At 62.4% G+C, this 56,890-nt stretch carries 52 protein-coding genes; 22 read left to right on the top strand and 30 right to left on the bottom strand.

All coding sequences use genetic code 11. From position 1 onward, the window contains the following. Positions 1-138 precede the first annotated feature (138 nt). Together KY459_09045 and KY459_09040 are read right to left on the bottom strand one after the other, a co-directional pair. Entirely contained in the window at positions 139-759 is a 621-nt protein-coding gene (locus tag KY459_09045) for a TetR/AcrR family transcriptional regulator (GenBank protein ID MBW3564859.1), read from the bottom strand. Next, a complete protein-coding gene (locus tag KY459_09040) occupies positions 756-1,226 on the bottom strand; it encodes an acyl-CoA thioesterase (protein MBW3564858.1) in 471 nt (156 codons plus the stop codon). Before KY459_09040 ends, KY459_09045 begins: the two co-directional genes overlap by 4 nt. 136 nt (positions 1,227-1,362) lie before the next feature. Between KY459_09040 and KY459_09035 the strand changes: the two genes are divergently transcribed. Further along, positions 1,363-2,097, top strand: a complete 735-nt coding sequence (locus KY459_09035; protein ID MBW3564857.1) for a DUF72 domain-containing protein — start codon at positions 1,363-1,365, stop codon at positions 2,095-2,097. 15 nt (positions 2,098-2,112) lie between these two features. Here KY459_09035 and KY459_09030 read toward each other — a convergent pair whose 3' ends face one another. After that, positions 2,113-2,346 (bottom strand): hypothetical protein, encoded by a 234-nt coding sequence (locus tag KY459_09030; GenBank protein MBW3564856.1) that lies wholly within the window; start codon positions 2,344-2,346, stop codon positions 2,113-2,115. 81 nt (positions 2,347-2,427) lie between these two features. Between KY459_09030 and KY459_09025 the strand changes: the two genes are divergently transcribed. Continuing rightward, positions 2,428-3,477, top strand: coding sequence for a DUF3187 family protein (locus KY459_09025; protein MBW3564855.1), 1,050 nt, complete (start codon positions 2,428-2,430; stop codon positions 3,475-3,477). Positions 3,478-3,758: 281 nt separating this feature from the next. Here the strand turns inward: KY459_09025 and KY459_09020 are convergent, their stop codons facing one another. Both KY459_09020 and KY459_09015 read right to left on the bottom strand, forming a co-directional pair. Then, complete coding sequence (locus KY459_09020; GenBank protein MBW3564854.1) at positions 3,759-4,811, bottom strand: nucleotidyltransferase family protein; 1,053 nt, start codon at positions 4,809-4,811, stop codon at positions 3,759-3,761. Positions 4,812-4,908: 97 nt separating this feature from the next. Continuing rightward, entirely contained in the window at positions 4,909-6,168 is a 1,260-nt protein-coding gene (locus tag KY459_09015) for a hypothetical protein (protein MBW3564853.1), read from the bottom strand. Between the two features lie 344 nt (positions 6,169-6,512). Between KY459_09015 and asnB (KY459_09010) the strand changes: the two genes are divergently transcribed. Next, complete coding sequence (asnB, locus tag KY459_09010) at positions 6,513-8,489, top strand: asparagine synthase (glutamine-hydrolyzing) (GenBank protein ID MBW3564852.1); 1,977 nt, start codon at positions 6,513-6,515, stop codon at positions 8,487-8,489. Here asnB (KY459_09010) and KY459_09005 read toward each other — a convergent pair. The 8 genes from KY459_09005 to KY459_08970 all read right to left on the bottom strand — a co-directional run bounded on the left by KY459_09005 (position 8,478) and on the right by KY459_08970 (position 13,562). Next, the gene (locus KY459_09005) at positions 8,478-8,948 is read right to left on the bottom strand and encodes a S24/S26 family peptidase (GenBank protein MBW3564851.1); all 471 of its coding nucleotides are present in this window, start codon (positions 8,946-8,948) and stop codon (positions 8,478-8,480) included. The genes asnB (KY459_09010) and KY459_09005 overlap by 12 nt on opposite strands. Next, on the bottom strand, positions 8,941-10,041 hold the full coding sequence (locus KY459_09000; GenBank protein MBW3564850.1) for a hypothetical protein: 1,101 nt from the start codon (positions 10,039-10,041) through the stop codon (positions 8,941-8,943). Before KY459_09000 ends, KY459_09005 begins: the two co-directional genes overlap by 8 nt. Further along, positions 10,038-10,769 (bottom strand): DUF455 family protein, encoded by a 732-nt coding sequence (locus tag KY459_08995; GenBank protein ID MBW3564849.1) that lies wholly within the window; start codon positions 10,767-10,769, stop codon positions 10,038-10,040. The genes KY459_09000 and KY459_08995 overlap by 4 nt, the downstream gene beginning before the upstream one ends. Positions 10,770-10,774: 5 nt before the next feature. Then, positions 10,775-11,584 carry a ferritin-like domain-containing protein gene (locus KY459_08990; GenBank protein ID MBW3564848.1) on the bottom strand — a complete coding sequence of 270 codons (810 nt, stop codon included), beginning with the start codon at positions 11,582-11,584 and terminating at the stop codon, positions 10,775-10,777. Then, positions 11,581-12,138 (bottom strand): hypothetical protein, encoded by a 558-nt coding sequence (locus KY459_08985; GenBank protein ID MBW3564847.1) that lies wholly within the window; start codon positions 12,136-12,138, stop codon positions 11,581-11,583. Before KY459_08985 ends, KY459_08990 begins: the two co-directional genes overlap by 4 nt. Then, on the bottom strand, positions 12,129-12,998 hold the full coding sequence (locus tag KY459_08980; GenBank protein MBW3564846.1) for a hypothetical protein: 870 nt from the start codon (positions 12,996-12,998) through the stop codon (positions 12,129-12,131). Before KY459_08980 ends, KY459_08985 begins: the two co-directional genes overlap by 10 nt. A gap of 95 nt (positions 12,999-13,093) precedes the next feature. After that, complete coding sequence (locus KY459_08975; protein MBW3564845.1) at positions 13,094-13,231, bottom strand: hypothetical protein; 138 nt, start codon at positions 13,229-13,231, stop codon at positions 13,094-13,096. Between the two features lie 19 nt (positions 13,232-13,250). Beyond that, entirely contained in the window at positions 13,251-13,562 is a 312-nt protein-coding gene (locus KY459_08970; GenBank protein MBW3564844.1) for a PqqD family protein, read from the bottom strand. Positions 13,563-13,617: 55 nt separating this feature from the next. Here KY459_08970 and KY459_08965 point away from each other — a divergent pair, with 55 nt between their 5' ends. After that, the gene (locus KY459_08965; GenBank protein MBW3564843.1) at positions 13,618-14,280 is read left to right on the top strand and encodes an aspartyl/asparaginyl beta-hydroxylase domain-containing protein; all 663 of its coding nucleotides are present in this window, start codon (positions 13,618-13,620) and stop codon (positions 14,278-14,280) included. A gap of 61 nt (positions 14,281-14,341) precedes the next feature. Here KY459_08965 and KY459_08960 read toward each other — a convergent pair whose 3' ends face one another. Beyond that, entirely contained in the window at positions 14,342-15,187 is an 846-nt protein-coding gene (locus KY459_08960) for a sterol desaturase family protein (protein MBW3564842.1), read from the bottom strand. After that, a complete protein-coding gene (locus KY459_08955) occupies positions 15,184-16,050 on the bottom strand; it encodes a sterol desaturase family protein (protein MBW3564841.1) in 867 nt (288 codons plus the stop codon). Before KY459_08955 ends, KY459_08960 begins: the two co-directional genes overlap by 4 nt. 71 nt (positions 16,051-16,121) lie before the next feature. Between KY459_08955 and asnB (KY459_08950) the strand changes: the two genes are divergently transcribed. The 5 genes from asnB (KY459_08950) to KY459_08930 all read left to right on the top strand — a co-directional run bounded on the left by asnB (KY459_08950) (position 16,122) and on the right by KY459_08930 (position 23,625). Beyond that, on the top strand, positions 16,122-18,068 hold the full coding sequence (gene asnB / locus KY459_08950; protein ID MBW3564840.1) for an asparagine synthase (glutamine-hydrolyzing): 1,947 nt from the start codon (positions 16,122-16,124) through the stop codon (positions 18,066-18,068). Then, complete coding sequence (locus KY459_08945; protein MBW3564839.1) at positions 18,065-18,850, top strand: hypothetical protein; 786 nt, start codon at positions 18,065-18,067, stop codon at positions 18,848-18,850. Before asnB (KY459_08950) ends, KY459_08945 begins: the two co-directional genes overlap by 4 nt. Before the next feature lie 77 nt (positions 18,851-18,927). Next, positions 18,928-19,731: a class I SAM-dependent methyltransferase gene (locus KY459_08940; GenBank protein ID MBW3564838.1), complete on the top strand. Its 804-nt coding sequence runs from the start codon at positions 18,928-18,930 to the stop codon at positions 19,729-19,731. A 125-nt stretch (positions 19,732-19,856) separates the two neighbouring features. Then, complete coding sequence (locus KY459_08935; protein MBW3564837.1) at positions 19,857-21,785, top strand: sulfatase-like hydrolase/transferase; 1,929 nt, start codon at positions 19,857-19,859, stop codon at positions 21,783-21,785. 127 nt (positions 21,786-21,912) lie between these two features. Next, the gene (locus KY459_08930) at positions 21,913-23,625 is read left to right on the top strand and encodes an alkaline phosphatase family protein (GenBank protein MBW3564836.1); all 1,713 of its coding nucleotides are present in this window, start codon (positions 21,913-21,915) and stop codon (positions 23,623-23,625) included. Here the strand turns inward: KY459_08930 and KY459_08925 are convergent. From KY459_08925 to KY459_08910, 4 genes are all read right to left on the bottom strand, one after another. Beyond that, positions 23,618-25,468, bottom strand: coding sequence for a hypothetical protein (locus KY459_08925; protein MBW3564835.1), 1,851 nt, complete (start codon positions 25,466-25,468; stop codon positions 23,618-23,620). The two genes, KY459_08930 and KY459_08925, sit on opposite strands and share 8 nt — an antisense overlap. A gap of 397 nt (positions 25,469-25,865) precedes the next feature. Continuing rightward, complete coding sequence (locus tag KY459_08920; GenBank protein ID MBW3564834.1) at positions 25,866-26,216, bottom strand: nucleotidyltransferase domain-containing protein; 351 nt, start codon at positions 26,214-26,216, stop codon at positions 25,866-25,868. After that, on the bottom strand, positions 26,164-26,556 hold the full coding sequence (locus KY459_08915) for a HEPN domain-containing protein (GenBank protein ID MBW3564833.1): 393 nt from the start codon (positions 26,554-26,556) through the stop codon (positions 26,164-26,166). Before KY459_08915 ends, KY459_08920 begins: the two co-directional genes overlap by 53 nt. 387 nt (positions 26,557-26,943) lie before the next feature. Continuing rightward, positions 26,944-27,564: a porin family protein gene (locus tag KY459_08910; protein MBW3564832.1), complete on the bottom strand. Its 621-nt coding sequence runs from the start codon at positions 27,562-27,564 to the stop codon at positions 26,944-26,946. A gap of 115 nt (positions 27,565-27,679) precedes the next feature. On the opposite strand from KY459_08910, the gene KY459_08905 reads away from it, so the two are divergent. From KY459_08905 to KY459_08890, 4 genes are all read left to right on the top strand, one after another. Then, on the top strand, positions 27,680-30,493 hold the full coding sequence (locus tag KY459_08905) for a penicillin acylase family protein (protein MBW3564831.1): 2,814 nt from the start codon (positions 27,680-27,682) through the stop codon (positions 30,491-30,493). Positions 30,494-31,106: 613 nt separating this feature from the next. Then, positions 31,107-33,239: a serine hydrolase gene (locus tag KY459_08900; GenBank protein ID MBW3564830.1), complete on the top strand. Its 2,133-nt coding sequence runs from the start codon at positions 31,107-31,109 to the stop codon at positions 33,237-33,239. A 413-nt stretch (positions 33,240-33,652) separates the two neighbouring features. Then, positions 33,653-33,910: a Rho termination factor N-terminal domain-containing protein gene (locus KY459_08895; GenBank protein MBW3564829.1), complete on the top strand. Its 258-nt coding sequence runs from the start codon at positions 33,653-33,655 to the stop codon at positions 33,908-33,910. 127 nt (positions 33,911-34,037) lie between these two features. Further along, a complete protein-coding gene (locus tag KY459_08890; protein MBW3564828.1) occupies positions 34,038-34,514 on the top strand; it encodes a DinB family protein in 477 nt (158 codons plus the stop codon). An 89-nt stretch (positions 34,515-34,603) separates the two neighbouring features. On the opposite strand, the gene KY459_08885 is transcribed toward KY459_08890, so the two are convergent. Further along, a complete protein-coding gene (locus tag KY459_08885) occupies positions 34,604-35,479 on the bottom strand; it encodes an alpha/beta hydrolase (GenBank protein ID MBW3564827.1) in 876 nt (291 codons plus the stop codon). Between the two features lie 256 nt (positions 35,480-35,735). Between KY459_08885 and KY459_08880 the strand changes: the two genes are divergently transcribed. Next, a complete protein-coding gene (locus KY459_08880; GenBank protein ID MBW3564826.1) occupies positions 35,736-37,313 on the top strand; it encodes a DUF11 domain-containing protein in 1,578 nt (525 codons plus the stop codon). 62 nt (positions 37,314-37,375) lie between these two features. Here the strand turns inward: KY459_08880 and cysK are convergent, their stop codons facing one another. From cysK to KY459_08860, 4 genes are all read right to left on the bottom strand, one after another. After that, positions 37,376-38,323 carry a cysteine synthase A gene (gene cysK / locus KY459_08875; GenBank protein MBW3564825.1) on the bottom strand — a complete coding sequence of 316 codons (948 nt, stop codon included), beginning with the start codon at positions 38,321-38,323 and terminating at the stop codon, positions 37,376-37,378. Positions 38,324-38,446: 123 nt separating this feature from the next. Further along, entirely contained in the window at positions 38,447-38,974 is a 528-nt protein-coding gene (locus KY459_08870) for a hypothetical protein (GenBank protein ID MBW3564824.1), read from the bottom strand. A gap of 21 nt (positions 38,975-38,995) precedes the next feature. After that, a complete protein-coding gene (locus KY459_08865; GenBank protein MBW3564823.1) occupies positions 38,996-39,268 on the bottom strand; it encodes a hypothetical protein in 273 nt (90 codons plus the stop codon). Next, positions 39,265-39,927 (bottom strand): redoxin family protein, encoded by a 663-nt coding sequence (locus KY459_08860; GenBank protein MBW3564822.1) that lies wholly within the window; start codon positions 39,925-39,927, stop codon positions 39,265-39,267. The genes KY459_08865 and KY459_08860 overlap by 4 nt, the downstream gene beginning before the upstream one ends. A gap of 415 nt (positions 39,928-40,342) precedes the next feature. Here KY459_08860 and KY459_08855 point away from each other — a divergent pair, with 415 nt between their 5' ends. Continuing rightward, on the top strand, positions 40,343-41,512 hold the full coding sequence (locus KY459_08855; GenBank protein MBW3564821.1) for a 6-phosphofructokinase: 1,170 nt from the start codon (positions 40,343-40,345) through the stop codon (positions 41,510-41,512). Positions 41,513-41,698: 186 nt separating this feature from the next. On the opposite strand, the gene KY459_08850 is transcribed toward KY459_08855, so the two are convergent. From KY459_08850 to KY459_08840, 3 genes are all read right to left on the bottom strand, one after another. Further along, the gene (locus tag KY459_08850; GenBank protein ID MBW3564820.1) at positions 41,699-42,133 is read right to left on the bottom strand and encodes a hypothetical protein; all 435 of its coding nucleotides are present in this window, start codon (positions 42,131-42,133) and stop codon (positions 41,699-41,701) included. Continuing rightward, a complete protein-coding gene (locus KY459_08845) occupies positions 42,130-44,019 on the bottom strand; it encodes a sodium:solute symporter (GenBank protein MBW3564819.1) in 1,890 nt (629 codons plus the stop codon). The genes KY459_08850 and KY459_08845 overlap by 4 nt, the downstream gene beginning before the upstream one ends. Before the next feature lie 582 nt (positions 44,020-44,601). Next, positions 44,602-45,777: a PIG-L family deacetylase gene (locus KY459_08840; protein MBW3564818.1), complete on the bottom strand. Its 1,176-nt coding sequence runs from the start codon at positions 45,775-45,777 to the stop codon at positions 44,602-44,604. Positions 45,778-46,032: 255 nt separating this feature from the next. Between KY459_08840 and KY459_08835 the strand changes: the two genes are divergently transcribed. Beyond that, complete coding sequence (locus KY459_08835) at positions 46,033-47,253, top strand: hypothetical protein (GenBank protein MBW3564817.1); 1,221 nt, start codon at positions 46,033-46,035, stop codon at positions 47,251-47,253. A gap of 209 nt (positions 47,254-47,462) precedes the next feature. On the opposite strand, the gene KY459_08830 is transcribed toward KY459_08835, so the two are convergent. Then, positions 47,463-48,605, bottom strand: a complete 1,143-nt coding sequence (locus KY459_08830) for a fatty acid desaturase (protein MBW3564816.1) — start codon at positions 48,603-48,605, stop codon at positions 47,463-47,465. Positions 48,606-48,866: 261 nt separating this feature from the next. Then, a complete protein-coding gene (locus KY459_08825) occupies positions 48,867-49,856 on the bottom strand; it encodes a fatty acid desaturase (GenBank protein MBW3564815.1) in 990 nt (329 codons plus the stop codon). 373 nt (positions 49,857-50,229) lie between these two features. On the opposite strand from KY459_08825, the gene KY459_08820 reads away from it, so the two are divergent. The 4 genes from KY459_08820 to KY459_08805 all read left to right on the top strand — a co-directional run bounded on the left by KY459_08820 (position 50,230) and on the right by KY459_08805 (position 53,549). After that, on the top strand, positions 50,230-50,649 hold the full coding sequence (locus KY459_08820; protein ID MBW3564814.1) for an Rrf2 family transcriptional regulator: 420 nt from the start codon (positions 50,230-50,232) through the stop codon (positions 50,647-50,649). Next, complete coding sequence (locus KY459_08815; protein MBW3564813.1) at positions 50,646-51,728, top strand: DUF3187 family protein; 1,083 nt, start codon at positions 50,646-50,648, stop codon at positions 51,726-51,728. Before KY459_08820 ends, KY459_08815 begins: the two co-directional genes overlap by 4 nt. A 180-nt stretch (positions 51,729-51,908) precedes the next feature. After that, positions 51,909-53,264 carry a sigma-54 dependent transcriptional regulator gene (locus KY459_08810; GenBank protein MBW3564812.1) on the top strand — a complete coding sequence of 452 codons (1,356 nt, stop codon included), beginning with the start codon at positions 51,909-51,911 and terminating at the stop codon, positions 53,262-53,264. 30 nt (positions 53,265-53,294) lie between these two features. Then, on the top strand, positions 53,295-53,549 hold the full coding sequence (locus tag KY459_08805; protein ID MBW3564811.1) for a hypothetical protein: 255 nt from the start codon (positions 53,295-53,297) through the stop codon (positions 53,547-53,549). On the opposite strand, the gene KY459_08800 is transcribed toward KY459_08805, so the two are convergent. Beyond that, the gene (locus KY459_08800; GenBank protein MBW3564810.1) at positions 53,546-53,887 is read right to left on the bottom strand and encodes a 4a-hydroxytetrahydrobiopterin dehydratase; all 342 of its coding nucleotides are present in this window, start codon (positions 53,885-53,887) and stop codon (positions 53,546-53,548) included. The genes KY459_08805 and KY459_08800 overlap by 4 nt on opposite strands. A gap of 56 nt (positions 53,888-53,943) precedes the next feature. Between KY459_08800 and KY459_08795 the strand changes: the two genes are divergently transcribed. Further along, positions 53,944-54,936 (top strand): quinone oxidoreductase, encoded by a 993-nt coding sequence (locus tag KY459_08795; protein ID MBW3564809.1) that lies wholly within the window; start codon positions 53,944-53,946, stop codon positions 54,934-54,936. 458 nt (positions 54,937-55,394) lie between these two features. Next, positions 55,395-56,543: a PQQ-dependent sugar dehydrogenase gene (locus KY459_08790; protein ID MBW3564808.1), complete on the top strand. Its 1,149-nt coding sequence runs from the start codon at positions 55,395-55,397 to the stop codon at positions 56,541-56,543. Positions 56,544-56,890 lie beyond the last annotated feature (347 nt).

The following is a 56,890-nucleotide window of genomic DNA, read 5'->3' as shown; positions in this document are numbered from 1 at the left end:
ACCTCCGTCGATCTGTGTGTGGCGTTCAGCATCGGTGCCACGAGTGTGAACGGTGGCCCTGTCGGACGGGTCCGACACGTCGGACGGCTTATCAGGCGCCCTGATCAACCCTATGATCGCGATGAAGTTGAGTCAGCTTCACTGAATCGCTGGCTCGGCGGCGAGCGAGCGCAGCCGCTCGCGAACCGTCATCCGGGTGTCGTCCCACACACTTTCGTCTCCGAGCAGCTGCGAGTACGTGTTCGCCGAGGTGACGATGGCATTGAGCTCGTAGGCGAAGCGTCGAGGATCGATGTCCGGCGAGAGCTCCCCCTGCTCCTTCGCTTTCGAGATTGTGACCTCGAGCGTCAGGAGCCATTCCCGCCAGGCGTCGGCAATGGCATCGCGGACGGGTCCGGGACGCGTGTCGAACTCGGTGGCGGCGGCAGCGAAAAAGCACCCGCCCGGGAAGATCTTCTGCATCGCGTAGTCGAGCCAGGTGTCGCAGAGGGCCCGGAGCCGAGCGACTCCCCTGGGAGCCTTCATTGCGGGGCGGAAGACGGCCTCCACGAAGCGTTCCCGCGCACGGGCAACGGTTGCGAGCTGAAGATCTTCCTTCGAGCCGAAATGAGCGAAGAGCCCGCTCTTGCTCATCCCGAGCTCCGACGCGAGCCGGCCGATCGTCAACCCCTCGAGACCCTCGGAGGAGGCGATCTCGGCAGCCGAATCGAGAATCAGCTGGCGAGTTTGCTCCCCCTTCGTCGTTTCGCGGGTCGTCATGGCAGTGCCGGAAGGTCTTTCAGAAGCGCCCTGTGGGCCTCGCGGAAGGACTCCGACCATGGTATCGGCGTCCGGGTGTCGGGGTCGAGCTTGACGATGGCGCGGGTGCCGCGAGCGTGGAGCGTGCGGCCGTCGGCGCTGTAGCAGCCGAAGCCGTAGACGCAGCTGGTCGTGCCGAGACGCTCGACCCAGAGGCGGATCTCCATCGCACCCGGACCGGCGGGGGAGAGGAATTCGATCCGGAAGTCGCGGACGACATGCATCTGGTCGGGGTTCTCGCTGGAGTCGCGCTTCCAGGTGTATCCGAGCGAGCGGAAGAGCTCGACGGTCGCTCGCTCGACGTGGGCGGCGTAGCGGGAGTTGTGGAGCATCTGAAAGGGGTCGAGCTCGTCGAAGTGGACGAGCGAGGAGGTGGAGAATTTGGGATTGAGCTGAAAATCGGTGAGGTCGAGGGCGGATGCGGGCATTCGGGATCTCCTTGGTAAACGAGCGGTCGTTCTGTTTTATGCTTAGTATACGAACGATCGTGCTTTTTAGCAAGGAACAATTTCGGAATCGATCGCCGGGCCGGCCTCCGGCCCGTCCCTCGCACCGGCTCCGCGTATGACCGAGATCAGAATCGGAACATCGGGCTGGCATTACGACCACTGGATCGGGAACTGGTACCCGAAGGACGTCAAATCGCCGGAGATGTTCGATCGCTATGCCGAGACCTTCGACTGCGTCGAGATCAACAATACGTTCTACCGGCTTCCGACGGACTCCGCCGTGGAGGGTTGGCGGGAGGCTGCGCCCCCGGACTTCCGCTTCGCAATCAAGGGGAGTCGGTTCATCACCCACATGAAAAAGCTGAAGGACCCGAAGGAGCCGGTGAGGCGGTTCTTCGAGGCGATCGAGCCGCTTCGCGACGTCGCCGGCCCGGTCGTCTTTCAGCTACCCCCTCGTTGGAAGAAGAACGTTGAACGGCTCGACGAGTTCCTTTCGGTGCTGCCGGACTCGTATCGGTACGCATTCGAGCTGCGGGACCGGAGCTGGCTCGAGGGCGACGTCGTGGAAACGCTCCGCCGGCACGGCGCGGCTTTCTGTATCTACGATCTCCGCGGTTTTCAGAGCCCGATCGAGGTCACGACCGATTTCGTTTACGTACGGCTGCACGGACCATCCGAGCGGGCCTACGAGGGGAGTTACGGAGACGACACCCTTCACGAGTGGGCCGAGCGAATCGAGCATTGGCGAGCCAGCATGGAGAGTGTCTGGATCTTCTTCGACAACGACCAGAAGGCGCATGCCCCGAGCGATGCCGCCCGGTTGAAACAGATGCTCGGACTCGCGGACTGAGCCGTCGCACGCGGCTCAGGCGAACTTTTCCGGCTGCACTCCGAAACGATCCGCGATCCGTTCCAGCGATTCGCGGGAGTCGTCCGCTGCGAGCTCGCTGCCGAGCTTCTCGATCTGTCGAAACTCTTCATCCTCGAGCGCGAAGCCATGCGCATCGAGCGCGGCCCGCGGCTCCTCGATCAGGGCTCGTCTGAAGCTCTGGTGTTCCATCGCCCGCCGAACGACGGCGGCAAGCATTTCGTCTCTCATTCGTATCCTCCGGCATCTTGCGATTGCAACGATCGAACCCTTTTCGATCGCGATCCGATTCGGGATTTGTATACTTCGCCGATGTTTCGGGCGGTCTTTCTCGTACTTCTCCTCGCAACCGGCGGAGCTTCCAGCGAGCAGTTGTTTCTGAGCGCGCCCACGGATTCCACCGAGTTCGGCTCTACGAGGCTGGAGCCGGCATTTTTCGTTCTGGTGCCGGAGGGGGAGTGGCGATTCTCGCTGATCTCGACGTACTTCAACCAGTGGGACGGTTCGTGGCACACCCGGCGGATCCGAACGGTGAACGAGCGGATCCGGGAGCCGTTGCGTCTGGACGAGGTAGAGAGCATCGAGGCTGCCTTCCCGGACGACGGTGCGTACCACCTCGACATCGAGGGTTGGAGAGCCGACATGGTCGCCGCGACGGGCCTCCCTGCAGGATGGGTGTTGTCGCTGCAGGTCCCCTGGATCTCGATCGGATCCCCGTCGCTGGATTCCGTTTCGGAGAATGTGCACGACGTCATTCCGGAGGGGAAGACGCTCGGGCGCGATCTTTTCGCACGAGGGTCGACGGCGTTTTACATGCAGACCGATCGGGGGGTGCTGTTCCGGGGGGATGATCTCGAGGGCAGCGGAGTCGGCGACGTCACGATCGGACTGACGCGCCGGCTCGAGAACCGCCCGCATCATCGCTTTGGAGTTGCGCTCGATCTTCCGACCGGGGAACAGGGAACATTGCGCGGGAGCGGAGGCATCGACGTGACGGTCGGCTGGGTTGGAAGCTGGCAGAGGCCGAAGAGGAGGTGGACGGCGGGAGCGGGTTTCAGCTGGCTCGATCCGTCGGGCGATCTGCTGGGGCTCGAACGATCGCACGTTGCACACCTTCACCTCGACGTCACTCAGAGAGTCTGGCGATCGTTTCACGGCCGAGTCGCGGTCAGGCTCGACGGCTCACCCCTCGGCGGCGTTACCGACTCCAGCATGCAGGATCCGGCGCTCTACTATCACCTCGGTGGGTTTGTCGAAACCGGCGACGTCGTCTGGATCGTCGAGATCGGCGAGCAGATCATCCCGCAGATCGGGATCGATGCCGACTGGAGCCTTCACCTCGGATGGTCACTGAAGAAGTGAAGGGGATCGTGAAAGAAGAAGAGTGAAGAGTGAAGAGTGAAAAAAGAAGAGACGCCGCGAAGGTAACGTCTCCATGCTCTCACTGTTCACTCACGAGCCTGCCCCCAGATCCTTCGCCGTCCTTCGGCGGCTCAGGATGACGAGTTTTCGAATGTGGCGAGACTAAACATACGTCCATGATCGTCGCTTCGCGCAGACACAACACTCGTCATTCTGAGCCCGGCGGAGCGCGGGCGAGAATCTGGGCGGGGGATCGTGATTCGTTGCCGCTCACTCGTCACTTACGTTACGACCCTGCCACCAGGTTCTTCGTCGCCGCGCTCCTCAATCAGACCGAGCCTTGTCTCGATCTGCATCCTGAGGAACTGAACGGCAAAGGCGCAGCGTCGGGTCCAGCCGTCGAGCGCGCGGAATTTGATGTAGATCTGGGCGAGACGGCTCTTTCGATTGCGCGAGGCGAGGACCTGGCGGGGCGGGATCGAGCGGGCGGGAAGCCTTTGGGCGGCGAGTACGAGTGTGTGGTCATTGCTCTCGGGAAAGAGTGACGGGAGCGTCCGGAGGGAGCTCAGAAAGCCGGTCAGGACGGACCAACTTTCTGCTTCTTCGATGATCTCCGCAGGGTCGGCTGCGACGATCGCGGGCTGATGGAGCAGCAGCCAGAGATCGAGCCAGTGAGAGAGCGTCATCTGAAAGTGCTCCTTGGCGAACCCGAGGCAGTGGGCGAGCAGGGTATCGATGTCGCTCATTCTCCGGACGTTCGGCTGATCGGTCAGTGGTACCGATCGTTCGAAAATCATTTCGTACGGGACGGTATGCCGGCTTCGCTGAATCAGCGAGTGATGCACCTCGAGCAGGACGTTGCCGAAGCGGATGTTCGACTCGTGATATTCGGGATGGTGACCGGTGATGCCGAATGGGTAGGTGCGGAGATATCCTTTCGACTCCAGAAGTGAATTGGTTGCCTGGTAGTGCTCGATTGGAACGAGGACGTCGAGGTCCGCGCCGGGACGTAGAATCGGCTCGTCGTAGAGATAGAGGCCGTAGGCTATCCCCTTGATCGGGATGACCGGGATGGGATCGACCATTTCTGCAAGTTTCCTCAGAACGTCGTGGAACATGGCGACGCCAGCTCGGGCGACCATTGTTTCCGCACTTCTCGAAGCCAGCATCTGGCCGAGCTTTCCCGGAAAGTTCGCGGCATGGGCGAGGTGGATGAGCCGCTCGGTCCGGGCCTGAGCGATGAACCTTTCGACTGCTGGCGGTTCGGTCGGAGGCCACGTCTCGTTTCCCGCGAACTGATTGAGGCGGGGCCAGAGCGAGGCGGGGAGATTCATGGCGGGGTCGGGTCTGAACTTGGAACTTAACTCCGAGATCGTTAGAAAACCATAGTCTGTTCGGAGTTAAGTTCCAAGTTCAGACCCGACCCCGACCTTACAGACCCCACTGCAGGCCGAAAGTGATCGAGTTGTCCGGCCGGATTCCTCCGTCGTTGAGTGGAACGAGCAGATCGACGATGGCGACGGCATTGTCGGTGACTCGAAACTTTGCCGCCAGCGAACCGTCGATCTCGGATCGATCGAGCAGCTGCAGGTCGAGCTCCTCGACGATGAACTCCTCGGGGATCGTCGGGCGGATGATCCCGATGAGGTCGAGCGCGAGCGTGACCCGCGGATTGATGAATACTTCGGATCCGAGCCTGTACTCGAAGAATGAAAGGCTCGTGTCGTCCGTGTTCAGCTCGTATCCGATGTTTCCGTGCGGGATGAAGCGCGTGCCACGCTTCGATGCCGCGAACGTTCCCTTGACGGTCAGGTCACCCGAACCGAGGAAATCCTCTTCCTTGCCGGACGGAAATTTGACGTCGACCAGGGCCGCCATGTCGAAAGCGCGCTGGCCCGGGAGACGGAACTTACTGCGCGCGATGATGTCGCCGATGCCGGTGGCGCTCGCCCGTCCGTACTGCCGGGGTGTCTCGAGCTCGATGTCGAAGTTGTGAACGCCTTCGATCGAATCCGGCTGTTTGATGATGACCGCGTTGGTTTCGACCGTCAGATCATTGTGAAGATAGGGGAGGACCAGGCCGACATCGATGTCGTCGGTGAGTCCGTAGACGATCGATGCGACGACCGCTTCGGTACGCAGATTGATGTTCATCGTCACATCGATGAAGTCCTGATAGATCGGGAGGTTGGGATCGTTGTTCAGGATGCATGCCTCGCGGAGGCAGTGCCTCAGGACGATACCGATGTCCTCGCTGCCGTTGAGCTCGCTGAACTCGGCAGTCGAATAGCCGAGAGTGATGTTGAGAGAACCCTTGCCGCTGGTCGTTCCACGCTCGGCCAGTACGGGACCGAGGGCGCCTTCGACCCGCTCGTAGGTTCCCGTCTGTTCGTTGAACGAGTAGGAGATGGCACCGACGGAAGAGGGTATGGGAAAGAGCGACCGCGACTGGAGTGTCGACTGAAGAGTCCTCGCGAACTGGATGAAGCCTTCGCCCTCGAAGTGCGCTTCGTGGCCGAAGAACTCTTTGAGCTGGATTCCATCACCTCCGTAGAGGCCATTGATCAGTCCGGCGAGGGTATCGGCCTCGACGATTGTCGCGAGACCGTCAGGACCCTCCGGGGGTCGATCCTGGGCCTGGAGGACAAGGTTGGGAAGGCAGATGAGAACGAGGCAGACGATTTTCTTCATGGGCGACTCCTTCAGGCGGACACATTACCCGATTTCGCGGCAGCAGTTCAACGGGATTGATCGAGACCGACGTCGACGACATCCAGCAGAAAGCGGCCGTTCGGGACCCTGAGTAGCTGAGTTTCCAACGCGCAGCCAGGACCCAATCGCACCTGAAGACGATGCCTCCGCGCGCCGGCCTCGGCGTGACGCGAGCGCCATGCCGAGCTCGCCGTCGAAATTCCGCAGCGTGCGCAAGGTGAATCAGCCTTTCGGAATGCGCCTTTGCGAGAAACGCGTCGATCGCTTGCGGCTGACGCGGAGGCCAGGAGGAGTTTCCGGCGAGATCGTTGAGTCTTTGCCAGATGGACGGCGGCAGATCCACGCTGCGAGTATACGGTCTCCGCGCGACACTCCCGAAAAACGCCGCCGTGCTCGCTCGGCCGGTCGCTCCCGTTATAGTCACGATGATGTGCGGCATCAGCATGATCCTCTCGCACGAGCGCCACGAGGTCGACCGGCTCCTGCAGATGCACCGCCCGATCCGCCATCGCGGACCGGACGGCGAAGGGTTTCTCGCGATCACTTCGCGTCTCGAGCTGATCCGCGGCGAATCTCCCGGGGAGCTCGAAGCGGCCGCCTCGGGTGCTCCGGTCATCCTCTCGCTCGCCTTCCGGTGGCTCCGGATCCAGGACTGCGACGAGGGTGCGCGGCAGCCGATGTCCACGCCCGACGGCCGTTTTGCGATCGCCTTCAACGGCGAGATCTACAACTTCCGCGATCTCCGCCGGCGTCTGGAAGCTCGTTCGCACCGGTTCACCACGCACAGCGACACGGAGGTCGCGCTCGCCGCGTTCCGCGAGTGGGGAACCGATTGCTTCCGCGAGTTCCGCGGGATGTGGGCGATGGTGCTGATCGATCTCGAGAAGCGCCGAGTCGTCGTCTCGCGAGACCGGCTGGGCATCAAGCCGCTCTTCGTCCATCGTCGCGCGGGCGCGATCGACTTTGCCTCCGAGGCGAAACAGATCGTCTTTGCCGGCTCTGATCCGATTGCGCCCGATGGCCGCTCGATCGCCCGCTATCTCGCCGGTCTGCGGCCACGGCCCTCGTGGACGTTCTTCGAGGGGATCGAGCATTTTCCCACGGCGTCAACGGCGATATTCCGTCTCGGCGATCCCGTCGAGCTTCGTCCCGAGACGTTCTGGACGCTCGGCGCGGATCGATTCGAGGGCTCGTACGACGACGCGGTCGAACAGCTCGATTCGCTTCTGCGGGAAACCATCAACGAACACCTGTCGGCAGAAGTGGGCGTGGGGACGCTGCTGTCCGGAGGCCTCGATTCGTCGCTCGTCACCGCGCTGGCTGCGGTCTCGAATGGCACCCGCCGGTCCTTCTCATTCGTTCTTCCGGACGCACCGGAAAGACATCTCGACGAGACTCCCTTCATTAACTCCGTGGCGCAGCGATACTCGATCGATCTCCAGCGGATCTCGATGGACCCCGCGTGGGTGGCGGCCAATCTCGACCGGATCACCCTCGCCCAGGAGACTCCGGTAACCGGGCTTCCGGTGGCCGCGCAGTACCGGACGCACGGGCTCGCGGCGGAAAGTGTCGGGGTCGTGCTCGACGGGCAGGGAGCCGATGAGCTCTTCGCCGGCTACCTCCGGCATCGGCCCACGCTCGTCCGCTCGCTCGCCGAGGAGCGGCGTTGGACCGACGCTCTCCGCGTCGCGGGTCTGTTCACGCGGAGCGATCCCGGGTTTCCGCTGCGGCTCGTCCGGAGCGAGATCCTCTCTCCGCTCCGGCGCCGGATTCTTCCACGATGGAATCTCCCGGGATGGTTCATCGCACGTGAGCTTTTCGAGCATGACGACGATCTCGACCTTCCTTTCGACGCGATGAACCGGACCATGGTGCGCGACGTCATTTTCGAGAACATTCCGACGGTCCTCGGGATCACCGACCGGAACTCGATGGCACATTCGCTCGAGGCCAGAGTTCCGTTCCTTGATCACCGGCTGGTCGAGCTCGCCTTTTCGCTGCCGGCAGAGCTCAGGATGGACGACCGGCGGCGGAAGAGGATTCTCCATTCGGTGGCCGAGCCGTACGTGCCGGAGGAGATCGTCGAGCGAACGGACAGCCTCGGTTTCGGTACGCCCCAGAAGCGATGGCTCGAATCCGACCTGCGCCCGCTCCTCGTCGCCGCGCAGGAGTCGCCCTGGTTTGGACGAAGCGAGCTTTTCGACGCCCGGCTCGTCCGTCGCGAAGAGGATCCGAGACGACTCTGGATGATTCTCGCGCTCGAGCGGTGGTTCGAGGCGTTCGGCGAGTCATCCGTCTGATCGCTCTGGCAGCGACCGGACCCGGATCATCCCCGCCGCGAGCTTCCTCGCCAGCAGTGGCGAGATGAACAGCGCGAGCGCGACGATCGCCGCGGCGAGTCGCGGAACTGGATTGATCCCGGGCCGCCCGGGAACCTCTTCCCACTCCGCCGTCCGCCTCACTCTCTCGATCCGGCCGAGGAGGCGCTCACGCGGAACCGGAAGATCGGGCACGGGGTATCCGTCGCCGACCACGACGAGGTGATCTCGGACTGCGAAGAAGAGCCGGTGCGCGATCACCCTCTCCCCTTCGCGGAACGCGACGACGTCGCCCCGCCTCGGCTCAGTCGATGGAACGACGAGAACGACGGATCCCTCCGGGATCGTCGAGCCCATGCTGGATCCGCTGACGGGCGCCTCAAAAGACTTTCCCGTACGCGCCAGCAGTTCCATGGCCGGCGCGGCCAGCCGCTCATTCATTCCGGGCCCGGCGGGACTCCGGCATCAGAAACGGCCCGATCGTGCGCCGGACGAAAGGATGTCGAAATGCCCAGATCTGACCGTCGAGATGGAAGTGAATCAGCGCGAGCGAGTTCAGAGCGATCACGAACGCCATCGGCACGCCGAGATACGTGGCGCCCCTCGAGGCCAGCCATGCGCTGAGGCCGACCGCGAGCATGAAGCCGATCACGAGCGCAGGATTCCGCCCGATCCCCCCCAGCATCCGCTGGGTTCGCGAACCTTCGGCAGCCGCGTACTTTCTCGCGTTCAGCAGCCAGACAATCGCCAGGTACTGAATGAAATGCCCGCTAAGCATCGCGAGCGTCGCCAGCTCGCCGTCGACGACCCAGAGATACGGATGGAACAGGAGAAGGCTCGTGATCAGAAAGGCTCCCTCGGCTGCCGAGATCCGCCGGTTGCGCCGAAGAATCTTCCAGCCGAGCGCGAGAACGGATGTCGTGGCCACCGTCAGCAGCGTCAGCGTCAGCGCTCGATATGCTCCGATCCGGATACCCTCGATGAAATCGTGGAGTGGCGGAAACGTCGCGGGGTTCCAGAAGGCCATCGTCGCGCCGAGAGTGAAAAGAGCCGTCTTGGCGAGCCTCTTTTCGCTATCCGGTCCGCCGTTCAGGTTGCGATAGATTGCGAGAATCCCGGCGCTCTGCAGCGAGACGTGCCAGATGTTCCAGACGAAGATCACGATAATGACCGGCGAGTGGAGGTCGACGAGCCGCAGGACGAGTACGAGACCCAAGATGACGACGGGTGCCGCGAAGAAGGCGAGTGGCCGGCTGAAATAGTGCGTGCGGTTCTCGTCACCGAGATAGAAGGTGAGCGTCGAGACGTAATGCGGAATACCGAGCGCGAAGGCCGCCGCCACACCGAGCATCGCCCCCATAGGATGCGCCAGGGCCGCGAATACGATCACGAGACCCACGATCGGAGAGAGAACGAAAAGCGCCAGGTCGAATGCTGGGGACTGGATCCAGCCCCGTGCGATCGCAGCTTCGGCCGTCGCCGGCGCGATCGGGCTCTCCTGCGCACTCGCGCTCGGGAGGACCAGCTCGGTCATGACGTCCCGCCGACCCTCCGCTGGATCGAGGCCTCTCGCGCGAGACGTACCTCGTTCTCGTCGAAGCCTGCCTCTTTCCGAACCTGATCATTGACTTCGTACCTGACCGTTGCCGTATCCCCCTCCATCGTCGACTGAAATGCCTGCTGCGCCTCGGTGAGCGCCCGCGCAACGCTCAGCACGACCGCCGGATTGCGCTTCGCGAGAATGTGGATCCACTGATTGGCGAAGCGGACATGGTTGATCTCATCGGCGAGCTGCGCATCGAAAAGCGTCGCCAGCTCCTCGTCCCCGCTCTCGCGCGCCTCTTCGAGTGCGAAGCGGATCGCATCGAGCCCGTCCGCTTCGAAGCTCCGGTTCTGCACGGCCATCCTCGCTGCGAGCGAGTCGAGACGGGTGATGATCCGGTACTGGAAGTTGATGATCGGGAACTGCCCGACTTCCCCTCCGCGCCGCTCGAAAATCTCGCGGAACATCACGACGTGACGGGCTTCGTCCGAGCATTGCCGGGCGAGCTGCATCCGGAGATCCCAGTCCACATCGGGAAAGTCGCTGATGCAGCGAGCCGAGTTCTCGAGCCCGTTGATCTCCTCGTTCATCTGGCGATGGAAGAACTCGAACTCCTTCTTCGGATCGCCGTTGGCGTAGTTCGCGAGATTGATCCATCTCTGCTCGACGTGAAATCTTTCATCCCGCGCTGGCTCGTCGCCGAACAGATGCTCTGGCAATGGTTTCACGCTGTTGCCCCTGCGCCTTTGTCGGTTGGCGCGATCGACTTGAATCCCGCCTGCCGCAGCACTACTTCGATTTCCTCATCCGTGAAATCGGCTATTTTTCGATCCGTGATATTCACATCGAGAGTCTTATTGTTTGGATTCGACACGGGCACCCCGACTTTGTTGACTTCGCCGGGCTCCGGCGCAAGAGCATCGTTTGCCCTTCGAAGAGTTACCATCGCGTTTGCGACTGCGAGCAGAACTCGTCTGTCCTTTTCCACCATTCGTCGAATCCACTGGTTGGCGAAGCGAACGTGCTGAATCTCGTCGGCCAGAATGCCTTCGAGCACGCGCGCAGTCTCATCGTCGCCGACCTCCCGCCAGGCGCGCGTGATCTTGCCGAGGATGTCCATCTGCCCAGCCTCGAGGGTGCGGTTCTGCAGCGCCAGGCGGGCGGCAATGTGGTCGAGGAGATTCGTCACGCACCATTCGAAGTTGGAGATCGGGAACTGCCCCTTGTGGCCCCCCAGCTCCACGAGCCGCCGGTGGAGCAGCTCCACGTGACGCGTTTCGTCCCAGCACTGACGCGCGAGCTCCATCCGCAGCTCCCACGGAGCGTCGGGAAAGTCAACCAGCATCTGCGCCGCGATCTCGATCCCGCCGATCTCGTTGTTCATGTGCCGGTGGAGTCGCTCCTGTCTCGCCACGAGCGACATGTCCGCATACTCGTGCATGTCGACGTCGCGGTGGACGACGGTGAAACACTCCTCGCGGGCGGGGTCCTTTCGTAGAGTGAAGCCTCTGATTTCGATCGTTTCGCGGTTCATGCCGACGCCTCCTCGGCAACGTCGCGACGGTGGACGACGAACCGGTCAGTCGCTTCGAGCGATTTCTGCAGACTCGCGATCCGGTCGCTGCGTTCCCGGAGTCCGGGAAGTTTTTCGCGGAGCTCTTCCACATCCGTCGTCATCCTCTCGACTCCCCAGCGGATCCGCTCGATCACTTTCACGCTCGGCGCATCGAGCAGGTGGTCGGTCAGATCGAGATACTTATCGTAGAGCTTCCCCAGCGCCGGAATCGTGATGTCGTACATCGCCGCGAGCCGGTCGGCAGCTCCCTCGACCGTCGCCATCTCATCCAGCCACGACGAGAACTGATCGTCGGGAGCCTGGGTGAAGTGCATCGGCGCGCGCTGCTCGTAGGTCCGTTTCCCGAGCGCATCGGCATGCTGCGCCGTCTCCCAGATGTGACGGCCGAAGAGAACTTTCACCTCCATTTCCGGAGTCGTCGGGGTCCATCTGGCCAGCGTTTCCATGAGAAAGACCTCGGTGTAGCGGAAGGTGGCGATCCATTCGGCTCGCTGTCGTACGGTCAGTGACATGATTCCTCCATCGTTCGTTCGATGAGTGCGGACGTCGCCTCGGGCGCGCCGACATCCAGATGATATGCGGGTTTCGAGGTGAGAATCCGTAGCAGACGGAAGGCGCGCAGAGGATCCGGAGGGAGAAGGCCGGCACCAAGCGTTTGAAGGAGCGTCGAATCCTCCAGCGTCGGAGCAAAGCGCTCGAGCCTTGGTTTGCCCGCGAACGAGCGGAGGAAGATCACGGCGTGGAGAGGCACCGGAGAGAATTCGATTCCGGGAAAGAGGCTGGTGAGCCTCACCCGCTGTCTGATCGAACCGTCGGGCAGGGTCTCTTGCTCAGCGTCGAGCGCCTCGAGCCGCCGTCTGATCAGCTTGCTCCTGATGCCGGGGCGGATCGAGCATGCGCGGGGCACGGGAAGGAGAACTCCGGTCGAGACCCGGACGGCGGCCAGCTCGTCTCCGAGGATCTGGTGTCCGCGGGCGGCGAGTGCGAGCGAAAGGGTCGACTTGCCCGCTCCCTTCGGCCCTACGATCATGGCCCCCCGGCCGGAAAGGCTGACCGATCCGGCGTGGAAGAACATCACGCCGGGCTGGATTGCCATTGCGACGTTGATCGCGAGGTTGGCGACCTGCCCCCGCCACTCGTTCGCTCCCCCGAGCAGGACCGCGTCGTCCGAGACCGGAAGCGCCGCGGCTCCCATCAGCCCCACGAGAAACCCGCCGAGATCAAGGCGGGATCCGGGGTAGGCGAGAACAGCTCGACCTTCGAGGACGGTCACGGATACGGACGGGAGATCCCGATGGGCCTTCTCAGTCGCGCAATCACCGAGAATGGCGCTGAACCTTCGCTCGAGAGCTGAATCACCCTCGATCGACACGACAGCATCGCCGAGCTGGAAGCGGCACGGGAAAGGGGAGGCTTCTTTGAGAATGAAAGGTGACCCTGAGGAGCCGCAGCTGCCCGAAATCCGAGCTACATCACCCACCAACTGGTTCCGGTGGCATTGATCTGGATCGCAGCCAGGACTTCCGCTTCGTCAAGCACCCGGACGGTGGGCGCCTCGTACTCCTCGGCTGCTTCGTTGTTCAGAGTTTCATCGCTTTCCTTCATGTCTATCCTCCTTCGCTTCTCACGAAGCGCTTTGTTCCACGGATTGATCTTCCACGGCGACCAGGCCGAGGTCAACGAGGGATTCGAGCGCCGCTCGGACATCCGACTCCACCGTTTCGCGGCTCGTACCCGAATACTTGTTGCAGACCTGATCGATCAGCTCGCGCTCGGTAGGCGAGCCCTCGAGATTCGACCAGATGAACGCCATCGTTCGATTGAGGAGGCAGAAGCGGTTCGTTTCCGGATTGAAGAGCACTGACTCGTTCTGAAGCGGAGCCGCCTCCACCGCGGGATTGCTGCGGTAACGAGTATCGGATTTGGTGGTGCTCATCATTCTCTTTGGACGGACCCTGAGAAGTTGCGTCATGATAGAGGGTAGGCGGAGCATGGGTCAACTCAATCGTTTCCTGGCGCCGTACCCGATCGCGGTCCGCGCGCCTCTCGACTTCGAAACCGCGGCCATCATGGCCGAGGTTCGCCCATTTCCCGAGGAATGGTGGCAGGTCCACGAGGGGCCGTACCACAACGGCGGGTGGGAGTCCGTTTCGCTCTGGGCGCAGGGCGGCGACCGGACGAATCAGCGGAGCCGGGGAGCCGGCTTCGCGGCCACCGAGGCGCTGGAGCGCACCCCTGCACTACAGGTGGCGATCGACCGTTTCCCGGGGGAGCGAAACCGGGTGAGACTGATGCGGCTGCGACCCGGCGGGATCATTCGCCGCCACTCCGACCCGATGGAGGAGATCGATCCGAATCTGGTCCGGCTCCACGTCCCGCTCCAGACCAACGATCGCGTCACCTTCACCGTGGCCGACCGCGTCGTCCGGATGAGAGAAGGGGAGACCTGGCGCGTCGACGTCCGCTTTCCCCATGCGGTTCGGAACGACGGCGCGAGCGACCGGATCCATCTCGTGGTCGACCTTCTGATCTCGCCGGAGCTCGACGATCTTCTCTCCGCGGGCGATCCGGTGGGACATGGCCGCCTGACGGGCTACTTCATCCGCCAGTCGATTCCAAGAAGGATCCGGCTGAAGCTCGGCCTCGCCAACTGATCCCGATCTCCCGCAACGGAAAAAAGGTTTCCGCACCGTCACGTTTCTGGGTGGGGTTTTCTCAGTAGACCCGTGACTCGGTCGGCTTGCGCGGCCTGCCGTACATCGACCAGAGCGTCCGGAACGGGTAGGTGAAATGCGCGCGGAACGATTCCGGAAGCTCGAGGTCCCGGACACCGAACTCCGCGGGCTCTTCCTTGCTGTGATGCGCCGTGCCGAACACGTAGTCCCAGACCGAGAAGAGCCGCCCGAAGTTGTGACCGTGCGCGTCCGGCTCCGCCGAGTGATGGATCCGATGGAACCGCGGGCTCACGAAGAGCCCGTAGAGGGGGCCATACGTCCAGTCGAGGTTGGCGTGCTGCACCTTGTCCTGCGCCATGAGCAGAACCGTCAGATAGACGGCTTGGCTCGGGAATCCGAGAAGCACTGCGGGCACCGCCGTCGTCAGCGTCAGGAACATCACGTCAAACACGTGGAATCGCGCCGTCGTCAGAAATGTGAGCTCGCGCTGCGAGTGGTGGATCGAGTGAAACGGCCACAGCAGTTTCGAGTGGAGCGCGCGATGCGACCAGTAGAACACGAAGTCGGTCGCCAGATAAAAGATGATGACGGCCGGGATCATCGACATCCCCGGCAGCAGATCGATTCCGTGAGGTGCGAGTGACCACTCGGTGATCTTGAGGAAGGGGAAGACGATCAGTGTCAGGTAACCGCCGTTGTAGAAGATGCAGTAGATGAAGTCGTAGGCGACCGTCTTCTGGCGATAGCGCTGAACATCCTTCCCGAGCACCCGCTCGAGAACGACGAATCCGACCACGAGCGCGGCGTAGAAGCCGAGACTCTTCATCGTGAGGCTCGGAATCTCGCCGACCGGCAGGGTCGCGATGATCTCTTCGAACCAGTTCATGACGCGGGGGACACTCTCTTCGGGGTTCGAATCCGTTCACGCCAGATATCGACGAACGGCGTCAGCAGCTGACCTCTGAATGAATCGGGGATTTGCACTCCCTCGATTCCGTAGCGCCTGGGCAGCTCGTCGCGGTCCACCGCCGTCCCGAAGACGAAATCCCAGACAGAGAGGATCTTCGCGTAGTTGCCGTTGTACTCGTTCTCGTCCGCCGAGTGGTGGAGGTTGTGGAAAAGTGGGCTGACGACGACCCGGTAGAGCGGGCCGAACTTCCAGGCGAGGGCCGCGTGCTGCAGCGACTCCAGCAGCGAGTGGGCAATCAGCATCGGAATCCAGACCGTTTTCGGGACGCCGAGAATCAGAATCGGTACGAACATGATCGCGTTCGCGATGAACTGATCGAACACGTGGTTCCGATTTGAAGTCAAAAACGTAATCTCCTCTGGAGCGTGATGAATCCTGTGGAAGGCCCAGAGGAGCGGAGAGGTGTGCTGCAGCCGGTGGATCCAATACCCCAGGAAGTCCGCGACGAGCCAGAACAGGATGAAGCCCGGAACCACGGGGATCGATTCGAGGAGACCCAGACTCGCGAAGTCGAGGCTCTGCTGGAGCGAGCCGAAGACCGGAATGTAAATGAGCAGGTTGTAGAGCCCGCCCTGATAGAAGAAGCTGTAAACCACGTCCGTCGCGAAGCCCTTCCGCCGGTAGCGCGAGAGGTTCCGGCGATAGTAGATCTCGAGCGCGACCACGACCGAGCCGAATACCGCGATCACGATCGCTGTCCGCGCCAGGCCATGCCACGGTTCCGCTTCGGGGAGAAGATCGCCCAGGTAATGATAGATTTCAGTGATGCGTTGGAACATGGCGGACCTCGAAACGGGATTCAGTCTACCACGCCCCTTCGGCTCGATTTGAAATTCCTCAACCCGAACTCGTGCGCGTCTCCGTTTCCGGAGTTCTCCTCGGGACGCATCAGATTGCGATCCTCGCCGCGGGAGCGCTGCTGATGTGCGGCATCGGTCTGATCCTCCGCAGTCACGGTGCAGCGCCCCTGTCGCGATCCACGCTCGCGCGGATGCACGACGACCTCCGCCACCGCGGTCCCGACGGCGAGGGACTTCTCGTCGTCTCCGAATCTATGGAAGGCACGCGCTACGACTTCATCAGGGCGATCCCGGAAAAAGAGCTCGCTCGGGCCCGCCTCGTCCTCTCCTTCCGGCGGCTCAGGATCATCGATCTCGATCCCGGGGCGGACGCTCCGCTGCGACGCGGCAGACGATGGATCGCTCTCAACGGCGAGATCTACAACTACGTCGAACTGAGGGACGAGCTCGAACGGGAGGGTATCGAGCTCTCGACCCGGAGCGACACCGAAGTGGCGCTCGCGGCCTGGGAACGGTGGGGAGACGACGCATTCCGGAGATTTCGGGGGATGTGGGCGATTTTCATCATCGACCTCGAACGGGGTGTGCTGGTTGGAAGCCGCGACCGGCTCGGCATCAAGCCGATGTATGTCTCGGCTGGGACCTCGCGGATCGTGTTCGGCTCCGAGCCGGCAACCGTTGCGCGAGCTTCGGACTCTGGTCCCCGCGTCGACTCCTACCGCCTCGTCGAGTTCATGCGAGGGCTTCCGCCGCAGGACCGCGACGGAACGTTTTTCGAGGGAGTCGGTCCCGTACCGGCTGCGAGCATTTTCGAGATCGATCTCCGCGACCCGAGACCGCCGGTCTTCCGCGAGTTCTGGCAACTCGAAGGGGGCGTCGACGAGAACGCGGACGCGGGCCAGTCCGTGACGGAGCTGCGCTCGCTGCTCGGCCGCTCGGTGGGCGAACATCTGCGCGCGGACGTCCCCGTCGGGATCCTTCTTTCGGGAGGGCTCGATTCGTCGACTCTCGCGCGCCTGGCGGTTGCGCGGCTCGACCGCCCGGTCGTCTCGTTCACCTTCGCGCACAAGGATTCTCGACTCGATGAAACGGAGTTCGCCCGCGCGGTCATCGAGCAGGGTGGGATCGATGCGACCTTCGACCTGTTCAGTCCCCACGAGGGCTGGAGCCTGGCGCGGGACGTCGTGATGGCGCAGGGGGAACCGCTTCTCGGATTCGATCTCCTCGCGCATTACCGGATCTACCAGATGACCTCGGAGCACGGGCTCAAAGTCGTGCTCGATGGCGCCGGTGCCGACGAGATCTTCGCCGGGTACGGCTTCTACGAAAAGGCGCATCTCGTCGATCTCATCCGCCGCGGCCAGCTCCGCGCCGCAATGCGGGATCTGATCGGCGCGGCTCGGAGGGACGGCCGGTGGGCGCTTCGGATGGCGGCATCTGTGCTCAGGGGAGAGCTCATCCGGCGCCGCGTGCCATCCTACGGCTGGCTCGACGGCGCGGTCGAGACTCCTCTCGCCAGGTGGGAGGATGGTCCATTCGACGAGGCGCTCAATTCGATTCTGTTCAGTCAGACGTTCCGCACCAACCTTCCGTCGACGCTCGAGCATCAGGATCGCAATTCGATGGCCCATGGAGTCGAAGCGCGGGTGCCCTATCTCGACCACCGGATCGTCGAGCTGGCATTTCGCCTCCCGGCGAGGCTGAAGGTTGCCGGGGGAGAGCGGAAGCGCGTGCTTCTCGAGACCGCGCGCGGGATCGTTTCACCAAAGGTCACGGAGCGAAGAGCCAAACGAGCCATCGTCTCCTCGAATGAATGGATCGATCTGCGTGAACATCGCGAGCAGATCTGCTCGACGATCGGCGAAATCCCGTTCACCGATCCGCGGAAGCTCGAGGCGTTCATCGAGGACTACTTCTACGGATCGCATGACGACGGGCTGGCGGTGTGGCGTGCCTACACGGCGTCGCTCTGGCTCGAGGGGTTCGGGCTGTCGTGAAAGTTCTACTGCTCGGCGAAGGGGGCTCGGCATCGGCCGCACTGGATGCGATCCGGCGCCGGCACGAGGTGGTGGGCTACGTCGTTCCGAAGCGCCGGGGGCTCAGGGCCCGTCTCGGCAACCTCCTGCACAGGAGGATCGAGATCGGCCGCGAGGATCTCGCGACCTTTGATCCCGCGAGCTACGGTGCGGAGATCGTTTGCATCGCGGGCTTCCCCTGGCTTCTGCCGGAAAGCGCGCTGACCGTTCCGGCGATCAACGCGCATCCGTCCCTTCTCCCGCGACACCGGGGACCGCTCCCATTCTTCTGGATCTACCACGAGGACGACCGGGAAACCGGCGTAACGGTTCACTGCGTGACGCCGGAGCTCGATGCCGGCGACATCCACGCGAGGATCTCGTTCCCGCTCGAGCGGGGGTTGCCGGTCGACGATCTCGCTGTCAGAGTGCGAGCCGAGGGTGCACGGCTGCTGGTTGAAACGCTCGATGCCATCGCACGCGGCTCCGCGGAGACCGTGCCGCAGGATCCCGTGACGGTCACGCAGGCGCCGCGAGTACCCGACCGTTCGAGAACGATCGACTGGGAGACGTGGCCGGCCGAGCGCGTCTGGCATTTTCTCCACGGTCTCCTTCCTCATTACCGGGAGGATGTCGGCGCGACTTATCGGCGCGTCTCGGCATTCGATGAGGAGTCGCATTCGAAACGGCCGGGCTCGATCGACCGGGATCGTGATCGGTTCACTCTGTACTGTCGCGACGGACGGGTGTTTCTCCACGAGTAGAATGCTTCCGAATACGAAATGTACATGGAACCGAAAAACAAAAAGCTGAAACCCATCGACGAACCCCGCGTTACGAAATGAGCCGAAACGCGAAACCTGATACGGGAGCCGGTACCACGCCGGGCAGCCGTCACTATCGAGCCTTCGTAGGAGACACTCAGACCTACGACATCTTTTCACACATGCAGTTCTCCCTGATGACTCTGCTCGGCCTGCGCCAGGAGCACACCTTGCTCGACATCGGTTGCGGATCCCTGCGTGCGGGTAAACTCTTTCTCGTCTACCTGCTGCCCGAACGCTATTTCGGTATCGAGCCTGAGCGATGGCTCGTCGAGGAAGGAATCGACCGCGAGATTGGCTCCGAGCTCGCGGCTTTGAAGAAACCGCGATTCCTTTACGAAGCCGATTTCCCCTGCTCGGGTTTCGGCGTGCAGTTCGATTTCGTTCTTGCACAATCGATTTTCTCTCATGCTTCCCTTTCCCAGATAAAGCGTTGTTTGAACGAGGTGCGGAAATCGCTTAAGCCACACGGCCTCTTCGCAGCGAGTTTCGTGGAAAGTGACCACGACTACGAAGGGGATGCGTGGGTGTATCCAGATACCGTCCGTTATCGCGTGTCCACCATCGAACAGCTCGCGGTCGAAGCGGGGCTGAAGTGTCGGAAGCTCGAATGGTTCCACATCGGAGGGCAGACCTGGATGCTCTTCCACGAGCCGGACTACGCTTTCTCGATCGACTCGCTCGCGACGATGAATCAGATCGTTCCGTTGAAAGAGGAAATGACGCACTACCGAATGCGTTCGGAGCGCCTGGAGAGGATAGAGAGACACCCTCTTTTCAGAATGGCCGCGAGCGTGCGGCGCTTTATCAGGCGCAGGTGATGGCCCTTTTGGGTCCGATCCGACCGAGGGTGGCCGCCGGCGCTTCCGATCAGCATCAGTCAGCTGTCGGACAGGAGGCTCGGAGCGTTGTCTCCGTTCCCTGCGGACTGCTATTCTGAACCGCGATGAGTCTCTGGCGGCAGTTCAGATCTCCGCGGAGCACTGCATGGAGCGGCTGGCGCGCAAAACTCGAGGGTGCCGGGGTATGGGCCGCGTACGGAGCCATCGAGGCGCTTCTCGTCGTCTATGGAGGACGTTTCATCTTTCCGGACACTTTCGTCCCTCCTCACCCCGCCTTCACCCTGGTCCTCCTCGTCATTTATCCGCTCGCGGGGATGCTCCTCGGCCCAATGGCGGCGCCCGCGCTGGTCCTTCTCTTCCTTCTCAATTTCGCCACAACGCCGGCTTCGCTTGCCCTCTTGATCCCGCTGACCGCCGGCGTCATCGCTCTTGCCATGAGGATGAACGGGTGGATGGTGAGCCTGATGCTCCTCGCGCCGCTCTGGATCGCGCGCGAGATGCTCTACGGCGAGACCCGTATGGTGCGAGGCGCGGCAGCCATCGCCAGCATCTTTGCAATCGCCGTAGTCGCGTTCGCGCTGCGGAGGAGCAAGGCTTCGATCCCTTCTCCGGCGACACTCGCTCTCTCCGCCGCGATTATGGCGGGAGCGCTCGCGATCGTTCCGCCAGGACCCCGTATCGTCCCGACCCTTTCGGTTCCATCCCCGGCCGCCGCACCGAACATCCTCCTGATCGTCCTCGACACCGTTCGTGCGGATCACATGTCGCTGTACGGTTACCAGAGAAGAACCACCCCTCATCTCGATGATTTTGCAGAAGCCGCGACCGTGTACCGGCGCGCGTACGCACCTTCGAACATGACGCTCTCGACGATGGGATCCGTCTTCACCGGGCAGTTCGCCTCGGAGCACGGTGCGCACTACGATGAGGGGGCGGCGTGGGGTCGGGCTCTGCCAGACGAGTCGCTGACGCTCGCTGAGGAGCTGGCGGCACGCGGTTATGCGACGGCTTCGATTGCGTCGAACTTCGCCTATTTCGGCGACAAGTTCGGTCTCGATCAGGGTTTCCATCATCTCGATGCACGACCGTCGCGCATTCCGCTTGGATCTCAATGGAATTTCTACCTTCGAAACGGGATCGGCAGACTCGTGGAATCGATGATCGAGCTCCCTCGGCGGGCGCGGCTCATCCCTCGTCCCGCCGAAGAGATCACCGGGCTCGTCCTGCGGTATCTCGATGATGGGCGGCCCAGGAACAGGACGTTCTTTCTGACGATCAACTACATGGACGCTCACGTCCCTCGGATTCCTCCGCCTCCATTCGACGATCGGTTCGAGGGGAGGGATCCAACGGAGTCGCTCGATCTCGCCGATGGCCTCCAGGGCGCGATGGGGAAGGGGAATCTCGAGATCAGTGGCAGACAACGGGCCCATCTGATCTCCCAGTACGACGGAGCGATTGCCCATGTCGACGATCAGCTCGGGCGCCTGTTCGAGGAATTGCGCACGCGCGGTCTCTACGACGAAACGCTGATCATCGTCATCTCCGATCACGGGGAGTCGTTCGGCGAACATGGATTCATCGGCCACGGTTCGACGAATTACGACGATCAGATCCGGGTGCCGTTCGTGGTGAAACGCCCGGGCCAGAGGACCGGAACGGTGATTGACGAGCCGGTGAGTCTGATCAACGCCTGGGCGATCATGGCGGAGCGGGAGGCGGACTATCCAGTGATCAGCGAAACTTTCCCGATGAGGGGCGCGCTCGCCTCCTCACCGGCGCGCCGTCCCGGCACCGCGCTCGTAGACGGGCGATGGAAGGTGATCGTGGGATGGAATGGCAACGTCGAGCTTTACGATCTTGCGACTGATTCGATGGAAAGACACAATCTGGCTCCGAGTGATCGGGCGAATGAAATGGCGACACGGGTGAATGACTGGCGCAATGCAGTGGAGGCAGCACCACGGTCGGCTCCCGCCGAGCTCGATCCCGAAACCGAAAGGCGACTACGATCCCTCGGTTATCTTCAGTGAGTTTCAGTGCTCTTCAGAGCCGCTCCCGCTGGTATAGCTCGATCAAAGAATAGCCGTTCACTCGTCCGGTGGCGAAGACCCGGAGACCGGTGGTTGAAAGGAACCGGCCATGTATCATCGCGTACGGATGAAGAGCGAATCCCGGCCGGGCCATTCAACGATGCGTCTCGTCCTGCTTGCGGTGGCCACGGCGCCCGTCATCTCTGCGGCGCTCGCCGTCTGGACCTTCGCAATCAACGACCGTTGGCTCACGACCCGGGATCTCGTCCTTCTCGCAGGACATTTCTTCATCTTTCTGATGCCGGGCATCGCGCTGCTGACGGTCGCCGCACATCTATGGAGCCGCCGGGTCGGCTCTCCTCCGCTCCGAACCGCCGTGGGCCTTTACGTTGCGGCCCTGTTCCTCCTGACATGGGCCGTCCGCTTCGAGCCCGCACACCAGTTTCTGTCCATCGATCCACACCTTGGACTGATCGGAGCGTCGTTCCTGATCGCTGCCATTCTGGCGGCGATCACGATCATCGGGATCGCGGTGAAAACGGCTCACCTGTCCGGGCTCCGCTGGGCCGCCGCGATGGTCCTCGTGGTCATCGTCATCAATGCGACATTTGTATTGATCGTGACGGCATTCGAGCCGGACCGTGAACGAACGGAGGCGATCGAGAGACTCGGTCTTCTTCACGCGGGCTCCGCAACCGTTGCGAGCGGCGTTCAGCCGGCCGGCCGGCTGCTCTTCATCGGTATCGACGGGCTCGATCCGAACATTGCCGCTGACCTGACCGAATCGAATCATCTTCCAAATCTCCGGAAGCTCCTCGAATCGGGACGAGCCTGCGGCCTGGATAACGAGAATTACAAATTCTCGGCGGAGATCTGGACGACTGCCTATACCGGAGCGCCATCGCCATCAAACGGCGTCGGTGCTTACGAACGATGGAGTTTCGCGGGGCTGTCGCACGAGATCGTCCGCCTGCCGCGCTTCGGATTTCATTCGCTCTGGATGCTCGAACGCGTTCTGCCGGCCGCGGGACCCGATTGGCTGTGGAGCTCGCGGCCGATCACGAGCCGCGATCTCGAGCGACCCCCGCTCTGGACGATCGCGACCAGGGCAGGCCGACATGTCGCGGTGTTCGATCCTCTTCCGTTCCCCGAGGCGCCGGAGCGAGTGGATGGAACCTTCGTCGTACCTCGCATGAGCGAATGGGAGGCATTCTCGTCCCGCTTCGGACGAACCCGGTGGACCAACGAGCCGGACGATGACCGTAATGAATTCGAGAAACTCACCCCTCTCGACCACTCGAAGGAGCTTCGTCGAGAGCGACGGCAGTCGCGTCTGGCGGCGGAGATGTTCGCCTCGCAACGCTACGACCTCGGCATCTATTACACGCACGCGCTCGACATGCTGAAGCACAGGCTCGGCCCATCGGTTTCCGCGGAACCCCTCTCACCCCGGCTTGCAGAGGCGTATCAGGAGCTCGATCGCACCGTGGGGATGCTGACGAAAGCGTTTGGCGACGACGCAACGGTCTTTCTGATGTCCGACCACGGGTGGGATTTCGGAGATTTCGAACACTATCTCTCGCCGGACGGGCTCGTCATCATTTCGCCCGCTCCCCCGACGAGCGAGGCCGGCCGATGCTCGATCCAGGGAGTTCTGCCATCGCTTCTCGCTCTGCTCAGCCTTCCGTCAGATCGAATGATGGCGGAGCCATTCCCTGGTATCGAGGAAGTCCAGACGCGAGTCGCCTCGTACGCGGACCTCGAACCGGACTACTGGACGACTCACGAAAACCAGGAGTTCACGATCCAGCAGCTCCGAAGCCTCGGATATCTCAGATGACCGCACTCGGCTTCGGCAAACGTGTCCGTGCCATTGAAGAGCCATGTCGCGGAGGTTGAGCGCCGCGAGTCGGGGCTCCAGCCCCGACTCGCGGGGGGCCCCGGCCCCCGCAAGCATACTCCCGGCAGGAAGAAACATACGCCTTCAATGCGTCCGGAACACGAAACATTCGGGGTTCGCGGCAGGGATTTCCTGCATCTCCCGGCCTGCGATCTCGAAAATGCGCGAGGAACCGAAAAACGAAGACCTGACCCCCAATCGTGACCTCGACCCCCAATCGTGACCTCAGGTGACCTAGTATTCTCGGATCAACTCGTGATGGCGCCGTCGTGATAGGGATCGACCTGGCCGGCGGCGATGGTTTGCCGGCAACGTTTTTTTTGACGGCGAGACCAGTCGGGTCGAGCTCATATCGTTCGAGGATGTAGGTAATGAGCGGACGAAGGGTGCTTTCCGATGGGCTTCGTCTTGAGTACAGTCTGGTGGCGTCAAAAATCCCGACAGTCGGCCGCGCCGCTTCAATCTGCTCGATCGCCTCGTAGACCTGAGACATGGGTGAGAAAGCCATATCCTGGAGATAGGGGTATGCGGTGACGTTACAGGTATCCGACAGAAAGTAGAATCCACCCTTATCCGGGAAGAGGAATGTTGGATCCCCCGGCTTCGTGAGGTTGATTAGTCCCTGGAGTTCGGGTGACGGCACCATGCTCCAGATCGAGCCTCGAGGGGTATGGATCAGAGTCGCGAAGCGGAATTGTCTGGCCGCAAGCGTGGTGAGGGCAGTATAGGAGCCTGTAGCGAGCAACAGAATCGTCATTATTACCGCGGCCTTGTAATGCGTCGATTTCGAAAACCACAATGCCAGCGGTATCAGAAGGCAGGTTCCGGCAGCCGCAAGCTGAACGGGCTCCATAGCCCGTGTCAGCGAAATTGCCAGGGTCGAGCCCAGACCCGCAAGGGCCAATGCTTCCAGGGCAATCGCCGATCGTTTACTCGCCATCGTGATCGAGAGGGCTGCGACGACGCCAGCAAGGACTGTCGACCACCAGAAGATCAGCCTCGGAACGTAGATGAGCTTCCGCGGTGTAGCGCCCAACAACGAGAAGGCTAGTCCGGGATTTGGCTTTTTGTAGTTCTCGAGAGGGAAAAGGATCATCGCTTCGAACATGGGCTCTCGGCCTGCGACTGACACCAGCGTGCCGAATCCCACCCCGACGCTGAGCGCCATCACAGCGAGGGTGCGCAAACCACCGGCCATGTCAACCCTGGCGAGTGCAACGAGCACCGCCAGACTGGCCGCAAGGCCGATATCCTGTGTTGAAAGAATACTCAGGCCGAGCAGCGCACCCCCTGCGCTCTCATCGATCCGAGTTCTCGCTGACCGCGAGATCAGCTGGATGGCTGCGATTACGAGCATCCACGTAAACCACTTGTGATTTCCCGGGCTGTACGAGAGATAGATTGGTAGGAAGAGAAGTGGCGGGAGAAACTGCCATGCGCTTTCCGGCAGTATTCGTCTGGATATCGAAATGAGCTGTAAGGTCAGAACCAACCCAATTAGCGCAACGCTGAGGACCGCTCCCATTGCACTTTCGTTCGTCAACCAGAGCCATATCGCATTGAAGTGGACGACCACTGGACCCACGAACTCGAAAAAGTCCCGATACATGACGTCACCGTCGAGGACCCGGGATGCTTCATCGATCCAGATCCCTCCTTCTCCCTGAGGGAAAATCCATATCGGGACCACTCCCCGGAACGATGAAAGATATAGCGCAACACAGGTGCCCCCGATGATCGCGAGCCAGTATCGGATAAGGGATCGCTCGTGTGTGGGTACCATCGTGAGGTGCGTGAGGACGCTATCTCAGAGGGCCAGTAATGTCCAGTGAGTGATCCCATAAATCCCTCGATGCTTATCACCCCGTTTTCGGAGTCATTTTAGGGTCGCGAGACAGCTCTCGGCGGACCGCAGGTGCAGCTTCCGAAACAGGGCTCGAGCTGTCTACGACGGCCGAGGAGTCATCGCTCCGTTCGTAGGGCGAGCTGACAAAGCGCCGGCTTCCAGCCGGCGGTGTTGGCAATTCGGTTCGCCCTCGGGGCACGCCCTCAACGGATGCCCGGCAAGCTTTCGAGACCGGTCGGCGTGCCGCTGCTCGGGGAAAGGAGGGATTGAGAAGGAGTGATCGAGGTTGTCCGGCGTGAGCGATCGAATGCGCTTCGTCCGATACAATGCCCTTTCAGAGCCAGACGACGTCCCGCATCTCACGGGCGAAGCGGTCTTTCCGGCGCTCGAGCGCACCCCACTCTTCAGCCGTGAAGACGAGCAGGTCCGCGGGAACGGGAATCGAAGAGAGATCGAAATCCAGCGGCCTTTCGATCGCGCGGCGTCGGGAGGACTCGACCACCACGACGAGGTCGACGTCGCTCCCCACTCCCCAGTCATCCCGCCGGAGCGAGCCGTAATAGCCGATGCCGACGATGCCCGAGTGACCCGAACGGGTCGCGGCCGCCCACGACTCGACGGCCCGGACTACGTCAGCCTTTTTCGGCCATACGAGTACGGACGAAGTCGAGGATTTCACTGGCATATCGGATCGCCTCCATGCTCTGCATCTCACCGTAGTGCTCGAAGGCGGCACCTTCGGCGTGACCGTTCGGATGACGCGCGGGAATGTAGAACGAGTCGAGGACGCGCGCCTTCTCCAGCAGCTCCGGGGGTGGCTCCAGAGGGAGCTCCTCGAGAAGTTTGCGGACGACGTGGCCCCACGCTTCCTGACCGCTGGCCAGGTGGAGCGCCTTGATGGCTTTCTCCGCGGCCTGCTGCGCCGCGAAACAGGCCCATTCGTGGATCTGCTCCGACTTCGAGAGCTCGGCCTGACGCAGATCTCGTTCGGCTTGACTGAACCAGTCGGCTGAGCGGTCGGCCATCGAGGGAAAGTTAGCACGGCTGGGCGGGGCGAGAGTGCACACGCGTATCGCGCGCCCGCTCATCGTTTGCGTTCGCGCAAGCTCGTTACGGGGCGGCTCAGCAGGCGCTTCGCCGATGAGAACAGGTTGGAGGTTGGAGGTTGGGGGTTCGCGGCTCGCTATAGGCCCGCCCCCTCCCGGCAGTCGGTTGCATTTGCGCAAGCTCGTTACGGGGCGGCTCAGCAGGCGCTTCGCCCTCCCGGTGAAAAACAGGTTTGAGGTTTGAGGTTGGAGGTTCGAGGATCGCCAGAGGCTCGCCCTCCATTGCGCAAGCTCGAGACGGGGCGGCTCAGCAGGCGCTTCGGCCTCCCGGTGATGGGGACATCGCGCAAGCCCGTAATTTGCCAATCAGAAGCGGAGGATGAGTCCGCCGGAGATCATGAGGGGGTCGAGCTCGAGGGGGATGGCCTCGCCCGTATCGGAGAGGGTGTCGGCCTCGAGCGCGATCCATTTGGCGTCGACTCCGATCCCGAAACCTTCGTTCAGCCAGAATGTGAGCCCGGCGTTGGCGAGCCAGGTCAGCTCGTCGTCGATCTCGATGAACTCGGTCCCGCCCTCCCGCAGATCCACACTGCTGAGATCGTCGAACATCACCCAGGCGCCGCCGGCCCCGACATAGACGTCGAACCGATCAGTCCCGAAATGCGCCCGGAGCGTGGCGGTGACCGGCATCACGTCGAGCGACCCGAGATCGATCCGCTCGTCGAGAAAACCGAGGTTCAAGGTCCCGTCGGCATCGAGCGCGTAGACGCCGATCTCGGTCGAGAAGAGATCCGTCCAGTGGAGGTCACCGGTCAGGCCGAAACCGATGTTCTCGTCGAATTCAATGTCGATGTCATTGACGTCGTCGATCCGATTGTCGCCCTGGAACGTGTGGCTCACACCCCAGACCGCCAGATCGACGTCCTGCGCCAATACCGGCGCGCTCGCCATCGCAGCACTGATCAGCAGGATTCCGACTCGTCTCATAACGCCCCCCATTCGATTCGAAGCCTGATTCTAACCCGTACCCGGCTCAGATCTCATGAAACCGGAATTCGGTCGTATACAATCGGCCACTAACGAAGACTTCAGGAGGTTCCAAATGTGGCGTCGAATCGCGATTACCCTGGTGACGATCATCTTCACGCTGTCGGTCTCGGCACAGACCGAAAGATTCAAGCTGCCCGGGATGAAGAAAGCGGGGACGATCACGCGGGATGACCTCGGTGTGGCGCACATCTTCGCGCTGAACGAGCACGATCTGCTCTTCCTGCAGGGCTGGGTCCACGCGGAGGATCGTTTCTTCCAGATGGATTTCAACCGGCGACTCGCGAGTGGAACGCTCGCGGAGCTCGTCGGACAGCCAGCATTGTCGAACGACGTCCTCCTTCGTACGCTCGGGCTGCGGCGTGCCGCCGAGGGTTCCTGGGCTCGCACCGCGCCCGATACGCGGGAGGCGCTGATGGGCTATGCGAAGGGAGTGAATGCCTGGCTCGCGACCAACGAGCTCCCGGCCGAGTACGGCGCGCTCGAGATCACCGAGGTTCCGCCGTGGACGCCGATCGACACACTGTCGATCGCCAAGCTCCTGGCGTTCGGGCTTTCCTTCGATCTCGACACCGACCGGACGATTGCCTTTCTCACCTGGGTGCAGGTCGGAAACGCGGTCGGATTCAACGGTACGGCGATGTTCTTCGAGGATCTCTTCCGCATCGAGCCTTTCGGTGATGCCTCCACGGTTCCGGATGCGAGCGCCATCGCAGGAAAGGGGATGACGACGACCGCGCCGGCTTCGAAAGAAGAGCTCTACAAAGCGTACGAAGCCGCCGCACAAGCCCTTCCGGAGGGCGTGCTCGATCTCGCAGAGAGCGTGTCGCAGGCCTTCTCCTCTCCGTATCTCAGCGACGTGATGGACCCGGATTTCTTCCTCGGTTCGAACGAGTGGGGGATCGGTCCGCAACTGTCCGCATCGGGCCAGCCGATGATCGCCAACGATCCTCACCTCGCGCTCGATACGCCTTCGACGTTCTATCCGAACGCTCTCCAGGCCGGCGACATCAACGTGATCGGGATGAGCTTCGCGGGAGTTCCGTACGTGGCCGTCGGCCGCACGCCGGACCTCGCGTGGGGCGCCACGGTCAATCCGATGGACGTCACCGACGTCTTCGCCGAGGAGATCGTGGTCGTGCCGCAGGCCCTGGCGGGGCTCGCCACGCGACATGGCGACGACGTCGAGTGGCTCTTTCCCGTTCTGCAGACCTGGCGTGTGAACACGATTGGAGATGGGGTGAACAATTCGCTGCAGACGATACCCCCGGGAGGATCGATCCCGCGCGCGAGCCTCATCGTGGTTCGCCGCAACGCACCGATCATCGCTCTCGACGTCCAGGCAGGCACCGCGCTGAGCGTCCAGTACACCGGATTCAATGCGACGCAGGAGATCGAGATGCTTCGCCGCGTGAGCCGGTCTTCGACGATCGAGGAGTTCCGTGACGCGCTGCGGTGGTTCGATTTCGGCTCGCAGAATTGGGCGGTTCTCGACTCGAGCGGCGACTACGGGTACTTCACGAGCGCCGAGCTGCCGCTGCGGGAAGATCTCGAAGCGGGGACGGTCAACGGACTCCCTCCGTTCTTCATCCGCAACGGTACCGGCGGCAACGACTGGATCCGCAATCTGAATCCCCCTCCGGCGCAGGCGACCCCGAATGCGATCCTTCCGTTCTCGGAGATGCCGCAGATCGTCAATCCGCCCGCCGGATTTTTCGTGAACGCGAACAATGACCCGGCCGGAACGACCCTCGACAACAACCCGCTCAATCAGCTCCGGCCGACCGGCGGGATCTTCTATCTCAATGTTGGTTACGACGGATTCCGCGGTGAGCGCGTCACGGAGATGATCGAGGCGAAGATCGCCAACGGCGAGACGATCTCGTTCGAGGAAATACAGCAGATGCAGGCCGATACGGTCATGGTCGACGCGGAGTACTTCGTGCCGTGGATCATCCAGGCTTTCGACAACGCCCGCACTCCGGGCGCGCATCCCGGACTGGCGCAGTTCGCCGCGAGCCCGCCGATTCAGGCCGCGGTGGCGAGATTGTCGAGCTGGGATTTCTCGACGCCGACCGGCATCCCCGAGGGATTTGACGCCAGCGACGAGAACGGGCAGCTCTCGAGTCCCTCGGAGACCGAAATCGCCCACAGCGTCGCCGCCACGATCTACAGCGTATGGCGCGGGCGGTTCATCGCGAACACGATCGATACGGTGATCGGGGCGATCGAACAGGGCGCCGGTAGAGGTCTCCCGCGGCCGGGCAGCGGTTCGACCCTCAGCTCGCTCCGCAATTTCCTCGACAACTGGGAAACAACGAGAGGCGTCGGAGCCTCGGGGCTGAACTTCTTCAACGTTCCCGGCGTGGACGACCCTTCGACCCGGCGCGACATCCTGATTCTCAAGAGCGTCGGGGACGCCATCGGGTTGATCACGAGTGAAGAATTCGCGCCCGCCTTTGGCCGGTCGACCGACATGAACGACTGGAACTGGGGCAAGCTGCACCGAATCGTCTTCGATCATCCTCTCGGCGGTCCGCTGAGCGTGCCTCCTGCAGGGGGCCTGGTTCCTGCGCCGCTACCGGGGCTCCCGGGGATTCCGACCGATGGAGGATTCGGAACCATCGATGCTTCCTCGCACAACGCGCGGGCGGATGGCGTCAACGAATTCATGTTCGGCAGTGGTCCCGCGAGACGCTTCGCCGCGGAGGCGACGGGCGACGGAATCCGGGCGGAGACGAGCCTGCCGGGCGGGACGAGCGGGAGTCTGGGAAGCCCGTTCCACCTGAATCTTCTGCCGATGTGGCTGACCAACGAGTCGTTCCCGTCGGTGCTCCGGCCGGTGCCGAGCATTCCGTGGCTGCGATGAGGTAAGGGAGAAGAGTGAAGAGTGAAGAGAGAAGAGTGAACGGAGAAGAGAGAAGAGTGAAGAGAGGCGAGTGACGAGTGAATTGACGAGTGAAGCAGTCGTCATCCTGAGCAATTCACCGGCGCGTTTGCGACGGTGAAGCGGAAATGACACCTGTGAGTGCAGAAACAACCGCACTCGCATACTCAAGCCGACGTCATCCTGAGCGGGCGGTCGGGCGGGCAGGCGAAGGACCTCGCAGGTTGGGACATCAGACCAAGCGAAGCGCTGCAAAGGGTCGAACTCCGACAATTTCATGGTTGTTTCATTAGGAGCCGCCGAAGGACGGCGAAGGATCTGGGCGGGGGCTCGTGAATGAATGATGCGAAGAGACATTACGTCGATTCACGACCTGCCCCCAGATCCTTCGCCGTCCTTCGGCGGCTCAGGATGACGAATGCTCCATTCTTCAATCATCCTTTTGCACGCCGTTCGCCCAGCGTCCCGAGCCCCGAGCCGCGCGTCCCGCGCCCCGCGCCACTCGTTTGAATCTGAAACCTCCCGGCAGTTCTCCCGTTACTCATAGACTGGGAGCGCTGATCCAGACGACAGCCGAATTCCGGAAGAACGAATGATGACGATTGCCCGATACCGACTCACCTTCACGATGCTCACGCTTCTGGCCGGATGCGCGACGGCACCTCCGGTCGAAACGCCGCCGCCGGTTCGGATCGCGACGCCCGCCGTCGCCGCCGCGGACGAGATCCGCGAGATCGAGCAGATGGTTGCGCGGCTGATGAAAACCGAAGGGGCGGTCGGGCTGACGATCGGCTTCGTGAAGGATGATTTCGTCTGGGCAAAGGGATTCGGCTACGCGGATCTCGAGAACAAGGTTCCGGCGAAAGCGGAATCGGCGTATCGGATGGCCTCGGTGACGAAGCCGATGACCGCGGTGGGGATACTGACGCTCGTCGAGCAGGGGAAGATCGACCTCGACGCCGAGGTCCAGGAGTACGTGGAGTACTTTCCGCGGAAGGCGCATCCGGTCACGATCCGTCAGCTTCTCGGGCATCTCGGCGGGATCAGCCACTATCGCAACTACGACCTCGAAGGGCACTTCAGGGAGCCGATGAGCACGCGGGAGTCGCTCGCGGTGTTCCAGAATTTCGATCTCGTGGCGGAACCCGGAACGCGCTACAGCTACACGAGCTACGGATTCAACCTGCTCGGTGCGGTGATCGAGGAAGCGAGCGGCCAGTCCTACGGCGAGTTCTTGACCGAGAACGTCTGGAAGCCGCTGGGGATGGAAGACACGCGGATGGACGACCCGCGGGCGATCATCCCGCATCGGGTCGAAGGGTACGAGATGGTCGACGGGGAGCTGAGGCGAAGCGAGTACGTCGACATCAGCAGCCGGTTCGCAGGCGGTGGAACGCGCTCGACGGTGCCCGACATGCTGCGGTTCGCGAAGGGGCTGTGGGAAGGCAAAGTTCTGAGCGACGAAACGCGCAGCCGGATGTGGACCGCGCAGTCGACCCGCGAGGGGCGCAACATCGGCTACGGATTCGGTTGGGGGACCAACACCGGCAACGGGCGCTTCGCCGTCGGTCACGGCGGCGCGCAGGCGGAAACGAGGACCTACCTGCTGGTGCTTCCGAACGAGCGATTCGCCGCAGCGGTGGCCATCAACTTCGAGAGCTCCGACTCAGCCGAATACGCGTTCCGGCTGTTCGAGATCGTCATGGACGAGCCGTGGCAGATCCGATACTGGGCGAGGACGGAAAAGGAGCGGGCACTCCTTCGCGGAATCGACGCCGCATTCGACTTCGGAATGCGTCACTACGATCAGTTCGGCGAGCCGCTCACCAGCGACCGGGCGGCGCTGCGCGATGCGTTCGAGTACTTCAACGCGATCGTGAATCTTCCGGAGGAGGAGGCATCCCAGAGGCTGCAGCGCGGCGTCCATCCGGCGGCGAACGAGGCATTCGTCGCGATGGTCTCCCACATCGCGCACACGCTCGAGGCGAACGAGCGCGATCTCGAAATCTACTACTCGGGCGGCGTCATCCCGATGTTCGTCGATTACATCGCCTGGTATCGCGCAAATCCGGGAGAGAGCGCTGGGCTGACGTTCGACCCCGCGTTCGAGCGGATGATCGAGCGGTGGACCACCGACTGGACGAGAACCTGGACCGCGGAAACGAGCGGAATCGACATCGACGCTGCGACCGATACGGCGATGCTGCGCGCCCGACTCGGAAGCGCTTTCGAAGGCGCGTCGGTGTACCCGGACTACTCGGGAAAGCTCGAGCGTTCGATGCGAACGGCTTTCGTCCAGGGGGACGTCGCGACGGCATTCGATCTCGCGCGCACCGCGGTCGAGCTGTATCCCGAATCCGACGACACGCATGCGAATCTGGCGGTTCTCTACATCGCGACGGGAGACGAGGAGAGCGCGAAACCGCTGCTGCAGAAGTCCCTCGAGCTCGACCCGGACGGAGCCGCGGGCCCCGACAACCTCAACCGGCTCGCCTACGAGCTCGCCTCGGCCGGACAGCCGGAGGCGGGTCTGCGGCTTCTGATGGCCGCCATCCGGGCTCACCCGAACGTCGCAAACCTCTACGACAGCGTCGGCGAGTTCCATCGCGAGCTCGGGAGACCGCAGCAGGCGCTCGACTACTACTCGCGTGCCCTGGAGATGGATCCGGAGTATCCGAACGCGGAGAACGCGAGGCGGATCGTTCAGGAGCTGCGGGGCGAAGAGTGAAGAGTGAAGAGTGAAAGAGAGTGACGAGTGACGAGCGACGAGCGATGAGTAAGAGAAGAGTGACGAGTGACGAGCGATGAGCGATGAGTAAGAGAAGAGTGACGAGTGACGAGCCACGAGCGATGAGTAAGGCACTCGTCATTTTGAGCCCGGCGCAGCGCGGGCGAAGAATCTGGGCCGGGGGTTCGTGAGTCTCCGTTGCCGCTCACTCGTCACTTTCACTCACGAGCCTGCGGCGGAACGGCCGGTTACAAACCGGCGCTACCTTCCCGGATCGTCGTCCCTTTGGTGGAACTGTGCGGTTTTCAGGATTGAGATTTTGGTGCGGCGTTTGAAGGTTCTGATGGCTGATTTTGCCCCTCTCCAATGCCGAGAGGAACCATTCGACCGCGTCAGACTGAAGGAGGTGACTCATGGGCAAGGATCATGGTCCGAGCATCAAAGACGACGAACAGTACGAAGCTCTCCGGCGTGAAGGAATGAGCAAAGAAAAGGCAGCCCGCATCGCCAACGAAGGATCGCGAAGCTCGACGGGGGAGAAGGGCGGCCACGCGACCAGCTACGAGGACCGCACGAAGGAGGAGCTCTACAGCAAGGCGGAGGAGGTTGGCATCGAGGGCCGCTCCGACATGAGCAAGGACGAGCTCATCCGCGCGCTCAGGAATCACTGAGGCGACCCTGACGAAACGAGCGGGAGGGTGAGGGCGGCGTGCAGCCGCTCCTTCCTCGATCATTTTCATCCCTGGTCCTCGGTGTCGCCCGGCTAGGGCCGGGTGTAGCATCGGTCTCGTGGACCGGATGATTCACGTCGATCTTCGTCGCCTCTTCGAGCACATGTGGTGGGCCGACGCGGAGGTGCTCGGCGCGCTGCGGCGGGCCGTCGCAGCTCCGGCGAGAGTGCTCGAGATTTACGCGCACGTCGTTGGTGCCGAGCTCGTCTGGCTGGACCGGATCGAGGGGGCGGAGCAGAGCGTCGCCGTGTGGCCGGAGGCATCACTGGAGAGCTGTGGGGCTCTTTCCGAGCGGGCGCGGCTGCGCTACCAGTCGTTCCTCGACGGCGTTCGTGCCGAGGACCTGGATCGGCTGATTCACTACACGAACAGCGCCGGGCGGGCGTTCGACACGCGGCTCGACGACATTCTCGTCCACGTCGCGCTGCACGGAATGAATCATCGGGGTCAGGTGAGCATCCTGCTCCGCGACGCAGGCGCCGAGCCCGCGCCCACCGATTACATCGGCTGGGTGCGAGGCGCTCCGGCCGCCACGCGTTCGTGAGGGCGATTGCGCGAGTATTGCTCTCCGTGGGGTTCGCTTCGGGCTTCGCCCAGCGTTCCGCGTCAAGTCTCGAAGTCGCAGGCCGAACCTCAGCGGCTCAGCGATTCGAGAACCTCGCGGAGCTTCGTGTTGAACTCCTCGGGGCGCTCGAGCTGAATGTAGTGACCGACTTCATCGATGAGGACGGCATCGAAGTCGGCGTACTTCCGGTTGATCTCGATCGCGGTGGGTGCCAGTATCGGCGGGTGAGGCGCCGCGTTGATCGCGCGGATCGGAGCTCCCGCGGCGCGCAGCAGCGCGGCCTCGTCGACGGTCATGAAATCCTTCATCAGCTCGACGACGGCGGTCCGGTCGGCGGCCTTCGCGCGCTCGGTCATCCATGCGACGAGCGCCTGATCCGCGTTCCGGGTCAGCATCGGGACGAACTGCTCGACTGTCGCGTCGAAGTCGTTCGCGAAGGCGCCGACGATCCGCTCCTGCTGTTCCTCCGGCATCTCCATTTCGACATTGTGGAGCGTATCGACGGCGACGATTCCCTCGACGCGGCCGGGCATCCGGGCGGCGGCCGCGAGTGAGACCGGACCCCCCATCGAATGGCCGATCAGGATCACGCGATCGAGATCGAGATCGTCGACGACCGCTTCGACGTCGGCCGCGAGGCCGGTGACCGTCCAGTTGCTCCGCCCCCTCCCCGAGTCGCCGTGGCCCGCGAGGTCGAGCGTCACCACCGTGTAATCGTCCGCGAATTCATTCGCCTGCTCACGCCAGAACTCACGATCGCAGGCCCAGCAGTGGACGAAGACGAGCGCCGGCTCGCCGCTGCCGCGCACGTCGTACGCGATTCTCGTCCCGTCCTCCGAGACTGCGACTCCCTGGTTGACCTCGCCCGGCTGGCGGACGTGCGTGCAGGCAACGAGGAGGAGCGTTATCAGCAGAAAGAGGAGGGGTCGAATTGGCGAGCACATGATCGATGGAGATTACGAGCCAATGATGGAAGGGTCAAGGTCGGCTGTCGTGTCTTTTGATCGGGATCGGAAGGCTGGCGAAGGCCGGCCGGCATATCTCAGCCCTGGTTCTCAAATTCCGGGAACCGAGAAGCGCAAGGACCCGAGCCAGTCAAAACGAGCAAGAGAGTCCCTCTCGGACTCAGGAGGTCGGGGAACATAACTCGAGAGTCGCTTGTAAGAGAGGTAAATATTGAAAAGTCCCGGAGGACCCTGGATGCGCAAGCTCCCCCTGATCGCCACGTTCGCAACTTTTCTGACTCTTCCGCTCTTCGCGCAGGTCGAGCGTCCCAGACTCGTCTTGTCAGCGACGATGACCAACCCCGCGCCCCATCATGGAGAGCAGGTCCGGTTGGAAGTCACAGTCCGTAACGCGGGGCCGGGGGACATCCGCAACCTGAGCTACAACGTCGAGCTCGATGGCGCCACGTTTTTGGGAGCGATTGCTGAATTCCACTGTTCCGGAGCCGAGCTGGCTTCGAATGTTCGTTGCGGGGTTCCATCTCTCGAAGAAAATACGAACGTTCAACACGCCTTCGAGTTGAGAATGAGCAACAGCGCAGCGATGTACCGCGCCGAGGGGGCCATCTTCACGTATACGTATGGATCGAGCGCTTTGGAACAGGCCACGGATGAGCTGAGCTTCGATCTGCAGGGCCCCATTTCAGCTGCCCCGTCGCTCTCGGATGTCGTTGTCAGCCAGGCTTTCAGCCCGGATCCAGTCGCTCTGGACTCGACCGTGCGTTTGTCGACGACAGTCACAAACCTCGGTCCGGATGCTGCGCACGATCTCGCTGTCGCAATCGATCTTCCGTTTCTTGGGTCCGCGACCGCTCTGTCGGGAGCGGATTGCCATTTCGACGAGCGACACTTCGTTTGCGGAAACTTTGGTCTCCTCGCGGGTGAACGACGCGAGATCTTCGTCGACTTCGCTACGCTCGGTGTTCCCTCCTCGAATGTGATCAGGTCGTACGTGACTTTTGCAGACGGAACGGATCCGAATGGAGCGAACAACTCGAGCGAGCGCGGGTTCCATGTGGGGCTTGCCGACGTTGGAACGGTTATGTTGCCCCTCGTGGTGCCAAAAACGGGCGGCGTTGGGGGTACGAGGTGGGTCACCGAAACCTCGGCCTTTCTCGATGGGGACACGAGCGCGTTTCTCTTTCCGCTCTCCAACAGTTGCCCGGTCCCCTGCCCCGTCATTGCAACGAAGATGTTGGAACCTCGACTCGTAGCCGAGCTCCAGATTCCATCCTCGCCCGATTTTCCGGGATACCTTCTGAGGTACGATCGCCGGCGGGGGGACGACCTCTCGTTCATCCATCGCGTTCGCGAAACGTCGCGCGTGAACGATAGCTGGGGAGTCGATCTTCCTATAGTCTTCGAAGAGGACTTTCTACGAGGACCGATTCAGATTCTCGGCGTGGCGGGATTCGATCGATACAGGCGAATGCTCAGGATCTACCAGCCGGACGCGCGACCCTCAACCGTTACGGTCCGCGTTTACGATGGGGCGTTCGAGGAGGAGTTGGCGGTAGAGATCCGAGTTGTGCTTCGGCAACCGGATACGGCCTTCAGGTTCAATGGACTTCCGATCCGAGCGAGTTACGCGCAGCTCAGCCTCGACCAGATCTACCAGGGCATCGACGACGTCCGTTCGGTTCGAGTCGAGATCGTTCCGGACTCGGAGGATCTTCGGCACTGGGCCTTCGTCAGCATTACCGACAACATCACTCACGAGGTGCGTCTCGCAGTCCCGCATCAGCGACCCAGATCCTGGTCGCCGGTCGATTGATACCGATCCAATGATCCTCTTCGGACGCGTAGAACGCAGTTCGACGGGGACGAAGGGCTTTGCTACGGCAACTGCGCGTCGTCCGATGTCTCGGTGATCCCCTCGAAAAGCGGCGTCGAGAGGTAGCGCTCGCCGGTGTCGGGAAGCATCGCCAGGATAACAGATCCCTTTTCCGCTTCCTTCGCGATCTTCAATGCCGCCGCGAACGTTCCGCCGCTCGAGATCCCGCAGAAGATCCCCTCCTCCTTCGCGAGCGATCGCGAGGCGTTGATCGCCTCTTCATTGCTGACGGGGACGTTCCGGTCGTAAATGTCACGATCGAGTACTGCCGGGACGAAATCCGGAGTCCATCCCTGGATCGGGTGCGATGCCCATTCTTTTCCGTCGAGCATGCTCGCAACCGCGGGCTCGGTCACGATGATCTGTATGCCGGGACGAGCAGCCTTGAGCATCTGCCCGGCACCAGTGAGGGTTCCTCCGGTTCCCCAGCCAGTCACCCAGTAGTCGAGACGTTTCGAGGCGAAGTCGCGGAGGATCTCCGGGCCGGTGGTGTTGCGGTGGTAGGCGGGATTCGCTTCGTTCTCGAACTGGCGGGTGAGAAACCAGCCGTGCTTCTTCGCGAGCTCCTCGGCTTTCTTCACCATGCCGGATCCGCGCTCGGCCGCCGGCGTCAGAATCACCTTTGCTCCGAGGAACTTCATCAGTTTGCGGCGCTCGACGGAGAACGAGTCGGCCATGACCGCGACGAACGGGTAGCCTTTCGCAGCGCAGACCATCGCGAGTGCGATCCCGGTGTTACCTGAGGTCGCCTCGATCACGGTCTGTCCTTTCTTCAGCTCGCCCTTTCGTTCGGCGTCCTCGATGATGCCGATGGCGAGGCGGTCCTTGACCGAGCCGAGCGGATTGAACGCTTCGATCTTGACGTACATCTCGACGCCGGAGGGCGCGAGCTTGTTGATGCGAACCACCGGGGTGTAACCGATCGTCTCGAGTATGTTGCTGTAGATCATGGAAGAGCTCCTTTGCAGAATCGCCCGGTCCCGGGCGAACGAAAGGCGAGCTTAGCACCGGATTGCCGCGGAGGATGCGGCTGAAAGGGATTCGTAACGGGTTATTTGGCAGGCATACTCGATTCAGAACCGGAGGCCGACCGTCAGACCGGGGTCCTCGAGTCTCACCGCGAGGAGTGTGAGACTGGTGCGACGCCACGACCATGTCGAGGAGAGATGGGTGTGAACGCCGTCGTTGCTCAGCATCGCCGACCAGTTCCGGCCGAGAGCGACGTTGACTCCGAAGGGGTAGATGAAACCATCCTCGTGCTCGCTGTAGCTCGCTCCGGCATAGGGAGCGATCGCCAGATCCGTGAGGTGGTGGAGGCTCTTGCTGACGGTCACGAAGTACGACTGGCCGTCGGGCGTTCCAATCCGGTCTGAGCTCGTACCGAAGACCACGGCGGGCCGAAGCTCGGTCTCGGAAACCGCCCGCCAGTTCGCCACGAGGCCGATCTCATCGGCCTGCGCGTTCCACTCGAGGCCGATCTTCAGATCGGGATGGAGCTGATGCGTCACAATCGTCCGATGCGTCGCTCGTGGGATCTGATCGGTGATGTAGCGATGAGAAAGCTCCCATCTGGTGTCGTCGGCGGTCCCCCGGACCCCCATTCCCTCGCCGGGTCAGCCGGGTCAGCTCGGAACGAGCGAGGCCGGCTGCTCGGCCGGAGCTTCACGTCCTTCGGTCTCGAGCTCGGCGAGTGCATCGAAAAGTTGTGCGTATCGCTCCGGCGCGGCGAGAAACGCGTCGCGACATTCCGCATTCGTCACGAAGTACTCGTTACCCTCGTACTGCACGGGGATCGAAGTGTCGGCCGCCGTCGCGCGACAGCTTACCGGGTCGATTTCCTCCGCTCCGGTGATCGACGCTACGATCAGGAAAACGGCAGAAAGAAAACGCTTCATCGGGTCTCCGCGGATTCGACGGTTTCCTCGAGAGCGCGTTCGATCTCGGCGATCATCGCCGCCTTGTCCGCCTCACCAACGTAGCGGCGGATGATGGTTCCGTTCCGTCCGATCAGAATGAGTGACGGGAGTGCGGTGACACGATAGGCGTTCCAGACCTCGGGGGTGGCCTGGAGGATCGGATACGTGACTCCGGAGCGGCCGGTCGCCTTCGCGACGAGCTCCTTACGGTCGTCGACCGTGATACCGACCACGCTGAATCCCTTTCCCCGGTTCTGCTGGTGGAGCGACTGCAGCTCGGGGAGTGCCTTCATGCAGGGCGGGCAGTACGTCGCCCAGAAATCGAGCAGCACGACATCTCCTTCGAAATCCGCGAGCTCCACCTCCTTTCCGTCATAAGTCTGCAATCGGAAGGGGGGAGCAGGGGTACCCTCGTCATCGAACAGGAATGCCTCGGGGTCGCGCAGGAACTCGACCTTGCACTCGAGACTGCAGAAGAAGTATTGCTTACCGTCGAGAGTCGCGGTCGCCTCGACCGGTTCGAATCCCGAGCCATCGCGCGGTCCGCACACCGCGCATACAGCCTGATCCTGAGCGACGAGGAGCGGACCGAGGATCGCGGCGAGAAGGATGAGGACAATCAGGCCAGGGCGTTTCATTGATCGAACCTAAGATCCGCGACTGTTTCCGCTATTCCATGACGCGAGATCTGTCGGCCCTGCCGGGGCGGATCGATCCTTATGATCGCGTCTGCCAGAGCGAGCCGATCTTGTGTCGGCCCTGCCGGGGCGGATCGATCCTTACGTTTTTGGATTGAGCAGACGGAATCGCGAGCGCGTTTGTGAGCGCCGGAGGTGCGGCATAAAGTAGCGTGGGGTGGAGCGGCGAAGCCGCGGAACCCCGGGTCCGAAGACGTACCAGATTCGAGCCCTGGAGGGGCGACAGATGCGTCGTCCAAGGTAAGGTTTCATCGAGAGGATTCCGTCATGTCCTTGACTCACACATCATGATCACGTCGTTTTTCGAAGAAAGATCGCGAGCGAATCGATCGGTTTGACCAGGGTGCACGTGACATTGCAGAAGAGAAAACGAATCGGCATTCTGACCGGCGGCGGTGACGTACCGGGTCTGAACGTGGTCCTCAAGTCATTCGCCGCGACGGCGACCGAGGACGGCCACGAGGTTCTCGGATTACGTCGGGGTTGGAAATCCCTCCTCCATCTCCGTCCGGGCGACGAGCATGAGACAGGCGAGTGGCTCGTACCCCTCGGCACGGCGAATACACGCACGATCGACCGAAGCGGCGGGACGGTTCTCCACACGACGCGCTTCAACCCTGCCAACGTCGCCAGAGGCGAGGTGCCGGAGCATCTCGAGGGATCGCTTCCCGAACCGAATTCTGCCGGAAGGTTCGATCTGACACGCCATGCGATGGAAGCGATCGAGCGGCTCCGGCTCGATACCGTGGTCGTGATCGGCGGCGACGGCACGCTGACCTTCGGCCGCCGGCTCGACTCCGAAGGAGTTCCGGTGATCGGGATCCCGAAGACGGTCGACAACGACGTGTTCGGAACCGACTACTGCGTCGGCTTCTCGACGGCAGTGACCCGCTCGGTGAGCTTCATCAATGACCTTCGGACGACGGCGGGTTCCCACGAGCGGCTTCTCGTGGTCGAGCTCTTCGGGCGCTACAACGGCGAAACGTGTCTCCTGACAGCGTATCTCTCGGGCGCGCACCGGGCCGTGATCGCCGAGGTTCCGTTCGATGTCGAGCGGCTGTACGAGCTGATCGACCAGGATCGGAGGTCGAATCCGAGCGGCTATGCGATCGTAACCGTCTCCGAGGGCGCGCACCCGGTTGGTGGCGAACGATTCGAGCACGGCGAGGCGGACGGGGCCGGCAACCGCCGGCTCGGTGGCGCGGGCGAATACGTTGCTCGCTATTTCGAGAAACGGAGCGGTCAGCGTGTGATCGAGCAGCGGCTAGCCTATCTGATGCGCTCCGGCCCGCCCGACTCGTTCGACCAGCTCGTCGCCAAGAACTACGGCCGGATCGCGGCGAATCTCGCGCATCGGGGCGAGACCGGAAAACTGGTCGCGAGTGTCGGAGGGCTTTACGCCGCGGTGCCGATCCAGAAAACGGGAGAGGGACAGAGGCGGGTCGACGTCGACCGGCTGTACGACGCCGACCGGTTCCGCCCGCTGCTCGGCGCCGTCATCGGCGAGCCGATGTTCCACGTCTGAGCTGGGTTGGAGGTTCGAGGTTGGAAGTTGGAGGTTGGAAACGTTCCGGACCTGGCGGACGAACAGAACTGTTGGATCCGAGCATCGGTCCACTCAGTCCAGACAGTCCCTCTTCGTCCAGCGGCGACTCGAAGAAACCTCCAACTTCCAACTTCCAACCTCCAACCTCCAATCTCCAACCCCGCATCACTCGGGGCGCTTGGCCGAGAAGTGGTGGTGCAGCGCCGCGGTGAGCCACGTCGCCACGAGGAAGATCGAGGCCGGTATCACGATGCCGATCCACGGCCACCGCTCGGTGCGCACCGGGAGTGCCGCACGGTCGGGCGACGGCTCCGGAGCCGGAACGGTTTCCTCCGCAATCGGCGCGTCGTCGACCACGTGCGGTTCCGCCTGCTCGATCACAGCTTCGGCTTCGGCTCCCGCGATCTGCATGATGGTCCAGGCGCCGGCTCCGATGGCGAGGAAGACGATGGCGACGACGACCCAGGCGGTTCCGCTCATCACGCGCTCGGCCTTCACCACGCGCTTTCGATAGTTGTAGTAGGCGAGAAGGAGGCCGAGAGCGCTGACCGCGTAGGCCATCGCCATACCGAGGATTTTCCCGATCGCTTCGCTGATCATGCGTGCTCCTCCCACCGCTGCTTCCGATTCACCCGTTCGAGATGACCGCCCTGTTTGAGCTCGAAGGCCTCTGACAGCGCCTTGAGTTTCGGATCGATGATCCGGAACATCAGCCAGGCACAGACGACGGCGCCGAGGATCGCGACGAAGCCCCACATTCGCATCAGGAGTGCGCCGGCAACTCCGACCGCGACGAGAAGGTAGCAGATCGCCGACAGGATCGCCGCGAAGACGTCGTGGCGCGTCCAGTCGTCGGCCTCCTCGGGCGTCCAGTCCTGAGCGAACCAGTCCTTCCGCTGCGAAACCTCGGCCGTCATCAGCCCGCGGCGGATGGCTTCCTTCCGCACCGGCGCCCACCACCCGGCAGGCCGCGCCTGCACGTAGTACTCGACCAGATGGTCCATGTCGTCCGGTTTGGTGAGGAAGCAGACGGGGAAGTAGACGAGACCGACCAGGATCGCGAGCAGCCAGAAGTTGGCCCAGTCGGGGAGCTGCGGCAGAACGCCGAGCGCCGGCAGGACGAAGACGACGAGCCAGCTCATCGCCAGGTTCGCGATCCAGCTCGCCAGGTACGCCCACGAATTGAACCGCCACCAGAGAACCTGGAGGATCGACGGGACCCAGATGCCCGCCGCCTGGAGCCACAGCGCGAAGATCAGCCAGGCGGTGATCGACTCCATCGAGAGCGCGAGAACGAAGCTTCCGATCAGCAGCAGCAGCGTGCTGATCCGTCCGACGCGAACCAGATGCGGCTCGCCCGCTTTCGGATTGACGTAGTGATGATAGAGGTCGCGGGTCGCGTAGAGCGCACCGAGGTTCAGATGCGTGGAGATCGTCGAGAGGTGGATCGCGATGACGGCCGCGAAGAGCATTCCGATCAGCCCCGCCGGCATGTAGTCGAATCCGAGCCGGAACCAGCCGAATTCATAGGTTCCGGGATCCTGGATCGCGGGAAACATCACGAAGAACGCGAGGATTGAGACTGCCCAGAAAGAATTGCGGAAGATCGCGGCGAGCCCGCCCGCCCAGATCGAGTAGGAGGCGTCGCGGACGCTTCGCGCGCTCTGGATGCGCTGCGCCTCCGGGTACCAGTCGATGAAGTTCCCCATGCCGAGCCCGCCGAGAAGCGCCATGAAGAGGAGCGTGATGAGGTCGAGCGCGTAGAACTGCGCCGGGTCGAGGCCCCAGAAGGCGTCGAAGTGGAAGGGGTTAGTTCGCCATCCTTCCCCGAGCGTCGCGAGGCGGTCGACGATCGCGGTCGGCCCGCCCGCCTCGGCGATCCCCCACAGCGAGACGAGCGTGATCACCGCGAAACTGATCAGCCCCTGCTGGAAGTCGGCCATCACGACGCCCCAGTAGCCTGCGGCGAGGACGTAGATCGCGCAGATTGTCGTGAAGAACACGATTCCGAGCCACGACGGCCAGCCGAAGAGATACGTGCAGACCTTCCCCATCGCGGCCGAGACCCAGGCGACCACGAACATGTTCATGAAGGTCTGCCATCCGGCGAGCCATCCGCGGAGCAGGTGCGAGCCGAGTCCGGAGTAGCGGAGGCTCTGCCATTCGGCCTGGCTCATCGCGAGCGAGCGGCGGAAGATGCGGGTCGAGACGAAAGGAGAGACGGCGCACCATGCGCTGAAGAACGGGTACCAGATGCCGCGCATCCCCCAGCGGTAGATCGTTCCACCGATCCACATAGGAGTGTCGGTCGCGGTATGGGTGGCGTAGACCGAGGTAGCGGGAAGCCACCAGGGGAGACCTCGTCCGGCGAGGAAGAAGTCGGATTCGCTGCGCTTGCCGAGGCGGTAAAAAATGACGCCGCAGACGATCATCAACGCGATGAAGAGCGCCGTCCAGATCCAGTCGAGCGTCACGAACGGGACGATTGTTGCGATCACGACCATCCTTCACCTCGCTGAGAGTCTCGGTTGCCGGACGGTTCGTCCAGTCGCGTGATCGAAGCAGGCACCTTCCGGCCTCGTCCGTTGCATGGACCGCGAGTGGACGACCGCGTCGCCGGGATCTTAGCCGATCTTACTTTACACGGCGCCTCTTCTTTCACTCTTCACTCTTCAATTTCCCCCGCCCGGATTCTTCGCCGTCCTTCGGCGGCTCCTAATGAAACGACGACGAAATTGCGTGGACTTCGACCTTTTGCAGCGCTTCGCTTGGGCTGATGTCCCAACCTGCAAGTCCCTTCGGTTTCCCCCACCCATCACCCCTCAGGGCAGGCTCCTCGCTTGCCCAACCCGACCGCCCGCTCGGGACGACGTCGGTTTGAGTATGGGGTGCGGAGTTTTGCGGGCTCCGGTTTTCATTCCCGCTTCACCGGCGCAACGCGCCGGTCAATTTGCTCAGAATGACGAGTGTTGTGTTTGCGCGAAGCGACGATCATGGACGAATGTCTGCTCTCGCAAAACCGACCGTCATCATCCGAGGCCGAAGTTCTCACCTGTCCCCGCTTCGGATCACCGCCCGGCGCGCGGATCGACGAGCACGAATGGCTCGGTGCTTCGGATGAAGGCCAGCAGATATCCGTTGCAGTCGACGATCCCTTCGAGCCCCTCCGGATGCGAGCCGTCCCGGGCGAGATGGCCGAGCTGCGACGCGAACATCAGCACTGCGCGGCGCTTCAGGGCGTCCTCGCCGCGGTAGAGCCGCTCGGGGAGGCAGAACTGAAGCTCGCTGCCGTAATGCGCGTCGTCCGGCAGCGCGCCGGGTGATTCGGGCCGGAACCTGTGGCTCGCGAGCCGCGCTACCCGGCCGGGATCGGCGAGTGCACGATGCTCGTCCATGCATGGACACTCCGGCGCCGCCGGTGCCGGATACCAGCAGTCGGGATGATCCGTCGTCTTCGGAGTGTGGGCATGGATGACGGCGAAGACCATCGGGTGCTGCCCGGCGGGAGCGAGCTCGTCGTTGAGCTTCCGGACGATGCTTCCGAGCCCCGCATGATCACCGTGCCCGTCGAGCCAGTGCGTGGTCGCGAGCAGAGCTCCTTCGGGAGCCGTTTCGATCTCCCGGCGAAGCGAGTCGAGCAGCGTCTTCGCGGTGAGAGCGGTCTCGCTTCCGCCGCCGTAGCCGCAGGGGGATTCACAGTCGGCACAGTTCGAGAAATCGCTTCGCCGCAGCGGACGATCGAGCGCGTTCGATCGAATGTTCCGCCACGCGGCGCCGAGTCCGGTGTCCGGATAGCCGAGAAACATCGGCGCCGGCAATCCGAACAGCGCCGAGGCCGCGGTGCTCTCGGACCGGCGGATCTCGGCGAAGCTGTCGATCTCCGGCGTTTCGAAGTTCCTCAGGTCCCTTTCGCTGCACATCGTGCTCTCGAACGAGCTCGTCTTCCAGAAGCGGCACGCGACGCAGTACGCATCGCCGTCGGTGGTGACGACGATCTTCACCGGCTTTCCCTGCTGAAGGTAGGCGTCGATGAGACCGGCGAATCCGAGAACCTCATCATCGGGATGCGGCGCGAAAACGAGAAGCGCGGGATATGAGGTGAGTCTGTCGTTTTTGCAGCTCGGGGTCTCAGTCGGCGGATCCGTCCGAGCGACGTCGAGCGAGGGGGAGGCGGTCCGGCAGGAGGTGGCGAACGTCCCGAGAAAGAAGAGGAGCGCAACGGTGAGTGCCAGTCTGTGATGCATCAGATGGTTCGTCCCTCGATCGATTCTGCCGTATTCTATCGCCCGCGCTGGCGATTCGTCATTCCTGTTCGCACTCGCCGGCACTCCCCGCCGAGCCCGTCATCGAGCCCGGAACGGCTGGCTCGAAAGCCGCAGCACCAATTATGGTATTTCGTTCGCTTCTCCGGCGTTGCCTCCCGGGGGCGTACAGCGAACACTCGACGGGTTGTTTCTTCCCAGCCGAATGACGAATACATGCAGGAGAATGAAATCCGAATGAACGAACCTGCGACTGCGACGCGCGTCGTCCGCACCTCGCCCATCCGCATTCGATCGCTCGTGCTGTTCGCGATACTCATCCTCGCCAGCTCTGTCACTGCGCAGGAGGCGACGCCCCCCGCGCAAGACGATCGTGCGGCTGAGACCCCTGAAGTTCCCGGCGAGCCTGACCCTGCCGACTCCACGCAGGACGAACGGGATCCCGAGGCGGCTGCGGAGCCGGAAGGGGAGGAGCCCGCTGCAACGACGGAACAACCCGGAGAAGACACCGGCGAAGCGAAGGGTCGGCCGCGCGATCCCTGCTCGGTGGAAAACGATCCCGACGAGCCGAGGCTCGATCAATTCCGCCGGGAGGTTTTCGAATCAGTGTGCGAATCGGCCGCCTGGTTCGACGGATTCTTCGGCAACCAGCGATTCGACGAGGAAGCCAGGCGGACCAACGGACGGGTGGGGGCCCTCCTGGTCTACGACGAGTTCGAAGGTGTCGAGATCGACGGGACGCTGAAAGTCCGCGTGGATTTTCCCAATCTCGAGCACAGGGTCAACGCGTTTCTGGGGCGCGAGGACACGCAGGACTTCCTCTCGGGAACCGAACGGCAACTCGATTTCCTCCCCGCGTTCTTCGAGCGGGAGGGCAACCAGGACTGGCTTCTCGGACTCGGGTACCGGCCCGTGGGCAACGACCGGAGCTCGCTCGATTTCGACGTCGGCATCGAGGTGGAGTCGCCGATCGACCCCTTCGTGCGCGGCCAGTACCGCTATCTCTGGCTGATCGGCGACGACAGTCTCCTCCGGGCGCGACAGACTCTTTACTGGACGAACCAGCGAGGAGTGGGGACCGGCACCAGAGTCGATTTCGAGCGCCCGGTCGGCACACGCACACTCGTCCGCTGGGTCGGCAATGTCATTCACGATGACGAAACCGAGGGACTCGACTGGGATACGGGCATCACGCTGTACCACGGGTTCTCGAATGATCGCGCCGCGTCGTGGTTCATCGGCATCGATGGCGAGACCGAACGCGTCGTCCCGATCGAGGTCTACGGCACGCGCGTGACCTACCGGCAGCGAATGCTCCGGGAATGGTTTTTCGGTCAGGTCGTCACCGGTGTCACCTGGCCGAAGGACGACCCCACCCAGTCTCGCGATCTGGCCTGGCACATCGGTTTCGGTTTCGAGATTTTCTTCTCCGGCGAAGACCTCGGTTTAGGCCGTTGAGAATTGCGTTTTTTATGTGTCGAAAGGCGCTACTTTAACGTTGAAATGTGCCTTTTCGCATATGTAGCGCTTCAGGAAGATCCTTTCGAGGGCGGTCCGAAGGTCGCGTCAGATCCTTCCCGGAAGATTGCGCCGGACGCGTTGTCGAACAGGTGTGGCGTAGCGCTCCCCCTCGATTAGTTCTGCTCGGTGATCTGACAGTCGGAACCTCAGACCGAAGCGTCGCCGAGACCGCCGTCCCGGGTGACCGACGCGAGATCGATCGCTCGTCTCCACTGGCGCCGTGCGTGGCGGATGTGGTCCCGCGCCTTCCGCCGGGATTCTCTCCACGCGCTCGACGCACTCCGCGACTTCTCTTCGAGGTGCTGGCGCCAGAGGGCAAACGCCTTGTCGAGATGCTCGGACGCATCAGTGATCAGATGCCGGATGTTCTCGGCGATTCCGCTCTCGTGCGAGTCGATGAGCCGAACGAATGCGTCCATTTTCGCGCGCTCGACCTGCGGTGGCGGTGTCGAGCGGAGATCGCGGGCAAGCCCGGTCGCCCGGAGCCCCGCGATGAACCACTTCGCCGGATCCCAGTGATACCAGCGGATGCCATTGCGGAAGTCGGCCGGGAACCGGTGATGAAAGCTGTGATAGCCCTCGCCGAGCGTCAGCAGTGCTACGGCCCAGTTGTCGCGTGCCGAGACGTCTGCGTTGTACGTCGGCCGGCCGACGTAGTGAGCGAGTGAATTGACGAAAAAGGTCGTGTGGTGAATCACGACGAGTCTGAGGAATCCGCCCCAGAGCAGTCCGGCGATCACATTGCCGAAGATTCCGCCGATCAGCATCGGGAGTCCGAAGCCACCGACGATCAGAATGGTCTTGTACCAGCGATGCTGCCACATCACGATCGGGTTTTTGAGCAGATCGCTCGCGTTTCTCTCGACGTCCGGCTCGTCGTGTCGGTGGAAGATCCAGAGGATGTGCGCCCACCAGAAGCCGCGCTGAATGTTGTAGGGATCCCAGTCACGGTCGACGTACTGGTGATGAACCCGGTGACTCGCCGACCAGGTGAGGATCGAGTTCTGTGCCGCCATTGCTCCGAAGATCGCGTAGAAGATCTGGACTGGCCGGGAAGCCTCGTAGCTCTTGTGCGAGAAGAACCGATGGTAGCCCGCGCAGATCGACAGGCCGACCGCGAGGTACATCCCGAGCGCGAGAATCAGCATCCACGGCTCGAAGCCGACGTGCCAGGTGTAGAGTGCCGTTCCGATGATGCCGACGATCGGGGTCAGCATGAGGAACGACATGACGGGATAGTCGATCGTTCCGGGTCGTTTTCGCGGGGTGTTGTCGATTGTCGTGTTCATTTCGCTCCAGTTATGCCCTCTCTTCAACCGGCACGACTCACGAGAACGGTCCACGAGCTGGCTGATCCATAGATTGTACGTTGCAACAACTGATGTTATCTGTACTTAATTGCAATTCTGAGACCGTGTGAAGATCGGAGGTTTGAGGTTGGAGGAGACAGGATTCAGGGGGCAGGATTCAGGATTCAGTTTGAAGAGCAAAGCACTCGTCATTCTGAGCCCGGCGGAGCACGGGCGAAGAATCTGGGCGGGGGTCGTAAGTCACCCTTTCATCCACTCCCCAGATCCTTCGCCGTCCTTCGGCGGCTCAGGATGACGAACCGACACTGACCTCCAACCTCCAACCTCCAACCTCCAACCTCCAACCTCCAACCGTTGAAGATCGGGACGTTTGACCCTCGTTGCCAGTCCGAGCTTTTCGAGCAGAACGATGGCGTACCACCCGAAGTCGAGCTGCCACGGAGTCCACCCGAAGCGGGCGACCGACGGCTTCGCATGATGATTCGCGTGCCAGTTCTCCCCCTGGAAGAAGTGAAGAAAACCGAGCCATGTGATGTTCTGTGAGGAATCTTCTCCTTCCAGCCGGTCCTCTCTCATGTGCGCGATGCTGTTGACGAAGCATTGCGCGTGGAGCGACACGACGAGCCGCATCGGGCCGAACCAGAAGAAGGCCGCCGCACCGAAGAGAAGTCCCCCGAAAAGTGAGACCGCGAGAATCGGAATCTGAAGCCGGTTCCATATCCGGTACTGCGGCTGGTCGAGATCGGGACACCATCGGTCGAGTGGAACCTCTCCCGCCTGCCAGAGCCACCGGAGATGCGACCACCAGAACCCGCCGACCCACGGGCTCGAGATGTCTTCCGGAGTCTCGACTTTCGAATGATGCTGTCGATGGTTGGCTGTCCACGAATCGGGGGAGCCGGAGCCTCCGAACATCGCGAAGAAGATCAGGCTGTGGCGGACCACCGGATGGAGCCGAAGCGCCGTATGGGCGAGACAGCGGTGGTATCCGATCGTGACTCCAAAGCCGCCGAGCCACGCGACGCCCACCGTGACCAGCGCGATCTTCCAGCCGGGGGTGGGAAAGAGGATCAGCCCGACCAGGGCGAGTAGGTGAATCCCGACGAGATAGAGGAAGGTGAGGCGGTCCCCCTTCGCCGGTTTCCACCATGGAACCTTCCACGGCTCGGGACCGAGACTGGAGAGAATCGGGGCTTTGTCGGGGGGAGAAGCATGTGTGACGGCTGACATGGGGGTCGAGTCTATCTTTTTTCGGTCGCCGGTTGCCGGTTGCCAGTGAACGGTTCCCAGTTTGCGAGCCTGCCCGCATTCTCAGACCAAGCGGAGCGCTGATCGTACTGCCGGTTCATAAGGAGCCGCCGAAGGACGGGCCTAGGCCGGGTCTGAACGGGCTGTTGCTCAAACCGAAACCTCGAACCTTCAGCCGCGTTTGCGCGGCCCTGACGCGTCGCTCCCGCCGCGCGCCCTTCTCCCTATCACCTCAGCTCAAACCTGTGAAACGCCGATTCGTACGTAAAGAAGGGCAAAGGAATTAAGTGTAATGTAGTTTGTTCCATTTCCGAGAAGCATCCGCGGACAACCCCCGTGGATCATCCTCGACCCTATGAACAGTCGATTCGCAGTCGCCCTCCACGCCCTGGCGCTTCTCGCGTTGCGAGCCGGACAGCCGGTGAGCTCGGATCTCGTCGCTTCGAGCGTGAATACGAATCCGGTGGTGATCCGAAGACTGATGGGTTTGCTCTCGGCATCGGGTCTGGTGACGGTGCAGGCCGGCCGGCGAGGGGGAGCGATGCTGCTCCGTTCTCCGGAGAAAATCTCGCTGCTCGACATTTATCACGCCGTCGAGGAGCGGACCGTCATGCGCGTTCACGAAGATACGAATCCGGACTGTCCGGTCGGCAGCTCGGTCTGCAGAATTCTCGCGACGTATACCGCCGATGCGGAAGAGGCGTTTGCGGGTTATCTCCGATCGAGGACGCTCGCGGATTTCGTTCGGGATGTAAAGGAGGCAATCGCATCATGAGTCATCGTTTTTCGCTCGGGCGCATTCTGAGAATCGTTTCCGCTTTGCTTCTCGCAGGGGCGTTGACCGGTGGGGACGCCGGTGCCTCCGAGCTGCTCGATCCGCTGCCGGTTCGGGACGGGTTTCTGCTGACGCAGGGTTTTCTTCAGCCTGGTGGCTGGAGCTCGGCGGTTCAGGACTCACAATGGAAGCTCGGGCTGACGACGACGTCGGCGAATTCGTTTGCGAAGTCGCGACTCTTTGCGGACAGTCTCCGCGAGCTCGACGATGAGTCGGTTTCGATCCGGCATGCGGCCGATCAATTCAAGGGGCCCCTTTTCGTGGTCGACGGTGAAGTCCAGACCACGACCTTCCGCGCCGTTCGCTCCTTCGGCGACGGCTACCAGTTCGCGATCGACCTGCCGGTCATGAGTTATCACGGAGGGTGGGCGGATGAGATCATCGAGGGATTCCACGAGGCATTCGGGCTGAGGGACGATGAGAGGACCTTTGCACGCCAGGATGATTACTTCGTGCGCGTTCCCGGCCGGACGTTCGATGCGACGAACGGGATGGTGGGGAGTGAGATCGGCGACATCGCGCTTCATGGTGCCTGGTCGCGTCCGTACCGCGGGAGCGAGACCGTGCGATGGGGCGTCGTCACGTCGCTGGAGCTCCCCACTGGCGATGCTTCGACTCTGAGAGGGTCGGGGAGCGCGGACGCGTCGTTCGGTCTGATGGCGAGCCACGCGGGCCGGCGCCTGACCGCACACGCCTCCGCTTTCATGACCCGGCTCGGGAAGCACGAGACCCTCGGGACACCGGCGCAGTTCGTCTCCTCGGGTTCCGTGGCCGTCGGATGGAAAGCCACGGGCTCCACGGCGTTTCTGCTGCAGGCCGGCACATGGGAGTCCCCTCTGCGCGATCTCGGCTTCGAGGAGCTCTCTGACGCGATATGGCAGGTGACTGTGGCGCTGCGCCACATGATCACCGATCGGACCGCGATTCACATCGCGGTTGGAGAAAACGTCAAAAGCTTCGAGAACAGTTCGGATCTCGTCGTGCAGATCGGTCTCACGAGACTTTCGAAACTTCGCTGAACCTGCGTGGCCGAACCGTCGGCCCTCTTTGGCGGATCAGTCCTCGAGGACGGTTCTCGCGGGACCTGTCGGGCGTGTCGGACCTGTCAGACCCGTCGGACGTGTCAGACCTTACCGACGGCCGATGCGCAAAAACTCTGAGAGAATGCGGCGTGGATTCCGCAAGCGAGGTCGAAAGGGATGCCGAGGCGTGTACTGATCATCGATGACGAGAGCTCGGTTCGTGATGCGATCCGGATGATTCTCGAGTATGAGGGCTACCAGGTTCACGAGTCCCGCTCCGGAAGCGACGGGATCGAGCGCCTCGCCGCCGAGCCTTTCGATGTGGTGCTGCTCGACGTGAAGATGCCGGTACTCGACGGAATGGAAGTGCTCGACAACCTCTCGGAGCGAAAGATCGGCGTGCCCGTCGTCATGATCTCGGGCCACGGGGACATTCAGACGGCGGTGGAAGCGACGCGAAAGGGTGCGTGGGACTTTCTCGAGAAGCCGCTGAATCGTGACCGGCTGCTGGTCGCGGTTCGCAATGCGACCGAACAGAGCTCACTTCGTGGAGAGAACCGCGAGCTGAAGCGCCAGCAGGAGCGGGAGCAGGTGATCGTCGGGGAATCGGCCGAGATTCACACGCTCCGCGAGCAGATCCGCAAAGCCGCGCCGACCTCGGCGACCGTCCTGATCGAAGGGGAGAGCGGAACGGGCAAGGAACTGGTCGCGCGAGAGATTCACGAGCTTTCCGAGCGGCGTTCGAAGCCATTCGTCCAGGTCAACTGCGCCGCGATTCCCGAAGAACTGATTGAATCGGAGCTGTTCGGACACGAAAAGGGCTCGTTCACGGGGGCTACCCGGAAACAGACGGGAAAGTTCGTGGCTGCGGATGGCGGGACGATTTTTCTCGACGAGGTCGGCGATATGTCGGGAAGGACGCAGGCGAAGGTGCTCCGCGTTCTGCAGGAGGGTGAAGTCGAGCCGGTCGGCGCCGCTTCGGTGGTGAATGTCGATGTCCGGGTGATTGCCGCAACGAACAAGGACTTGCGGCAAGCCATCGAGGAGGGGCGTTTCCGGGATGACTTGTTCTACCGGCTGAATGTGATCCCGATCCGAACCCCCTCGCTGCGGGAGCGACGGGACGACATTCCTCTGCTCGCCGATCACTTCGCGGCGCTATTCGCGGCGCGGTACGCTCACAAGGCCAAGACGTTCACGACGGCGGCGAAGAAAGCGCTCCGGGAGGCGCCGTGGCGCGGAAACGTCCGCGAGCTGCGAAACGTCGTCGAGCGGCTCGTCATCATGTCACCCGGAGACGAGATCGATGCGAGTGACCTTCCGGGCGAGATGTTCCAGCTGCCGGCGGAAATCATCACCGGGGCGTTGCAGATCAATACGCTGCAGGACTTCAAGGATCAGGCGGAGAAGAGCTTCATTCTCGCGAAGCTGCGTGAGCACGGCTGGAACGTCTCCAAAACGGCGGAGGCGATCGGAACACCTCGTTCGAATCTCTACAAGAAGATCGATCAATATGGAATCCAGAGGGAGTGACTGCCGGAACGTCACAAGGAGAGAAAACGGATGTCTCAGATTGGAATCGTCTTCGTCGCCTGCCTCGCGGTGGTTGTCGCGATCGGTCTGGCGTGGCTTCCGGCGAGACTTCTGCTTTTTGCAATCGGCAAGTCGGCGGCGAACCGCGTCCGGCAGTGGGTGAAACGGAGGAAGGATCGCCGCACCGTTCCGCGAGGTACTCCCGACCGGCGGCAGCTTGGATCAACCCCGGCCGGCCCATCCGGCCCATCCGACCCGTCCGACCCGTCCGACAAGTCCGACTAGTCCGCCGACCCGGCTTGTTTGTCGATCTTTGCCGCGAGGATGAAATCGCTTTCGGTCAGTCCGTCGATCTTGTGAGTCCAGATCGTGACCTTGACCCGGCCCCATCCGAGCTCGATGTCGGGATGATGGCCTTCCTCCTCGGCGATGGCTCCCGCCCGGTTGGTGAACGCGAGCGCGGTTGCAAAGTCGCTGAACACCCACTCCTTTTCGAGGTGATGATCGTCGATGACGGTCCAGCCCGCTTCGAGCTGTTCCAGGAGGGGTGCGATCTCCTCTGCCGTCAGGACGGGAACGCCACCGCGGCAGGGGATGCAATGCTTTTCGGCGAGATCCTCCATGCGAGGTCATTATATGGTGGGGTGAAGATGAGAGGTCGGCAGAGGAAGGGGTCCCCATGAGAACGGTCTCGGTGAGCAGAACCGGCGGAAGCGATGTGCTGGAGTTGATTGAAACTGAGATTCCGGAGCCGGGTGAAGGAGAGGTCGTCGTCGAAGTGATGGCGGCGGGTGTGAACTTCATCGACGTCTACCATCGTACCGGGCTCTATCCGAGAGAGCTTCCGTTCACGCCGGGGCAGGAGGGAGCCGGTGTCGTTCATTCGGTCGGGGAGGGCGTTCGCGATCTCGAACCGGGGGCGCGTGTCGCCTGGGCACCCTTCACCGGCTCGTATGCCGAATACGCCGTGATTCCGGCCGGCCGGCTCGTCCCGTTCGGCGAGAACATTTCATTCGAGCTCGCCGCAGCCTGCATGCTCCAGGGGATGACGGCGCATTACCTCGCTCACGACACGATCCATCTGCGCCACGGTGACCGGGCTCTCGTTCATGCGGGTGCCGGAGGGGTGGGACTGCTGCTCGTTCAGATGCTCGAGCGTCTTGGTGTGACCGTGTTCGCAACGACGAGCAGCGAGGAAAAGGCGGAGCTCGTCCGGGAGGCGGGCGCCGACCAGGTCATCCTCTATACCGAAACGGATTTCGCAGACGAGATCGGAAAACTCTCGGAGAACAAGGGGGTGGAGGTCGTTTACGACTCGGTCGGCAGGACGACCTTCTCGGACAGTCTCGCCTGCCTTGCAACGAGGGGAATGCTCGTCTCGTTCGGCCAGTCGAGCGGTCCGGTCCCCGCATTCGAGCTGACCAATCTCTCTCGCGGATCCTTTTACCTGACGCGGCCGTCGCTCGGTCACTATGTCGAGACGACGGAGCAGTTGCGCCACCGGGCGGGGGAGGTGCTCGGTATGGTCGCCGGAGGCGCGCTCGACGTTCGAATCGATTCGCGCTATCCGCTCGACCAGGCCGCCCGCGCGCACGACCGGATCGAGTCCCGCGCCAGCTCCGGCAAGATTGTTCTTGTGGTCGGGGATCAGGGAGCAGGGATCAGGGATTAGGGATTAGGGATCAGGGATCAGGGATTGTTGGTTGCTCTCGCGGAACCCAAAGCACTCCTCATCCTGAGCAGTGACCGGCGCCTTGCGCCGTGAAACGGAAATGACACCCGTGAGTGCATAAACAACCGAACTCGGGTACTCAAACCAACGTCATCCTGAGCGGGCGGTCGGGCGGGCAGGCGAAGGACCTCGAAGGTTGGGACATCAGACCAAGCGAAGCGCTGTAAAGGGTCGAAGTCCAACAATTTCATGGTCGTTTCATTAGGAGCCGCCGAAGGACTGCGAAGGATCCGGGGGGCAGGTCGTGAAGGAAGAATGAGAGTCTGAAGAGGTAACCTTCGCGGCGCCTCTTCTTTCACTCTTCACTCTTCACTCTTCACTCTTCCCAGGCGACCGACCACCGGCAACCGGGCCGCACGGCCGGGATTAACCGGATGGGCTTCCGGATTGGAGAATACATGCCACGAATCTGCACGGTCGTGCTCGCTGTGGCTTTCCTCGGTCCCGTTGCAAAAGCCGGGGTGGTGCTCAGCCAGATCGCCTCGGGTCTCGACCAGCCGGTCGCGATTGCATCGACTCCTCACGACGCGCGGCTTTTCGTCGCCGAGCAACCCGGGAGGATCGTCGCGCTGCGACCCGATGGATCGCGCTCGGTCATTCTCGACATCCGGAGCCGCGTGCGCTGCTGTGGGGAAAGAGGACTGCTCGGTGTCGCGATCGACCCGGCGGAAAACCCGCCAGCGCACATCTACGTCAATTACACCGAATCGTCGGCGGGAAATACTCGTATCTCGCGTTTTGACTTCGATTCCGGCTCGGGGACCGCTGCACCCTCGACGGAGTCGATCCTGCTGACGATTTCCCAGCCCTTCTCGAATCATAACGGCGGCCAGATCGCGTTCGGGCCGGACGGGCATCTCTGGATTGCGACGGGCGATGGCGGAGACGGGGGCGATCCGATGGGCAACGGCCAGCGACTCGACACGCTTCTCGGAAAGATTCTCCGCATCTCGACGACTCCGGACGGCAGCTACGGCCGCTACTCGATTCCCCCCGACAATCCGTTCGTCGGTACGGCGGCGCGAGCGGAGATCTGGGCCTTCGGACTGAGGAACCCATGGCGGTTCTCGTTCGACCGGCTGACGGGTGATTTCTACGCGGGCGACGTCGGCCAGAACCGTTTCGAGGAGATCGACTTCGAGCCGGTCGGCTCTCCGGGTGGGTTGAATTACGGCTGGAACCGTAAGGAAGGCTTTGCCTGCTTCTCCCCCTCCTCCGGATGTTCGAGTGCGGACCTCGTCGATCCGATCCTCGCGTACGGAAGGAGCGACGGGTGCGCCGTTACCGCGGGCTACGTCTATCGAGGAGGGCGCGTCAGCGAGCTCTTCGGGCGGTTCGTTTACGGCGACTTCTGCAGCGGGAAGATCTGGACTGCGCAGCGCGTCGGAGGCGAATGGACGACCGAGGTGCTGTTCGACACCGTGTTCAGAATTTCCACTTTCGGCGAGGATCGCGACGGAGAGATTTACGTCGCGGATCTCGGCGGCGGCGCCGTCTACCGGTTCGATGCGCCGTCGACGAGACGACGCGCGGTCCGGAGACGCTGAGGGGGACGAAGAGTGAAGAGTGAAGAGTGAAAGAAGAGACGCCGCGAAGGTAACCTCTTCGGACTCTCAGCCCTGCATTCACCCCGCCCCGTCGTCCCGAGCGGGCGGCGAGCTTGCGAATTGGCTCGATTCGGCGTACCTGCGGGCGGGCAAGCGAGGGACCTCCAGAATGAGTACATTCAGGCCCAGCGAAGCGCCGGCTTTCAAGTTCATTTCCGCTTTAGCGGCGCGTTGCGTCGGTCAATTGCTCCTAATGAAACGACCACGAAATTGTTGGACTTCGACCCACATGCAGGGCTTAGCGTGGTGTGGCTGGGCCAACCAGCGGGGTCCCTCGCGTGGCCGCC

Source organism: Acidobacteriota bacterium, assembly GCA_019347945.1.
In the GTDB taxonomy this organism is placed as follows: Bacteria; Acidobacteriota; Thermoanaerobaculia; order Gp7-AA8; family JAHWKK01; genus JAHWKK01.
Note: the sequence above shows the minus strand (reverse complement) of the source record. Positions and strands in the feature narration are given on the sequence as shown.

Excerpts from the sequence above, each read along its gene's own strand:
- KY459_09045 (MBW3564859.1), bottom strand. The coding sequence starts at position 759 with ATGACGACCCGCGAAACGACGAAGGGGGAGCAAACTCGCCAGCTGATT.
- KY459_09040 (MBW3564858.1), bottom strand. The coding sequence starts at position 1,226 with ATGCCCGCATCCGCCCTCGACCTCACCGATTTTCAGCTCAATCCCAAA.
- KY459_09035 (MBW3564857.1), top strand. The coding sequence starts at position 1,363 with ATGACCGAGATCAGAATCGGAACATCGGGCTGGCATTACGACCACTGG.
- KY459_09030 (MBW3564856.1), bottom strand. The coding sequence starts at position 2,346 with ATGAGAGACGAAATGCTTGCCGCCGTCGTTCGGCGGGCGATGGAACAC.
- KY459_09025 (MBW3564855.1), top strand. The coding sequence starts at position 2,428 with ATGTTTCGGGCGGTCTTTCTCGTACTTCTCCTCGCAACCGGCGGAGCT.
- KY459_09020 (MBW3564854.1), bottom strand. The coding sequence starts at position 4,811 with ATGAATCTCCCCGCCTCGCTCTGGCCCCGCCTCAATCAGTTCGCGGGA.
- KY459_09015 (MBW3564853.1), bottom strand. The coding sequence starts at position 6,168 with ATGAAGAAAATCGTCTGCCTCGTTCTCATCTGCCTTCCCAACCTTGTC.
- asnB (MBW3564852.1), top strand. The coding sequence starts at position 6,513 with ATGGACGGCGGCAGATCCACGCTGCGAGTATACGGTCTCCGCGCGACA.
- KY459_09005 (MBW3564851.1), bottom strand. The coding sequence starts at position 8,948 with ATGAATGAGCGGCTGGCCGCGCCGGCCATGGAACTGCTGGCGCGTACG.
- KY459_09000 (MBW3564850.1), bottom strand. The coding sequence starts at position 10,041 with ATGACCGAGCTGGTCCTCCCGAGCGCGAGTGCGCAGGAGAGCCCGATC.
- KY459_08990 (MBW3564848.1), bottom strand. The coding sequence starts at position 11,584 with ATGAACCGCGAAACGATCGAAATCAGAGGCTTCACTCTACGAAAGGAC.
- KY459_08985 (MBW3564847.1), bottom strand. The coding sequence starts at position 12,138 with ATGTCACTGACCGTACGACAGCGAGCCGAATGGATCGCCACCTTCCGC.
- KY459_08975 (MBW3564845.1), bottom strand. The coding sequence starts at position 13,231 with ATGAAGGAAAGCGATGAAACTCTGAACAACGAAGCAGCCGAGGAGTAC.
- KY459_08970 (MBW3564844.1), bottom strand. The coding sequence starts at position 13,562 with ATGAGCACCACCAAATCCGATACTCGTTACCGCAGCAATCCCGCGGTG.
- KY459_08965 (MBW3564843.1), top strand. The coding sequence starts at position 13,618 with ATGGGTCAACTCAATCGTTTCCTGGCGCCGTACCCGATCGCGGTCCGC.
- KY459_08960 (MBW3564842.1), bottom strand. The coding sequence starts at position 15,187 with ATGAACTGGTTCGAAGAGATCATCGCGACCCTGCCGGTCGGCGAGATT.
- KY459_08955 (MBW3564841.1), bottom strand. The coding sequence starts at position 16,050 with ATGTTCCAACGCATCACTGAAATCTATCATTACCTGGGCGATCTTCTC.
- KY459_08940 (MBW3564838.1), top strand. The coding sequence starts at position 18,928 with ATGAGCCGAAACGCGAAACCTGATACGGGAGCCGGTACCACGCCGGGC.
- KY459_08935 (MBW3564837.1), top strand. The coding sequence starts at position 19,857 with ATGAGTCTCTGGCGGCAGTTCAGATCTCCGCGGAGCACTGCATGGAGC.
- KY459_08930 (MBW3564836.1), top strand. The coding sequence starts at position 21,913 with ATGAAGAGCGAATCCCGGCCGGGCCATTCAACGATGCGTCTCGTCCTG.
- KY459_08925 (MBW3564835.1), bottom strand. The coding sequence starts at position 25,468 with ATGGTACCCACACACGAGCGATCCCTTATCCGATACTGGCTCGCGATC.
- KY459_08920 (MBW3564834.1), bottom strand. The coding sequence starts at position 26,216 with ATGCCAGTGAAATCCTCGACTTCGTCCGTACTCGTATGGCCGAAAAAG.
- KY459_08915 (MBW3564833.1), bottom strand. The coding sequence starts at position 26,556 with ATGGCCGACCGCTCAGCCGACTGGTTCAGTCAAGCCGAACGAGATCTG.
- KY459_08910 (MBW3564832.1), bottom strand. The coding sequence starts at position 27,564 with ATGAGACGAGTCGGAATCCTGCTGATCAGTGCTGCGATGGCGAGCGCG.
- KY459_08905 (MBW3564831.1), top strand. The coding sequence starts at position 27,680 with ATGTGGCGTCGAATCGCGATTACCCTGGTGACGATCATCTTCACGCTG.
- KY459_08900 (MBW3564830.1), top strand. The coding sequence starts at position 31,107 with ATGACGATTGCCCGATACCGACTCACCTTCACGATGCTCACGCTTCTG.
- KY459_08895 (MBW3564829.1), top strand. The coding sequence starts at position 33,653 with ATGGGCAAGGATCATGGTCCGAGCATCAAAGACGACGAACAGTACGAA.
- KY459_08890 (MBW3564828.1), top strand. The coding sequence starts at position 34,038 with ATGATTCACGTCGATCTTCGTCGCCTCTTCGAGCACATGTGGTGGGCC.
- KY459_08885 (MBW3564827.1), bottom strand. The coding sequence starts at position 35,479 with ATGTGCTCGCCAATTCGACCCCTCCTCTTTCTGCTGATAACGCTCCTC.
- KY459_08880 (MBW3564826.1), top strand. The coding sequence starts at position 35,736 with ATGCGCAAGCTCCCCCTGATCGCCACGTTCGCAACTTTTCTGACTCTT.
- cysK (MBW3564825.1), bottom strand. The coding sequence starts at position 38,323 with ATGATCTACAGCAACATACTCGAGACGATCGGTTACACCCCGGTGGTT.
- KY459_08870 (MBW3564824.1), bottom strand. The coding sequence starts at position 38,974 with ATGGGGGTCCGGGGGACCGCCGACGACACCAGATGGGAGCTTTCTCAT.
- KY459_08865 (MBW3564823.1), bottom strand. The coding sequence starts at position 39,268 with ATGAAGCGTTTTCTTTCTGCCGTTTTCCTGATCGTAGCGTCGATCACC.
- KY459_08860 (MBW3564822.1), bottom strand. The coding sequence starts at position 39,927 with ATGAAACGCCCTGGCCTGATTGTCCTCATCCTTCTCGCCGCGATCCTC.
- KY459_08850 (MBW3564820.1), bottom strand. The coding sequence starts at position 42,133 with ATGATCAGCGAAGCGATCGGGAAAATCCTCGGTATGGCGATGGCCTAC.
- KY459_08840 (MBW3564818.1), bottom strand. The coding sequence starts at position 45,777 with ATGCATCACAGACTGGCACTCACCGTTGCGCTCCTCTTCTTTCTCGGG.
- KY459_08835 (MBW3564817.1), top strand. The coding sequence starts at position 46,033 with ATGAACGAACCTGCGACTGCGACGCGCGTCGTCCGCACCTCGCCCATC.
- KY459_08830 (MBW3564816.1), bottom strand. The coding sequence starts at position 48,605 with ATGAACACGACAATCGACAACACCCCGCGAAAACGACCCGGAACGATC.
- KY459_08825 (MBW3564815.1), bottom strand. The coding sequence starts at position 49,856 with ATGTCAGCCGTCACACATGCTTCTCCCCCCGACAAAGCCCCGATTCTC.
- KY459_08820 (MBW3564814.1), top strand. The coding sequence starts at position 50,230 with ATGAACAGTCGATTCGCAGTCGCCCTCCACGCCCTGGCGCTTCTCGCG.
- KY459_08815 (MBW3564813.1), top strand. The coding sequence starts at position 50,646 with ATGAGTCATCGTTTTTCGCTCGGGCGCATTCTGAGAATCGTTTCCGCT.
- KY459_08810 (MBW3564812.1), top strand. The coding sequence starts at position 51,909 with ATGCCGAGGCGTGTACTGATCATCGATGACGAGAGCTCGGTTCGTGAT.
- KY459_08805 (MBW3564811.1), top strand. The coding sequence starts at position 53,295 with ATGTCTCAGATTGGAATCGTCTTCGTCGCCTGCCTCGCGGTGGTTGTC.
- KY459_08800 (MBW3564810.1), bottom strand. The coding sequence starts at position 53,887 with ATGGAGGATCTCGCCGAAAAGCATTGCATCCCCTGCCGCGGTGGCGTT.
- KY459_08795 (MBW3564809.1), top strand. The coding sequence starts at position 53,944 with ATGAGAACGGTCTCGGTGAGCAGAACCGGCGGAAGCGATGTGCTGGAG.
- KY459_08790 (MBW3564808.1), top strand. The coding sequence starts at position 55,395 with ATGCCACGAATCTGCACGGTCGTGCTCGCTGTGGCTTTCCTCGGTCCC.